Raw genomic sequence first — 55,506 nt, 5'->3', positions numbered from 1 at the left:
CTCCCGGCGGGCCTGCAGCAACTGGGTGACGGCGAGGCCGCAGGCAATCGCGAACAGCGCGGTGGCCAGCGACGCGACGAACACGTGGATGACCAGCCAGACACTCTTGAGCGGATCCATCAACGGGACGACCTCGACGTAGAACGTGATCGTCGCCCCGCCCAGCAGCAGCACCACCATGCCGATCAGGAATGCGCCCAAGAAGCGGAGGTCATAGCGGCGCAGGACGACGAGATAAACGGCGACGATCAGGACCGTGCCGGTCAACGCGAACTCGTACATGTTCGCCCACGGCACGCGTTGTGCGGAAACTCCCCGCAGGATGGTGCCGGCCAGGTGGAACAGGAACGCGAGAACCGTCAGCACCGTCCCAATCCGCGCCCACAGCAAGCGTGACCGCTGGGACGGCGGAACCCGGATATCCCCCGGCGGGACGGGCACAGGTTCCCCCACCTCGGAGTCCGCGGCCACGCCGACCAGCGCAGGCGCTCTGGCGGGGACGGAGCGTTGGGCGAGGTCGATGGTGTATGCGATGAACGCGAGCAGGTAGGTGGCGATCGCCGTCCACACCAGCAGCAGCGAGATACCGTCGAGGGAGAGCGGGTCGGGTCCGGTCATGGCGGGGGTTTCCTCTTCATCATCAGGGGCGGTCCGGTCGTGTGGAGGGTCAGCCTGCGTTCACTTGCAACTAGACCAGCAAGTCCACGGCGGTGCCGTCGATGTACACCTCGAAGGGCTGATTGCAGCCGAGCGCATTGCCGGTGTTGCTTGGCTGCCGATCAGGCCGCCCCGGTCTATGTCGCATCCCGATCTCCGATCGCTCGGGCGGCCTGTGGGCCGCGTCGCTGCTTCGGCCGCCGGTCGCTGTGGTCCGCCGTGCCACGCAGACGGCCCCGGTGTAGGAGGCCAAGCGCGCCCAGAGCGACAATTACCGAGACAGGGAGCGTCCCGGTGACCCACGGGCCCACCACGACGGCCGGGGTGAGCCCGCTGCGCAGCGGAACGGTGGTGACCCGGTTGGCGGCGATGTCCACGCCGATGCTGTCGATGGTGGCGCCGTCTGGTGCGATGACCTGACTGGTGCCGACTGTGGAGACATTGACCACGGTGCGGCCGGTCTCGATAGCCCGCATCCGCGCGAAGGCGAGCTGCTGAATGTTCTCGTCGGTGCCGCGGAAGTCGGCGTTGTTGGTCTGGAACACATACAGCTGCGCGCCGGCGCGGGCGCTGTCCCAAATCACGGTGTCGTAGATCACGTCGAAGCAGATCGCCAGCCCCACCCCGACGTTCCCGACCTTCATCAAGGGCGGGTTAGTGCCGGGGGTGTATTCGCGTTGGATGAGGCCGACAAGGTCGGGGGCAAGGAGCTCGTAGAACCACCGGTCGGGCACGTACTCGCCGAACGGGACCGGGTTGACCTTGTCGTGCCATTGCCGGTCCGCGGGATCCGCGGACCACAGCAGCGAGGTGTTGAACACGTCCGCGCCTCGTGTGGTGGCGGCGTTCACGAGCAGCGGCGCACCCGCGTCTCGCACCAGCCGGTCCAGCACCGCGGCGGTGGCGGAAGCTGTGAGGGGATCGGAGTCGACGGAGCCCTCGGGCCACACAATGAGGTCCATCGGCTGCCCCATCAGCGGCTCGGTGGTGGTGGTCTGCGCGGCGAGCATGTCGCCGGGGAGGCGGTCGTCGAAGTAGCCGGCGGGGCCGTTACCCTGCACCCATCCGACGGTGAACGTGCCGGCATCCGTAGTGGGGAACTGCGGAACCGCGACGAGGAGCAGCACACCAGCCGCGGTCGAGAAGGCACCGCGCGGAAAGCGAATGCCGCCTGCGCGGAGCCACTGCAGGAGCGCGGCACAAACGGCCGCGAGGAAGAAGGATAGCCCGGTGACACCAGTCCATGACGCAAGTTGCGGCAGGGGCCCCTCGACTTGGGTCATGCCCAGCCGCGCCCAAGGGAATCCCGAGTACGGCCATGCCCCCATCCCGACCTCGCGAGTCGCCCAGAGCCCGGCGACCAGCAGCGGAATCCCGACCAGCTGCCCTGGCCCTCGGGCGCGGAACCGCGCGGTCCACCGGTAGGCGAGGGTGATCGGGATAGCCCCGAGTCCGAACAGCACCGCTTCCAGGCCTGCCAGCGCAATCCATGGCACCGGGCCAAGGAACTCGCCCACCCAGACCAGGTGGGTGAAGTAGAACACGACTCCGAACATCGTGCCCACCAGCAGCGCGCCGCCGATGCTGCGGCCCATCAGGGTGGCAAGGGCGAGGACGACGCTGACGAAAGCGAGCGGCCACCACCCCAGCGGCGGCGACGCGAGATCCAACGCAAGCCCGGCGGCCGCGGCGACCGGCGTCGCCGCCCACAACGGCAGCAGCGGCCTCGAGTTGGGGTTGTCCATCGACGGACGTGCCGGGGCGGCGACAGTGAGGAGGGGCGTGGTGGGGGACATCCGTCAGGTGTCTTTCTGGCGGAGGGTGGCGAGGTAGGTGTTGTAGGCGTCCAACTCGGGGTCGCCGTGGGTGTCGGCGTACCGGGCGGCGGCGGCGTCTCGGGCAGTGTCGTCGCGGAACCACCGGTGCATGACGAACATCAGCATCAGTAGGGTGGGGGCCTCGCCGTAGGACCAGGCGAGCCCGCCCGCGACCCGCTGGTCTTCGATCGGGTCAATCCCCAGCGCCAGCGTAGGCGCGGCGAAGTGGTCCACGAGCAGGCTGGTGGCCATCATCAGGAACACGCCGAAGAACGCGTGTAGCGCGGCTTCGGCGAACACGTCGAGAGCGCGGCCGCCGTGGCTGAGCCGGACCGGCAGCGGGTCGGCGGAGAGCACCGGGATGGTGAACAGGATCCCCGCTACCAGGAACGCGATCTCGAGGGTGATGTGCCCTTGGGGGGTGGCGAGGATGCGGTCGGCGAAGTCGGCGAGGTAGAGCCCGTAGAACGCAAGCAGATACAGCGGCAGCGCTACCCAGGGGCTCAGTGCCCACCGCGCGGCCCGGCTGCGCAGGCCGGCGTGGGCTGCGCGGAGGACGAACCGGCCGGCGCCGTGGTGCGGAGCGGCGCGCAGCAGCAGGGTGCCGGGGGAACCGAGTACGAGCAGCGGCGGGATCGCCATCATCAGGGAGAGTTGCTGGAACATGAACACCGACAGCAGCGCATACCCGTACGCTTCGACTCCGAGCCCGGTGACCGCCGCCAGGAGGAGGCACCCCAGCAGGAAACTGACGGTGCGCCACACGGGCCAGCGACGCCCCCGCGTCCACAGCCGGATCGCGCCGATCAGGTACCCGGCGGCCAGGAGCGCGGCGAGAGTGGGTAGGACCGGGAACGGCAGCGGCACGGGTGTCAGGAACCCGAGCAGGGTCGGCGGAGTGTCAGGAATCCACTCGTTCACCGCTCCCCCTCCGCGGTCTCGACCGCGTAGGCGGTCGCGTGCTGCGCGGCGAAGTCGGTGACGGCTCGGGAGAGGGCAGGATCCTCACCGCGGGCAAGTCCGGCGTACTCGACCTGCACACCCTCCGTGCTGAGCCGGGCCTTCACCCAGAGCCGGCGGCGCGGCACGAACAGGCCGGCAAACAGCCCGAGGGTGGCGAGGATCGAGAACGCGAGCACCCAGCCGCTGCTGGGGTCGCGCTGGATCTGCAGCGACGCGAACCGCTTCACCGGATCGGTGTCGCCTGCGATCTCCCACGTGACCGTTCCCCATCCATTCGGCAGGTCCACCGTGTCGCCGAGGGTCAGTTCCAGGGAGTCGAGGCCGGTGTCGCCGCCGGTGTGCTGGGTGAGCCCGTTGACATCGAGCGTGTACACCGACCGGGGTGTGCCGTCGTCGATGCCGAGGTCCCCGCTGAACACGTTGAAGGTGATCACTGGGTTAATGACGTCGGGGTAGATCGAGGTGAACGCCCCGGAGGGCAGCACCCCTTGGGTGGGGTAGAAGAACCCGACCAGGCCGAGCTGCTCGGGCAGCCCGTCCGGGATCTTGATGATCCCCAGCGAGGTCATGTTGGAGTCCTGCGGCAGAAACGGCTGCGACTCGCTGAACACCACCTCCCCCGCCGCGTCACGGACGGTGAGGGTGGGGGCATACCCGTTGCCGAGCAGATAGATGCGGTCGCCTTGGACGGTGATCGGATAATTCACCACCACGCTCTGCGCCTGGTCGTCTTGTCCGGGCTGGCGGATCGTGACATCGGCGGCGAAGTCGCCGGCCTGCCCCGCGCCGGGGGTGCCGGGCAGTCGGTAGGAGACCTGGAAGTCATCGAGGGTGAGTGAGTAGGGGGCAAGGCCCGTGCCGTCGATGAATCGGCCGGGGTTGAATGAGGAGTAGTCGCTGAGCGCGTTGACGAACGTGGTGCCCTCCACCACGACTCGCTGCCCGGTGTATGCGAACGACCCGCCGACCGCGACGGAGACGAGCACACCGACCAGGGCGACGTGGAAGAGCAGGTTGCCGGTCTCGCGGAGGTAGCCGCGTTCGGCCGACACCGACACCCAGCCGCGGCCGTCGTACCGCTGCACCCGGTAGCCGGCCCGGCGCAGCTGCCGCTGAGCCACCCCGATCGCCTGTTCGACAGGGTCGGAAGCCTGGCCAGCGGGAAGGGTCGCCTCCTGGTAGTCGGAGAGGCGGGACAGGCGGGCGGGGGTACGCGGGGGCTGGGAGCGGAGCGCCTTGTAGTGGTGGCGGGCGCGGGGGATGACGCAGCCGATGAGGGAGGTGAACAGCAGGAGGTAGATCGCGGAGAACCACGGCGACAGGTACACGTCGAACAGGCCGACCGCGTCCGCGAGGGCGAAGACGTCAGGGTTGTCGCGTTCCCACTGGATTACACCGTTGGGGTCGGCGCTGCGCTGCGGGAACAGCGAGCCAGGGACGGCGGCGATCGCGAGGAACAGCAGCAGGACGATGGCGGTGCGCATGCTGGTCAGTTGCCGCCACGCCCACCGCAGCCACCCCGCCAGACCGAGCGCGGGCTGGATGATCTTGGGGCCGTCGGAGTCCGCGTGGTCTCCGGGACGAAGCGGGTCGATCGGGTTCTCCCTGGTGGTGTCAGAGCGGGAGGGGGACATTGATCACCACCTGTTGCAGGGCGGACATCAGCGCCGTCCATAACCCGGTCACCATGAGGAGTCCGAGGAGGACGAGCAGGCTGCCGCCGATGATGTTCAGGGCGCGGATGTGGCGGCGGAGAAACCCGACCGTGCGGGACGCCCACCCCCAGCCGAGGGCGAGCAGCAGGAACGGGATGCCTAATCCGAGCGAGTACGCCAGGCCGAGCAGCCCGGCGCGGGCGGGGTCGCCGAGGTTCCACGACATCGACAGGATCGCCGCAAGCGTGGGGCCGATGCAGGGGGTCCAGCCGACGCCGAGCGCGAACCCGAGCAGGGGCGCGCCGATCAGGCCGGCGCGACCCCGGATGCGGGGGCGGAGGGTGCGCTGGGAGATACCGAAGAACCCGATGAACACCAACCCGAGCAGGATGATCACGATCCCGAAGATGCGAGTGAGGATGTTCGCGTACTGCAGCAGCAGAAACCCGAACGTGCCGCCGAGGATCGTGACGGTGACGAACACCACCGTGAACCCGCCGATGAACAACGCCACCCCCACCAGCAGCCGCCTCCGCTCCCCCGCCGTGGTGCTCGCTCCAGCGGCCGACGTCGATGTGGGGCTGTGGGCGCTGGCGGCGCCGCCAAGGTAGCCAAGGTAGCCGGGAACCAGCGGCAGCACACACGGGGAGACGAACGAGACCAGCCCGGCGAGCACGGCGAGAGGGAGCGCCACCCATAGCGCGCCGTCCACGACCACCGAACCGGGGTTCATGAGGACTCCGCCAGGGCGTCGTCAACGAGAGTGGACAGGATGGACGCGCTGGCCAGCTGCCCGATGACCCGTGCCGCAACCCGCCCGTCCCGGTCGAGCACGAGGGTGGTGGGGGTGGCTTGGATGGGGGTGACCTGCGCGAACGCAAGCTTGACGCGCCCGTCGTTGACGTCGATCACACTCGGGTAGGTGACGTTGTTGTCCCGCGCGAACGACAGGGCGGTGGCGGGCTGGTCGTAGGTGTTCACGCCCAGGAACGCGACGCCCTGATCCTGGTACTCCTGCCACACTTCCTCGAGCAGGGGCGCCTCGACGATGCATGGTCCGCACGCGGCGTACCAGAAGTTCACCACCAGCACCCCGCCCCGGTAGTCGTCGCTGGACACCGTCTCCCCGGTCTCGGTGACGCCCTCGAACACCACCCGCTCACCCCGGTCGGCGGTCGGGATCTCGACGACCTGGAAATCGCCGGCGATGTAGCCCTTCTCGTTCCCGTCCCGGTACTGCTCGGCCAGGGTGTCGTTGCTGGTGCAGCCGGTGAGCGCGACGGCTGTTAGCAGCAGCGCAGCGATGAACGGCGTGGGGCGTCTCATGCGCGTCTGACCTTGATCATCGCCCCGGCGACCAGGAACACGATCGCGGCGACCGGTTGCGCGGCGGTCCAGACCGGCCCGTTGAACGGGAACGGGAATACCGGGTTCCACAGCACCGCGATCGACGCGAATACCGGCGCCCACCACCACTGCCGCGCCTGGATCGCGAACCAGCCGACAATGACAGCGAGGATCGCTGCCACGAACAGCGGCACCAGGTACCAGTCACCGCCCTGCAGCAGCGGTGCGAGGAATAGCACCGCTGCTGCGAGCAGGCTTGGTGCGAGAGCGTTGCGCTGGTACAGGGACGGCATCCGCTTGTTGTCGGTCACAGCCCACCCACCGATGAGTTCGATCCCAGGTGCGCGCTGGCGTCGCTACGGGTGGTGGCGCGGTGGCTGCCCCAGACCCCGATTGCCAGGATCAGCACTCCGATTCCGAGGGCGACGTCGGCGAGGTTGCCGATGAACCAATTCCCATAGGCGAGGAAGTCGGTCACGTATCCGCGTCCGAAGCCCGGCGGGGCGAGCATCCGGTCGATCACGTTCCCGAGTGCGCCGCCCAGGATGAACCCGATGCCGGCGGCCCACCATTCGGTGCGGGCTCGCAACGCAGCGATGAACAGCACCACGGTCGCGGCCACGCCGAGCAGGGTGAGCAGCCAGGTGGCTCCTGACCCTAGGCCGAGAATCGCGCCTGGGTTGAAGGCCAATTGCAGCCCCAACACGTCGCCCAACAGCGGGATGCGATCGGTCTCGCTCAGCTCGGACAGGGCCGCCGCTTTGCTGGCCTGGTCAATCAGCACCACCACGCCCGCGGTGACGCTAGCGACCGCGAACCGGCGGGCCTGGGCGGGTCTTCTCGGGGGTGCCGTGTCAGAAGCCGAAGAACTCACCGACGAATCCCTCCCGCTTGCGGCGGCTCGTGCGGCCATGCTGATCCCGCTCCCTGCCGTAATCGTCCTGGCCTCGTCCGGGGGTGAAGCTCCGGGTGTATGAACTTGTCGAGCTTCCCGCAGTGCAGCAGCCGCCATGACACTGCGGGCGGTATTCGATCTCCACGCCGGATCGGTGATGAGCAGGTCGGTGGCGTCGACGGGGCATTTCATGATGTTCTCCTTCGGATGCAGGGGCTCGGCCCCGGCCCAGGTTCACGTGTCGATGGGGCGTTCGGGTGCCTGCCCCGTCTCATTTGGGTTCCCCGTTGCCCCGGCCGCCGCAGCAGCAGCCCGGTCGCGGCGGCGACGTTCCCTTCCCACCATCAGCACGACCACCAGCGCACCCCCGAAGACGACCACTCCGCCGATCACAGCCACGACTGGCAGGAATTCCCCACCGCCGGAGGGGCCCGTGTGCACATCCGACCCGGCCGTGCCGGCGATGGTGGCGGTCGGAGACGGTCCGGCGGCCTGCTCCGTCGTTGCCATGGGGTTCGGGGTACTGGTAGGGATGGTGGCGGCTTCCACCGTGTACGTGTACTGGTCGCTGATCGGGTGCCCGTCGCTGGAGACCACCCGCCACAGCACGGTGAACACGCCCGCAGAGGTCTCGGGTTCCAGCGCCTGGGTGACGGTGGTTCCGTCGACGACCGGTTCACCCTCAGCGATGTTCCGCCCGTCCGGGGAGGTCACCTCGATCACCACGGCGCTGGTCGCGGTAAGCAGCTCTCCGCTGAAAGCGAGGGAGACCTCCGCCGGGGAGATGCCGACCGTCGAGCCGGATTCGGGAGTGGAGGAGATCAGATTGTCGTGCGCGGCGGCGGGGACCGCGCTGGCCAGCAGCAGTCCGCTGGCCGCGAGCAGCGCCGTCAGACCGGCGATAACGGGAGAAGCGGTTCTGCGAGACCAGGGTGTGCGTGTTCTCTTCATGGACGGTGCTCCTTCAGGGGCGGTGGATGATGTGGTGAGCAATTGTGGTGGCGTCCCGCCAGACACCGGCGATGGTGTCGGCGCCGCGGCCGCCGTACTGCGGCATGCCCGCGACGAACAGTCCCGGCATCCCGGTCAGGGTGCGCCTGGATGTGTCCTTGCGCGCCGCATCCGGGAGCCACCCGTCGCCGGGCAGGTAGCCGGTGGCGAGGATCACCGAACCGGGCTGGGCCTGGCTGCTATCCGAGAAGCTCACCGTCGTCCCGGCCGCGGCGGTGACCGCCGGGCGAAGGGTCACCCCGGCGCGGCGCAGCTGCTCGTAGCTATCGCCGAATACCGGCTCGGCGCGCCGCTCACGCGACAGCCATGACACGCTCTCCCCCGCCGCTGCCGTGTACCCGGCAGTCGGCCGGAGACGGCGGGGTTTCCGGACTGCAAGCGTCACTCTGTGCGACGCGGAGAGCTCCCGGGCCAGCTGCACCCCGCTGTTGCCGCCGCCGACGATCAGCACATCACTCGTGGGAATCTGCCGCGGGTACAGGTAGTCGCTGCTGTGCAACACGACACCGGGAACGGTCAGTCCTGACGCCCACTTCGGCACCCGCGGATGCGCAGCGGCGCCGGTCGCGCACACCACGTTGCGGGTCTGCACCTCCCCCGCCGTGGTGGCCAGCAGCAACGTGGACCCGTTGCCGCGATGCTCCACGCCGACCGCACGGATGCCCCAGACCGTCTCCACGCGAAGCCCCGCCTCGACGAACCTGAGGTAGTCGACCATCTCGTCGACCCGGGGATGCCGCCGCTGATCCCCCGGCAATCGCCGCGTCGGCAAGCTGCTGTGCCGGGCATCGCTGAGCAGCATCATCGAATGCCACCGGGACCCCCACGAACGCTGACCTTCCGGCGCAGCGTCAATTACCACGAACTCGTGTTGCGGCCGCAGCCCTTTCGCGCTTAACGCGGCGGCCACGGCAAGACCGGCCTGCCCGGCGCCGACGATGATCACTCGCCGGTGCGACAACCCCGCGGGCATCAGGATTCGCCGTTCACCGCGGCCTGGATCGCGGCTTCCAGGTCACCCCACTCCTGCAGCTCCTGCAACTCGCCGTCGACGAAGAAAGTTGGCGTGCTGCCCACCCCGAGCGCGCGGCCCTCGTTGAAGTCCAGCTCCACTCGCTCTGCCGTGGCCGGGTCTGCGACCGCGGCATCATACGCTGCCATATCCAGCCCGAGTTCTTCGGCGAAGCTGCGGAACAGATCAGCGCGGGACTCTTGTGCCTCGCCCCACTCCGCCTGCGTCTCGAAAAGCCGGTGATACATGTCCTCGAAACGGTCCTGACCTGCAGCGGCCTCTGCCGCGATCGCCGCGTTCTTCGAGTTGAAGTGCCCGGGCAGCGGGAAGTAGCGGACCACGTATGTGATTTCCCCCGCGTACTGTCCCCTCAGGTCTTCGACGATCGGGTAGAACGCGCCACACGCCTCGCACTCGAAGTCGAGAAATTCCACCACGGTCACCGCCTCCGGGCCGCCGTCGTCGAGGACGTGGGAGCTCTCCCGGACCACTGACAGGGTCCCCGGGCCGGCGCCTCCCTCCGGCGGTGCGGCCGGACTCCGGTTGACGAGGGCATAGATGATTGCGGCTAGCACCAGCAGGGCGGCGACCGCGACGGCGATCAACGTCGCTTTGACAGGGGTTTTCATCGGGTACTCCGAACACTTCACACGGCACAGGACAGAACCCGGGCACAGCCCGGGACGAGCGCCGCCCAGACAGGCGGCGTGCCGGATTTCAGGTTCGGGAAAGACCCAACTGAGGAAGAGACAGAGCGCTCACACGCGGGCGAGCAGGAGAAGCAAGAAGCGACAAAGCGTGAAGCGGCTGCCACTCAGGCACAGAAGGAGGACGGGAGCGCCACATCAACCTCGCCAGCACCAAAAAGACGAGGCCACACAGTACGCCCAGAACACACAGAGCGACTCCTGCCAGCGCGTCAGGTTGGAGCGTTACCTCGGCAATCACCGAGACCTCCGAGTCCGGCGCGGCGGGGTCGATGTGCGGATCCACCAAAGCACTGATCACTAGGGGAACCGGCGCGGTTCCTTTACCTTCAAGATGGCTAGCCGCCGCGATCCCCATCATCAGAAGCAATGCCAAACCGACACTGGTAATGAAACGCATTATCAGCAGACGCTCACTCAGCATCACGGATCGCGGAGTCCGGGCCGAGGAGACCATCTCTTACAGCTTACCCGCGCGCGTGAATGTCAGTTGCGGTGTATGCGCCGGAAGCGGCGCGTGCGAACGACGGCGGCGGAGGCGGTTGGAGACGTTGGTGCGGGAGAGCTCCAGATCGCGGACAAGATCCGGGGCGCAGCCGGGGGCACACACCCGGATACGACGATGCCGGGAACCTCCCAATGAGGTTCCCGGCATCGCGAAGGGATCAGACCGTGCGGCGGCGACGGCGGGATGCCAGGTGAGCACCCAGGGTGACAGCCAGGAGGCCGGCGACGAAGAAGCCGATCGGGAGCGCCCCGCCCGTGCGGGCCAGGGGGTTGTTGGTGTTGCTGCTGCCACCGGCTGCTGCGGCACCGGTCTCGGTGGGCAGCGGCTCCGGCGTCGGGTTCGCCGGCGCGGCGTCCGTGACGGCGAACTGCGCGGTAAGAACCGTCCCGGTCTGGGCGCCGGTGAGGGTCACGGAGTGAGCACCCGCCTCCATCGGCGCGGTGACTTCGTAGGTCACGGTGCCGTTGAGAACATCCCGCGCGCCAAGGTCGACAGGCTCAGACGCCAAGGTGGCGTCGGTCTGCCAGTCCGCGTTGAGCCCAGCCGCGGTGACCGAGAAGGTGGCACCCGGCTGCACCTCTGCCGGCGCGGAGATCGTGGCGTTGGCCGACAGCGACGCAAGATTGCGCTCGAGGGCCAGGCCGTTTGCCGCCGTGAAGAACAGGTCGGTTTGATCGGTCAGCCCCACCACATTCGCAGCGCCGGGGCCGTAGCCGGCGATCCGCACCTGCGCTCCGGTGTGCTGCTGCGATCCGCCCTGGGCGGAGGTGCCGTACGCGACGATCATCTCCTGGCCATCTGCTGTGAGCAGGTGCGTGTTCAGGCCGGGAATCGGCGAGCCGACGATCTGGCTGGTGTGTGCGTGGTCTGCCGTGACGACGACGAGGGTGTCCTTGCGCTCCTGGGCGAAGGCGAGAGCGACCTGCACTGCTTCGTCAAGGTCGACCGTCTCGCCGATCTGCCCACACGCGTTGGCGGCGTGGTCCTGCTTATCGATGCTCGCGCCCTCAACCTGGAGGAAGAATCCGTCCTCGCCGTCCAGCAGGGAGATTGCCTTCTCCGTCAGCGATCCGAGCGAGAGGTCGCTCGCGAGACGGTCGGGGTTCTCCGTGCAGGCCACTGCGGCGGGCAGGGAACCACCCGAGGTGAGGTCGGTCGCCACGGGACCCTGCCAGCGGACGGGGAAGTTACCTTCGGTGAAGAGTCCCAGCAGGGGCTGATCCGCATCGGCGACGGTGACCGCATCGAGGCTCGCGGCGTCACCGACTAGCTGGAAACCGCGGGCTTCCGCCTGCTCGAAAAGGGTCTTTCCCTCCCACGGGCCGGCCTTGGCGGTCTGCTCGAAGGAAGCCGAACCGCCGCCGAGCGTCACGTCGGGACGCACGTTGAGCATCTGCTCGCTGATGGACCCGAGGCCGCCGTTCTCCAACGCCTCGGAAGCGCAGCGCTGGCTGGTCTCGTTGGGACCGTAGCAACCACGCGCGGAGATGTGCGCGACCTGGGCGCCGGGGGTGGCGTCCTGGATCTCCGAGGTGGAGACGTTCCCTGTCTTCATTCCGTTCGCGCGAGCGATCTCCAGGAGAGTGGCCTGCGGCGCGTTGGCGACGTCGACGCTGAGGCGGCCGTTGACGGTCTTGGTGCCGGTAGACCACGCACTCGCGGTCGAGGCCGACTCGGGCGCATAGTTCGGCGCACCCGTATCCGTCAGGGCGTAGGTCGTGTACTGGCCGGTCAACGGCAGAGCGTCGATACCAGCGAACTCACCTGCAGCGCCCTCAGCGTAGTTACGGGCAATCGTGATCTCGCTGTCGCCCATCCCGTCGCCGATGAGCAGGATGACGTTCTTTGCGGGGCCGTCAACAATGGAGTCCCGCAGCAACTGGGTCATGTCGCCGTCGTTGCGGGTGGCTCCGCCGTTCTCAGTAAGGTCATCAGCCATCGCTGAGGCGGGCAACGCGCTCATCGAGACGAAGCCAACCATGGTCACAGTGGCGCCCAACGCAGCGATGACGCGCCGTCGGCGAATGAACGATTTCATGTGGGGGAAGCCTCTCGAGTAAAACGCGCCGCATGGGACGGGACGCGTGGACCAATACAGAAAACCTGCCGTGTCGGGCCGTGGGCTGGCTCGTGAGTGAACACCCGATGAAACATCGAGCTCAGCAGACTCGATCGTGGCGAAGAGTCGGACGCAGCATCTGGGTGAGACCCACAGAAGACGGAGTGTGAGTGGCCCGGGTGGGCGGCACTTCCGTGCGCGCTCACCCGGGCCGGTCACCTTCGGCGCACCACCACCTCTGGCGACCGTGGGACGTCGGGAGGGAAAGGTGACGCCCCACCTGCCTGCACCTCAGAAGCGATGCGGCAGCTTTTCGTCCCGGCGTTTGCCGGTTCAGTTCAAAAGTGTGTCCCCGATGTATCCGCCTTCGGCGCAGCCAGGTGGGATGGCGAAGACCGCAGAACCGATCGGGACGGTCCACTCGTTGAGGAGGTCGAGTTCGTCGAGGCGTTTCTGCAGCGGAGTGAACTGGGTGTCGACGTCGGCTTGGAAGGACACGAAAATCAGGCCCGAGTCGGACACGGACCCGTTTCCAGGTGGGATGTCGTAGTTGTATGCGCGGCGGAAGATCCGTTGACGGCCATCTTCGAACCGGGCTCGGCGCATGTGGGAGAACTCCGGGATCACCGGGAACCCAGGTATCGACTCACGTTTCTGGTAGCGCTTCCGAACGACCGGCGCACGGTATGCCAAGAACGATCGTTTCCGGACGCTTAGATCTCATCAACGAACTCCGATATGATCGGTGAGTGACGATGACCACTGAGATGACCGCCGCTGTATCGCTGTTCCACTCGCTTGCCGATCGCAGTCGCTTGTCGATACTGCGGCGACTGTCGATGGGCGAGGCTCGGGTGAGGGACCTCACCGACGAGCTCGGGTTGGCGCAGTCAACCGTGTCGGAGCACGTGGGATGCCTCCGCGAATGCGGACTTGTCGTCGCCCGCAGTGAAGGTCGACAGAACTTTTACTCCGTTTCCACTCCGGAAGTCATCGACATCCTGGAAGCCGCCGAGCGACTCCTCGCCACGACCGGCTACAAGGTCGATCTGTGCCAGACCTACGGGCGTGATGCCCGATGATCGGAACCATCGCGGCCGCCATCGGACTGTTCGCGGCCACGAACATCGACGACATCGTTGTCCTCACGGTGCTGTTTCTCGCGTCGACGCGCGGCTCCCTTCCAGGATGGAAAGTCGTTGCAGGGCAATACCTCGGCTTCATCGCTCTCGTAGCGATCAGCGTCATCGCCGCCGCCGGCCTCACCATCGTCCCGGACGAATGGGTCGGGTTCTTGGGCCTGATCCCACTCGCAATTGGTGTCTATGGCCTGATCCGAACCCTCCGGCGCCGGGGCGACGATGACGACGACAGCGCGATCAGCGCAGGAGGACTGTTCGGAGTCGCCGGCATCACGATCGCCAACGGCGCCGACAACATCTCCCTCTACACGCCGGTCTTCCGCACCAACCCCGTTCCGGACACCATCGTCACCATCATCGTCTTCTTGGTGCTCGTCGCCGTGTGGTGCCTCGTCGCGCGCTTCGTCGGCACCAACAAGACCGTCACAGAGGCATTGGAGAAGATCGAGCATTGGCTCGTGCCCGCCGTTTTCATCGGGCTCGGCCTGTACATCCTGATCGAGTCGGGCGTAGTCCTCCGTCTCATCGACGTTCTGTCATGACCAAGGTCGCCAGACTGGCCGTCGCCGCCGAAGCGGCCGCGCAGCAGGGCCAGTTCGAAGACATGTACCACCGGCTGTTCGAGACACAGGAACAGTGGGGCGAGGCACAAGAGTCACACGCGGCACTGTTCCGCGACTTCGCCGCCGACCCGACAACTGAGGAGCGCGTGCGATTCGAGGCCGCTCTCCAAGACTGATCGAGCCGTCCGGGCCGGTACTGGTCAGTCGGTCGTCACTGTAGGAGCGCTCTGCCGAGCAATGCGGGGCACCAAGCGTACGAGCACGACCATCGCGACGAGTTCCACCAACGTCTGAGTGACGACGGCAAGCGGCGCGATGCTCAACGAGGCAGGCAGGGCTAGCGCGAGTGGCAGCACGACAAGGGAGTTCCGGGTGGCCGCCGAGAACATCACGGCACGAGTGGGGGGAACGTCGAGCTGCGCGAATCGAGCAGTGAGGAGGCCTGCCGCGACAGCGACTACGACGAATGCTATGTAGAGCGGCACCACTCGCAGCAGCGTCAGCGCCTGGGAGCCGACCGCGGCGATCTGCGATCCGACGACCACCGCCAGCGTCACCATCATCAGCGGGACCATCGCACCCGCCATCACCTGTTCTAACGCGCGACCGATGCGGTGTCGTCGCGCGACCGCCTGCACGATCGCTGCGGCCGCAAGGGGGAGGACGATCAGCAGCAGGAATGCCTCGACGAACGGCCCCACGTCGATCACGGCGAGCACATCGCCCCCGGCGAACAAGAACAAGAACACCGGCAGCAGAACGATCTGGACGAGCATCAGCAGTGGCGCGGCGGCCAGCAGACGCGCGCGAGCTCCGCCGGCCAAACCGGTGAACACGATCACGTAGTCGATGCACGGCGTCAGCAGAACGAACAACACCCCCAGCAGCAGCCCCCGGTCATCCGCTACGAATCGAGATAGCCCCCACGCGAGCACAGGCACGACGACGAAGTTGGCGGCCAAGACCGTCCCGAGAAAGCGGATATCTCGAAGCGCCCGCCCGATCTCGATGAGGGGGACACCGAGGAACGTCGCGAACAATAGCAACATCAGCACCGGCTCGATGGAATGCTCCAAAGCGGGCGCGACCTGTGGCGCTGCCAGTCCGAGGGTCGCACCGACCCCGATCGCAACGACGTAGAGCGCGATCTGCCGGCGATCCCACCACTCGACGAGTGGGCCGAGCCTCACCGGTCCCCTCCGCCTGTCAGCGGGTCCGTGACACATGAGGCGCCCGGTCGCGCGAGCACACATTCTGTCCGGCAGCGATCGCCGCTGTCGGGACAAGTCGTTACCCGGTCCGTCGCCTCCACCAGCCGCTCTCGAAGCTTCATCAGAACCGCCAGCCGCTCGTCGACGTCACGCAGACGCTCATCCAGCTTCGGCCGCAAGGTCTCGCGAACCTGAGTGCAACTCTCCGCCTCCACCACGTCGAGCAACTCGACGATCTCGGGCAGTGACAGGTCGAGCTGTTTCGCCCCATGCAAGAAAGTCAGCCGGTCGACGGCGCTCTCGTCGTAGTCGCGGTATCCGTTCGCCGCGCGCGCGGCCACGATGAGCCCCACCGACTCGTAGAACCGAAGGGCGGTCGCCGGCACGCCGGAGCGACGGGACAGCTCAGAGATACGCACGCGCCCGACACTAAACCTTCGAGCCGGGTCGAAGGTCAAAGCCAGGACCGAAACTGTGCCCCGAAACCGACCTCCCGAAAGAGGGTTACGAGACGGCCCTATTTTTCGGGAGGTCGATTCCAGGAACACCGACCCCGTGCCGCAAACGATCGTTTTCGGCGGAGCCAACGTGATGACGCTCGCTCCTAGGTCATGACCGCACTCGGGTCATGCAGATCTGGACGAGCTACTCCTTGGGGCACTCTCGCAGAGCTGTCTCATCGAACGTTGGGGCAGGACGTGCCTGCGCCTCTTCTGGCGTTCCAGCGATGCCGTTGCTCGCAATGTCGTTGATGAGCCAGTTCATCTCGAGGATCTCGTTGCGCTGCGCCGCACTGATTTCGGCGGCAAGTTCGCAGACACGGACATCCTGGATCTGCGCACGCTCCGAGCGGGTGATGGCGAGGGAGTGATGGGGGATCATCGCGTTCATCCACGCGGTGTCGTTCACGGTGATCTGACTGCGGTCAAGGGCGACTCCGCCGGCGAGCAGCAGGACGCTGGCTGTAGCGACGGCAATGTTCGCTTTGACGCTCTTGTACATGTTGAGCATCCACGCCAGCATGACCAACCCCATCGCGCCGCCCATGGTCAGGGCCATGAAGACGCGGCTTTCGCTGAAGCGGACGTGGCTCCACTCCCACGAGCCGACGAACATCACCCAGTACATGACAACCATTCCGGTGAGGATCATCGCCCCGAATCGCAGATACATCTTCCAGGGCGTGGAGTGACCTTGTTGGCTGTGATCGCCGGTCGCTGCGCTTCGGTCGTTCTGCTGGGGGTCGTGGTGGTCGTTCGAGCTCATGACGTCTCCTGTTCGAATGGGAGCGGATGCGGTGAGAGCGACAGGGGGGCGATTGCGACATCTAGCATCCCGTCAGCGACCGCCAATGGCAGGTCGTGTTCACTGGGCGACGCGAACCTGGTCGACTTAGAGAGCGGCGAGAAGGTCGGTGCATGCCTGCTCGCAGCGGCGGCAGGATTCGGCGCACACGCGGCAGTGCTCGTGCATGTCTGCGTGCTGTTCGCACTCGGCGGCACAGGACGCGCAGGCGGTGCGGCAGGCTTCGAGCAAGGCGCGAACTGTCGCGACATCCGGCGTAGTTTGGCGGGAAAGCACTGCACCGGTGACGGCGCAGATATCTGCGCAGTCGGAGTTCTTCCGAATGCAGGTAACGAGCTCCGCGACCATGTCTTCTCCGAGGCATGCATCTGCGCAGGTGGTACATGCCTGGGTGCATTCGACGCACGCCTCGATACAGCGCAGAAGGGCGTCCTGTGCTGCGGCGAAACCGACTTTCGGGTGGGTGGCGAGCATTTGATCTGCAACTGTCATGGCGGCTTTCCTTTCTTCGGGGCCTTCCCCCGGTGCGGTCACGCTAGAGCGAGGTCGAGGATCGGCGGAGGGGCTTGTGGTCTTTCGATGAGTGGTGGCTAGGTGGAGGGCAGCAGGCTGAGTCCGCTGTCGTCGACGATGAGGATGTCGCCAGCGTCGGTAATGGCGATTGCCTGCGCGGAGCCGTGCGCCGTGCCGATGTTTCGCCACGATGGATCGCGTGTCGTGCTCCTCCACAAGCTGCCTTTGCTTCCCACGCCGATCAGTTGCTCGCCGTCCGGGGACACAGCGATGAGGGACATTATCGGGCTGTCTGGCAGCGGTCCGAACGTCGCCCCTTGGTCGGTACTGACCTGAGGCCCGTCGGGCGTCGTGGCGATGATGCGTCCGGTGGCGTCGACGACGAGTGCGAAGGACAGCAGGGTTGCGCCCGTGGGAGACCACGTGGCGCCGCGGTCCGTGCTTGCCAGCATCTGGGCGCTACCGGTTTCTTGTCCGTACAGGGTGCCGTCCGGTCCGGCGGTGAGGACGTGGAAGTCTTTCTCGCCCTTGAAGGCCACCGGCTCCCATGTCGTGCCGCCGTCGCGACTACGGATGATGCCGAGGTTTCCCTCCCCGAGCTCCGCCGGAGTACCCCGGCCGGGGTGCCCGGAGGCGACGAGGGTGTCATCGACGGCTGTGAGGCCCATCGCGTCGAAGCCGTAGCTGCCGACGCGGGAGCCGAGTTGCCCGTCAGCGGTGGCGGCGTAGAGGCCCTCGTGGGTGCCGAGAAGGAAGCCGTCATCGTCTGGCGCGGGCACGATCGCGTGAACGTGAGACAGCGCCGTGTCGGTGTGGTCGCTGCCGGTCGATGGCGGTTCGGCTGCGGCGCAGCCGGTGAGCAGCAAGCTGGTGAGCGCGACGAAGCTCGCCGTCGCGCGCAGGTGAATGCGCATTCGCACCCTTTCGATTCCAGGGTGAGGACGCCCTACCGGGGCGTCCTCACCGGTGGGGTGCGTTAGAGCTGCGCGAGCAGTTCCTGCATCTCGGTAATCTCGGCGGTCTGGGTGTCGACGATGGTCTGCGCCATCTCGACCGCGTCAGGGTTCTGGCCGTTGTCGACTTCGTCTTGGGCCATCTCGATCGCGCCTTCGTGGTGCATCGTCATCTGCTCGAGGAACAGCCGGGACGCCTCGGCGCCGGTGGCGGCTTCTAGCGCGGCCATGTCGTCCTCGCTCATCATGCCGCCGCCGTGGTCCATGCCCTCCATGCTGTCCATATCGGGCATGTCGGCGCCCCACTCGTCCAACCAGGACTGCAGCTGGTCGATCTCGGGCTGCTGGGCGGCCTTGATGTCGGAGGCCAGGGTGAGCACGCCCGGGTCGATGCCTTCCTTGTTCAGGATCATGTCGGCCATCTCGACGGCCTGCTGATGGTGGGGGATCATCATCTGCGCGAACATCACATCCGCGTCGTTGAAGTCCGCGGTCACCGTGGACGATGAGGACGGGGACGAGCTGCTGCGGTGGTCCATGCCGGGCATGGATTGCGAGCCGGAGCCGTCGGCGCAGCCAGCAAGGGCGAGGGCGGCGGCGAGGGTGAGCGCAGCGGCCGCTGCGGTACGAATTTTCATCAGAGTTCTCCAAATACAGGGGTACGTGAACGAGCACCGGTCAGATCGACAGGTGGGTGAGGTCCGGCCGGCAGGGTGCGCCGGCTCGGCCGTATCACGTACGGCTGATGCAGAGAACGGTGAGAGAGGGCGGCCGCAGTCTCGGCCCATCGGGAAGCGCGGCGCTGAGTGGCTGCGGGCGCGGCAGGAGCGACAACGACACTTTGCTCGGGCGGAGTCGGCCCAGCAGCAGCACGGTGGCTAGGAGAGCCAGCACACACGCCATCGCGAGCATGTCTGAGTGGCCGGAACCGCAGTCCGCGCACGGCTCGCCCGTCGCGGTGCTGCCGGAGTGGTGGTCCTCAGGGGTGGCACTGGCGGTGGCGACGGTGGTTTGGTGGCCGGTGTCGGCGGCGGTGTGGGTGTTGAGGGAGTGCATGGCCAACAGGCCGACGATGACCGCGGCGGTCACTGCGATGAGCAGCAGAAGGGTGCGCGCCATCGACCGTCCGGCGTGGAGCCGTTCCGTCAGTGCGATCAGCGACATGTCACTCCCTCCTTCCACGGTACGACACTCCTGTCAGCGGTCGGTAACCGCGTCCGGGCTGAGGTTGAGGCGCCGCAGCAGTTGAGCGTTGAGGGCCACGACGATGGTGGACAGCGACATCAGGATCGCGCCGACAGACATGGGCAGGACGAACCCGATGGGAGCGAGTACCCCGGCGGCCAGGGGGACGGAGATGAGGTTGTACCCGGCGGCCCACCACAGGTTCTGCTTCATCTTGCGGTAGCTGGCTCGGGACAGTTCGATCACTGACAGCACGGAGCGGGGGTCGTCGCTGGCGAGGATGACACCGGCGGACGCGATCGCCACATCGGTGCCGGCGCCGATAGCGATGCCGACGTCGGCTTGCGCGAGGGCCGGTGCGTCGTTGACCCCGTCACCGACCATGGCGACCTTGCGGCCTTCGCTTTGAAGCTCCTTCACCTTGGACGCCTTGTCTTCGGGGCGGACCCCGGCGAAGAACCGGTCGATACCGAGGTCGGCGGCGACCGATGCGGCGACGGCTTCGGCGTCTCCGGTGATCATGACCACCTGCACACCCCGCTGATGCAGGGCGTCGACGGCAGCGCGGGATTCGGGACGGATCTCGTCTGCCAGGCGCAATGCCCCTGCGACCTGCCCGTCGACGAGCACGTGCAGGATGATCGCGCCCTCCTTGCGCCACTCGTCCGCGACCGGCAGTTCGGCTGCGTCTTCCTGGTCGAGCATGTGGGGGCCGCCGACCTGGATGGTGCGGCCGGTCACCCGCGCACGGACACCGACGGCCGGTGAGGACTCGAAGTCGCTGGCGGTGGGGACGGTGAGCTGCTTCTCCTGCGCGGCGTTCACAATCGCCCGAGCCAGGGGGTGTTCCGAGTCCGCTTCGGCGGCCGCGGCCCACGCCAGAAGCTCGTCTCCGTCGATGCCGGCGGCCGGGGCGACCGAGGTGACGGCGGGGGTGCCCTTGGTGAGGGTGCCGGTCTTGTCGAACAGGACCGTGTCGACGGTGCGCATGCTCTCCAGCGCGAGGCGGTCCTTGATCAGCACGCCGCCGCGGGCGGCGCGCTCAGTGGCGATGGACACCACCAGCGGGATGGCCAGACCCAAGGCGTGCGGGCAGGCGATGACGAGCACGGTGATGGTGCGGATGACCGCTTGATCGGGGAACCCGACCAGGGTCCAGACTGTCGCGGTGACAGCGGCCGCCCCGAGAGCGAACCAGAACAACCACCCCGCGGCACGGTCCGCGAGGCGTTGCGCGCGGGATGAGGAGTTCTGCGCTTCGGTGACGAGCTTCTGGATGCCGGCGAGAGCGGTGTCCTGTCCGACCGCGCTAATTTCCACCCTGACCCCGGAGTCGGTGGCGACGGTGCCGGCGATGACCTGGTCTCCGTCGCTGCGGCGAACCGGGCGGGATTCGCCGGTGATCATGGACTCGTCCATGCTGGCCGAGCCCTGCACGATCCGGCCATCCGCGGGTACCCGTCCACCGGGACGGACAACGACGACGTCACCAACTTGCAGCTCGGCGGGGGCGACGGTGACAGTGCTGTCGCCCTCGACCTTTTCGGCCTCGTCGGGTAGGAGCGCAGCGAGGGAGTCCAGGGCGGAGGTGGTCTGGGCGAGGGATCGCATCTCGATCCAGTGCCCGAGGAGCATGATGACGATCAGCAGCGCCAGCTCCCACCAGAAGTCCAGCTCGTGGTGCAGCAGCCCGATGCTTGCACCCCACGAGGCGAGGAACGCGACGGTGATCGCAAGGGCGATGAGGAGCATCATGCCGGGTTTGCGGGCGCGGAGCTCGCTGACGGCGCCGGTGAGGAACGGGGCGCCGCCCCACACGTACATGACGGTGCCGAGGATCGGGGACACCCATCCCACCCACGCCGCGTCCGGCAGCGGGTATCCGATCAGCATCGAGAACATCATGGAGAACCCCACGACCGGCACCGCGAGGATCAGCATGATCCAGAACAGCCGTCGGAACCGGGCAACGTGGTCTCCGTGTCCGGCGTGCCCGCCGTGGTCGGCATGACCGTGCCCGGAATGACCCGCAGCGGGCGCCCGGTCGTCCTCGCTGCGCGGGTGACTCATCGCTGCGTGATCGTGTTGGGTGGCAGTCGCCGGGGCGTGGTGGTCTGGGTGATCGGAGTGGTTGTGGTGGTCGTGCTGGCTCATTGAAGCCTCCTTCGCTGGGTGCGCCGGTGCGGCGGCACGGGTCAGGCCGGTTGGGGCACGGGAACGGGGGTCGACGGGGCGGGTGCCGGGTCGGGTCGGAACCGGCGCAGCCGGAGGCTGTTGGTCACGACGAACACCGACGACAACGCCATCGCCGCTGCGGCGACGAGAGGATTGAGCAGGCCGGCCATCGCGATCGGAATGGCGGCGACGTTGTACGCGAACGCCCAGAACAGGTTGCCCTTGATGGTGCCGAGGGTGCGGCGGGAGAGGCGGATCGCGTCAGCGACGACGGTGAGGTCGCCGGAGACGATGGTGATGTCGCTGGCGGCAATCGCGGCGTCCGTGCCTCCACCCATGGCCAGGCCGAGGTCGGCGGCGGCGAGGGCGGCGGCGTCGTTGACGCCGTCACCGACCATCGCGACCACGTGCCCGTCGTCCTGAAGCTGGCGGATCACATCAAGCTTTCCAGCAGGAGTGACTTCGGCGTGCACGTCGGGGATGCCGACCTCCGCGGCGATTCGTGCGGCGGTGGTGGTGTTGTCGCCGGTGAGCAGCACCGGGTGCAAGCCGAGCGCCTGGAAGCGGGCAATCGCGGCGGCGCTGGTCGGTTTCACGGTGTCGGCCACCCCGATCGCGCCGAGGTACTCCCCGTCGCGACCGACCGCGATCGCGGTACCGGTTCGCGCGAGAACATTCAGCTCGGCGGCGGCTTCGGCCGGCGGGTGGATGCCCCATTGCTCGGCCAGCCAGGACGCCCGGCCCGCAACGACCGCAGACCCCTCCACGATCCCCTGGACGCCGAACCCGGCGTGCGACGCGAAGCTGTCCGCGTAGGCGCCCGCCGGGGTGGCAGCGGCGACGGCACGGGCGACCGGGTGCTCAGACCCTGCCTCGACCGCCGCCGCAACGCGCAACAGCTCGTCCCGGGTGACACCTGCCACGGGGCGGACGCTTGTGACGGTCATCTGACCGGTGGTGACCGTGCCGGTCTTGTCGAGCACGATGGTGTCGACTGTGCGGGTCTGCTCCAGCACTTGCGGTCCGCGGATCAGGATGCCCAGCTGGGAGCCGCGGCCGGTCCCGACCAGCAGCGCGGTGGGGGTGGCGAGACCGAGGGCGCAGGGGCACGCGATGATCAGGGTGGCGACCGCCGCGGTGAAGGCCAGCTCGAGCGAGGCTCCAGCGATTGTCCAGCCGAGGAACGCGGCCACGGCTAGTCCGATGACGATGGGGACGAAGACGGCAGAGACGCGGTCAGCGATGCGCTGCACCTTGGCTTTGCCGGTCTGGGCTTCCTCCATCAGCCGGCGCATGCGGGCAAGCTCGGTGTCCGCCCCGATCCGGGTGATTTCGACGATGAGGCGACCACCGACGTTCACCGTGGCGCCGACCACGCGGGACCCGGCGGTCACTTCGACGGGCACCGATTCTCCGGTGAGCATGCTGGCGTCGATTGCGGAGGAACCATCGATCACCAGCCCGTCAGAGGGAACCTTCTCCCCCGGCCGGACAAGCACGGTGTCTCCGACAGCGAGCTGCGCGACCGGCACCGTCCGTTCGACACCGTCGACGAGCTTTGTGGCGTGCTTCGCGCCCATCTCCAGCAGTGCCCGCAGCGCCTCCGACGATGACTTCTTCGCGTGTGCTTCGGCATAGCGGCCCGCGAGGATGAAGACGGTGACCAGCGCCGCGACTTCCAGGTAGATCTCATGTCCGCCGGCCTGCGGGGTGCCGATCAGGGTGAAAGTCATCGTCATCCCGGGCATGCCTGCCTCGCCAAAGAACAGTGCGTAGAGGGACCATCCGAACGCGGCGATCACGCCGACGCTGATGAGAGTGTCCATGGTGGCCGCGCCGTGACGGGCGTTGACCGCCGCGGCCCGGTGAAAGGGCCACGCCCCCCATACCGCGACCGGGGCGGTGAGGGTGAGCGCCAGCCACTGCCAGTACTCGAACTGCAACGCCGGGACCATCGACAGCACCGCCACCGGCAACGACAGTGCAGTGCTAATCAGCAGCCGGCGCCGCAGCGCCCCTACCTCGTCGGCCTCCGAGCTGCGCGCCTCCTCGGCGTGGTCATCGGTTGCCGGCGGTGCGGGGAGGGCTGCTTGGTAACCGGCGGATTCGACCGTGGCGATGAGGGTGGCGGGGTCGACATCGTGCCCGCGAACACGTGCTTTCTCGGTGGCGTAGTTCACCGTCGCTTCCACACCGGGAAGCTTGTTCAGCTTGCGTTCGATCCGGGTCGCACAGGAAGCGCACGTCATCCCGGAGATATCGAGCTCGACGTCGACCGTGCTCATGCGGGGCTACCTGCCAGGGTGTAGCCGGCCTCCTCGACCGCGGCCTTCACCGCGTCAGAGTCGATCGGCGCGGCGCTGTGAATGGTGACGCGGGACGTACCGCCGGCATTCAGGTCAACTGTGACGTTCTCCACACCGTCGATCGCGGTCAGCTCCTCAGTGACGCTCGACACACAGTGCGAGCACGTCATCCCGTCTACCAGGACGTCTTCCGTGACGGCAGCGGCGGTCGATGCGGGAGCGTCCGTCGTTGCGGATGTGGCGCAGCAGGCGCAGCCGGCGTTGGTGTCTGTCAGACCGAGGTCGATGCGGTCAGTCATGATGTGCTCCTCCAAGGGATTCGGTGTGTGATCAAGAACGGACGAGACGGGCAATGGCGTCGTTGGCCTCACGGATCTTCTCCGCAGCCACCTGCCCGCCTTCGGCGCTCGCTTCAGCGACGCAATGGCTTAGGTGGTCGCCCAGCAGGGACAGCGCCACCGTTTCCAGGGCCTTCGTCGCGGCAGACACCTGCGTGAGGATGTCGATGCAGTACTTGTCTTCATCGACCATCCGCGCGATCCCACGCACCTGACCCTCGACCCGACGCAGTCGCTTCTGCAGGTCGTCCTTGTTGCCCTCGTAACCGTTCACGGGTATACCGTACCCCCCTAGGGTATGGATCGCAATAGACCAGACGAAAAGGCGTCGCATCCCGGCGTACAGCGTTCTGTTAATTCAGCATTCTCTGTATCCTCGGTTGGGCCCGCAGCGCCGCGACGCAATCGGTCCACCGGGTGCGTGGACGATCGTCTGCGGGCAGGCCAGCGGAAGGTCCGAGTGGGTCAAGTCACCAGCTCGACCCACTCAGGATGGTAGATCACCCGGCACCACCCGGGTGATCTACCGCGGGGTGCCGGAGGGAAGTGGCACCCCGCCCCCCCGTCACCCTAGTCCTACGAGGACGAAGCAAGGAACACCCCGCAGCGTCGAGTAAGCCACGCTCACGAGAGGCAACGCGCCGCGCTGCGACGAGATTCGGCTCAATGATCGGCCGGCATGGTGGCACGACGAGGTCCTTTTCGACCACAGCTGCGTCTATCAGGGCACACCACGTTAGGGAAGGGACTCCGTCGAGGAGCGCGGGGACAGGGACGATGGACGTGAGCAGTTGGTATTGAGGTGTGATGATGGTCGACGCGGGTCATGAGGAGCTAGCAGAACGGGTTTCCAGGTCCCTGCAGGCGTTGACGATTGCCGAGGACGCGGCTCGCGCCGGGGCGTGCGAAACATTGAAGGTCGGTGTGAGGGACTTCGCGGCGCTGCGACTCTTGTTTCGCGCCCATCGAGACGGTGCGGCAATGTTTCCCAAGGACATCTCCCAGCGACTTGCGATCTCATCCGCGAGCACGACCGCGCTGCTGGACAGGTTGGAGAAGGGCGGCCACCTTCACCGCGTCCCTCACCCGGCCGATCGCAGGCGAGTGTTCATCGAGCTCAGCGACAACACGGTCCGCTCGCTGTCTGCGACGGTGGATGAAGAGTCCTCCCGCGTCTCCCGCGCAATCGCCGACCTTCCCGCCACCACCGCAGAAGGCATCATCGAATTCCTCGACCGGCTACACGCGCCCTCGATCGGCTAAGCCGCGTCGAGCCCGTACTCGCGACCTACGGGGCAGCAGCCGATCAGCGGCTTTCTACTGAGAGAGCTCCCGATCTAGCCGGTCCAGCAGCAGCTCGAGTGCGACCTCGAACTCTTCCTTGCTGCGGTCCTCGCTCAGGAGGGGCCGCAGGCGCAGCACTTCGGGCGCACTATCGAGCGAGAGTTGCCCGTCCTTGTTCGGCACGTCAGCGTCGCCTTCATCCAAAGCGATGTCGGCGGGGCTGAACTGCGCACCGCGAACGGTTGTTTCCAACAGCAGCTGACCCAGCAAGAAGCTGCTAAATGCCCGGTACGCGCTCACGGCCTGGGCGTCAGTGAAGCCCTGAGCGATGAGGGTGCTGAGGAACGTGTCGACGACCTCCACGCTTCGCAGCGGCGGCCGCAGCCACGGTGCTGCGGGGTGCCGGGTGGCGATCAGCGGGAACGCGCGGGGATGTTCAACGGCGATCCCGCGCACCGCGTGGGCGACGTTCTGGAGAAACGCCTGCCAGTGCTCGCTGGCCTCTGTGCGCATCGTCTCGGTCAGACCGGTCATCAACGACGCGACGACGCCTTCGAGCAGGTCTTCTTTACCGTGCACATGCCGGTACAAGGCCATCGCCTCAACACCCAGCCGCTGGCCGAGCGCGCGCATCGATAGCGCCGACGGGCCGGCTTGGTCGACGATGACCAACGCGGCCTCGACGATCACGTCGCGGCCGAGCTTGGGTGGTGGTGAAAGGTCGGACTGCTTGCTCATAGGGAGCCTCCACTTCGATCCTCCCCCTTCTGAGCAGATTTGTGTGCACGAGAGACGAACCAGGTCTATGTTTACACCGTAAGCTAGTGCCCCACGTCGGCTCTCACGCCGGCACGGGACGGGTCCCGCCCATCGGCGCGGACCGGGATTGTTGCATCGCTCCAACCCCTTCGCCTGAGAGATTGAACCCGCCGCAGATGCCCTTTCACAGCAAGAAGACCCTGGAGCACTGGGTCGCAGAATTCGTTGACTCCCGAGGCGCAGGTGACCTCATCCGCGTCGCCGTCCAGGACGGATCCGGCGGAGACGACACCGGGCTGGTCATCGTGCCGCTCGAGAACGCACCGAACTCGGTGTGGATCGAACCCCGCGATACGGGAGACGAGCTCAACTGGCTCATCACCATCGAACCGACCGACGAGGCGCTGGAGCTCACCAGCTTCGAGCTGAACGCGCTCACCCACGAGCTGCAGGTCGCCGCCGAGCTATGCGCGTTCCTTCAAGAGAAGTCCCTCGGCCACTTCGAACCGGAAGCCCAAGCCGGCAACGAAAGCACGACCCCCGGACACAGCGCGGCAGACGAACGGTGAACAACTCGCAGCTGCCGCACGCAGCAACAACTGATCGGGCAACATTGATCGCTAGCGATCACGCGAGGACGCCTCACAGCAGTGATCTGGAGGAGCACATGCCGTTTCGGACCAAAGAAACACTGGAAGCGTGGCTGACCGAGTTCGCCGAGCTCGGCTACCCCGTCAGCAACCGCCTGCGCGTCATGGCGCAGGACGGCACAGACGGTCACGACACCGGCCTCATCGGCCTCGACCTACTCAACGCCGGAACCGTCACGTACCTGCAACCCGAGCCCATCGGATCGACCCGCTGGGCGGTGACCTTCGAAGCCCGCGAACAGGACGTCACACTGGACGCCGGCCGCGCGCTCGAACTATCCACCGAACTCGCGATGGTCTCAGCGCTATGTACCTTCCTGCAGACGAAGTCCGCCGCCTTCATCGCCAGCCGCACGACTGGCGGGTAGCAGCCCCCATCGTCGAGCCGACAGCGAGGCTGACTAGCGTCGGCCGACTCAATCCGGCGCGCACGTGTGAGCTCATTGTCAAGCACTGTCGCCGGCGGGCCATGCGTGATCGGGTGAGCATGGGCCCTCGACCGTGATGACGACGCACTCACGGCCGGGGGCCTCACCCATACAGTCAGTCAACGGACGACACGAGCGTCCACCCAGGCAGCGGCTGCCCTCCCGCCGTGAGCTTCGCAGCACCGCGAGCGATCGATCCACCGAAAACGGGCACCACAACCAGGTATCGACCCACGTTGATGGCAGCCCTTCCGAGCGACCGTTGCACGGGACGCCAGTAACGATCGTTTACGGCGCGAACCCGCAAACGATTTGGAGCGGCTACCCTTAACGTCTGCCGAAATGCCGTTTGGGGTCGAGGTCTTCGATTGCGGGCTGGGCCCCGGTGAGTATCTCAGGCGCGCTCGCCCAGCGGACGCAGCAAATTCTCGTCCGCGGGGAAGGGGACGGAGTAATAGAGTTCTGGGGCGTTCACGTCGCCCCAGTCGTCCTTCTTCACTCGAACCCCGTCCGTGGAGACCTCTGTGATGCGCACCCTCAGCCATGAGCCGCTGTCAAGGCGGAGCTCGTACGGGTCCGCGAGGTAGGTGAGGCCGAGACCGTCGAGAGTTTCCTCGGCCGTTAGCCAGTCGACGGGTTCCGTGCGCTGCCTGCCAAGCAGATCGACAACGATGAATTCATCTTCAGTCGGTTGCATCCATCCGATGAGTTCTCCGTCGCCGCCTCGGCGATGCTCGATCCAGTCGTTCTTCACTCATCCAGCATAGGAAGAAGAGCGCCGCTGGCGCACTCTGCCGAAAACGATCGTTTTCGGCAGGAGCGATGAGTCGACGACGCCGCCCGCGCCAAGCCCTGTGGCGGACAATTCCGCCACTCGGTACCCTTCCGGCATGACGGGCGATCAAGAGCAGAAACATGCTCGCCGCGACATCGTGACGGCGTACATAGCCGTGATGGAACGACCTGAAAGAACTCTTGACGGTTCGCGCCAACGCCTCGGGCAACGTGGATCAGGTTCGACGTGCGATTCAGGATGCCTTTGGCATCACGGCGCTTGCAGCCGATGCAGTCCTGTCGATGCAGGTGCGACGCTTCACGCCCGTAGAGCGGAAGCGGATGCAAAGCGAGCTCACGGCGCTGAACGCAGCCGGCCCTTGCACCGAATGACGTTGTGAGTGCAGCACCGACGAGCTGGATCGCAGTTAGCCCGGGGGTGTGGCCGGGCGGCGCCGTGCGGTGGAGTTCTCGATGCCGAGGAGGCAGAGCGCGACGCCGCGTTGCAGCGCGGTGGAACGCTTTGAGCTCCTGACTCCCCGATGCTCGCCGTCGCAGATGTGGCGACCGGAGGTTTCAGACAGCGATCGCTCACTGAGACACAGAGTCGGCGGAAGCGCGGAGCCGTTCTGCGAGCACCCTCATCCGCGGCATGCTGTCCAGAATCGCGGGTCACCCCCCACGCGATTGGGAGACACGCCCTAGGGCGTGTTGCTAAAGGCTTCGGCCGGAGCGATAGCTTGGTCGTGTGACTCGTAGTTCGGTGACGGTGGTTGCGGACATTGATGCGTCCGTCGAGGTCGTCTGGCGATTCCTGACGACTGAACGAGGCGCATGGTGGCCCGAGATGCGCTTCGAGGCGGAGGTCGGCTCGCCGCTCGTCGAAACCTGGGTCGAGGAAGGCCAACAGGTAAGCGCGACGGGGAGCGTCACGCGATGCGACGAGCCGCATGTTCTCGGATTCGATTGGACCGAGCAGAGCTGGGACCATCCTCTCGACGTCGTGATAGAGCTCGTAGCGCACGGGCAGGGGACCTTAGTCACGCTCACCGAGTCAGGATTCTCCCGTGCTCGTGTTCCGCACTCTTTGCCTGCGGAACACGAAGAGGGGTGGCGATACCACCTGGCACGATTGAAGCGGACGAGCGAGGGTGAAGACGTCGACGTCGATGTTCAGTGAACGCTGCTGGTGAGCCAGTGGAGTGTCGCGGCGAGGCAGAGACCGGCGCGGTAGTTGCGTGCGGTCTTGTCTGAGCGCATCGCGATCCCGCGCCACTGCTTGAGCTTGTTGAAGCATCGCTCGACGACGTTGCGGCCACGGTAGCGGACCCGCTGCTCCTTGAATCGGCCTGGCTTTCGTTCCGTTCTTCAAGCAAGGATGGAACTCGATGAACAGGAAGTATTCGCCGGAGATGCGTGGGCGGGCGTTGCGGATGCTCGCGGAGACGCGGCCGTCGCACCCGACGATGATGAGCGCGGTCCGTCACGTGGCCGGTCTGCTCGGGATGAGCCCGGAGACGCTGCGGCTCTGGCAGCGTCGCTACGAGGTCGACGCGGGCGTGAAGCCCGGATTGACGACGGATGCGGCGGCGGAGATCGAGCGGCTGCAGAAGGAGGTCTCGGAGTTGCGGAAGGCGAACGAGATCCTCAGGGCTGCGAGCATCTTTTTCGCGAAGGAGCCAGGCCACCCCTCGACGAGATGATCCGGTTCGTCAACGAACACCGGGATCGTTTCGGGGTCGAGCTCATCTGCCAGGTCCTGCGACCGGCAGTGAGAGGATTCTTCACCTCACGCGGCTATCGCGCCGCGGTGGGCCGCGCGCCGTCCGCGCGGCAGCTGCAGGATGATCTGCTCGTGCCCGAGATCGCCCGGCTGCATGCGGAGAACTACGGCGTCTACGGGCGACGGAAGATGCACGCCCTCATGCGACGGCAAGGCTGGGACATCGGCCGGGACCAGACCGAACGCCTCATGAGCCTTGCCGGGGTTCGCGGAGTCCGCAAGTCGAAGCGCGTGTTCACCACCCGCGCCGACACGACCACAGTGCTGCCGAGCGATCTCGTGAACCGCCGCTTCACCGCACCAGCGCCGCGACGGCTCTGGGTCTGCGACGTCACCTACGTCGCCACCTGGTCCGGGTTCGCCTACGTCGCGTTCGTCACCGATGTCTACTCGCGTCGCATCGTGGGCTGGAACGTCGCATCGACCCTGAAGGCCGACATCTTGCCGTTGCGGGCACTCGATATGGCCGCGTGGGCCGCGGGCGGTCGCCTCGACGGGTTGATCCATCATGCCGATCACGGGTCGAACTACCTCGCCGTGGTCTTCACGGATCGGATCGAGGAACTCGGAGCGAGCCCCTCTACCGGAACCGTCGGCGACTCGTTCGACTGTCAGTCTGTTTCTGCCCGATCTCGCGAGGATGGGGTAGTCCTGGCCGGAGCGCTCTGACCCTTGCGTTTGATTGGCCCGTAGGGTGCCTTGGCGTTGATCTGTCGAGCCTCCGGCCGGGCGCGCAGTAACCGCTGCCGCCGGATCGGGCGTGACCTGATAGGAGCCTGGAGCAGTCTCGACAACGCGTCCCCATGACAGTCCTGTCCACCCGCCGGCGACAGCGTGATGACCACGCTAACCGGTGAAGGAGACAGCACACATGACCGAACTCGAGACCGTCCGTTCCGGACACGTCGTGATCGGCGTCGATACGCACAAACACATCCACGTCGCCGCGGTGACGGACTCGGTCGGCGGGATCCTCGCGACCTTGACGATCACGACCGATACGGCCGGGTTCAAGCAATTGCTGGGATGGGCTGCGAGCTTCGGGAACGTCATCGCGTTCGGCATCGAGGGAACCGGCTCCTACGGGGCCGCGCTGACCTCGTTCGTCCGCCGCCACGGACACAAAGTCATCGAGGTCGCCCGCCCCGATCGGCGGCTGCGCCGACTCAACGGGAAGTCCGACACCCTTGACGCGGAAAACGCCGCCCGGGCCGTGCTCGCCGGATTCGCGACCGCGATCCCGAAGACCGCGGACGGGGTCGTGGAGATGATTCGACAGCTGAAAGTCGCGCATGACACCGCGGTGAAAGACCGCACCGGAGCGATGATCACCCTCAAAGCGATGCTCGTCCACGCCACCGAAGACCTCCGACGCGAGACCGCCAAGAAGACGCAGAAGATGGTCGCGCGGCACTGCGCCGCGCTCCGACCCCGCGGACTGGAGACCCCGGAGGACGCGAACCGTCACGCTCTCCGCTCGATCGCGAAACGATGGATCGCGCTCAACGATGAGATCAAGGATCTCGAAGAGCAGCTCGTGCTCCAACGCGCCCCGCACCTGCTCGACGAGTTCGGCATCGGCGTCGACACCGCCGCGGAGATCCTCATCGTCGCCGGCGACAACCCCGAACGCATACACAGCGAGGCCGCATTCGCAAAACTCGCCGGCATCAGCCCCATCCCGACCGGATCAGGGATGACCAGCGGCAAGCATCGCATCAACCACGGCGGACACCGTCAACTCAACGCCGCCATCTACCGGACTGTGATCGTCAGGATGAGATTCCACGAGCCCACGATCGCTTACGTTGCCCGACGCACCGCCGAGGGCAAGAGCAAGCGCGACATCATCCGATGCCTGAAACGCTACGTGATCCGCGAGGTCTACCACCTCGTCAAGACCGACCCGAGAACCGGCGAAATCAGGAGTTGACAACTATAGGAGCATCAACGCCCTCGCCGAGGCGGTCAACGGCCTCTACAAGACCGAACTGATCCGTCAGCGCGGGCCCTGGCGCACAGTCGAGCAAGTCGAACTGGCGACGCTCGAGTGGGTGTGGTGGTGGAACAACTCCCGCCTCCACGGCGAGCTCGACATGCGAACACCCGCCGAGGTCGAACAGGCGTATTACGCTGACCAGGAATCAGCCAATCCGGCACCTGTCGGACAAGGCTCCCGATAGGAACGAAAGTCAGGCCGATTCACCTTAGGGCACCACGATGATCTTTCCAGCAGCGTGTCCGGTCTCCACGGCGGCAATCGCCTGACCTGCCTGATCAAGGGCGAACTGGGCGTCCACGTGGGGATCGACCAGCCCGTATTGGATCACCTCGGTGATCTTGGCCATGGCCTCATCCGTGCGTGCCAGGGCCTGGCCGCCGAGCTCGGCGGCGGTGTCTGGGTCCGCTGCGGAGATGATCCGGGTTCGGTCGGGCACCAGGTCCGCAACAGCACGTAGCGCATCGCCACCGACGAGATCAACGATCAAGTCTGGGCCGTCCGCGCTCACCTGTCGCACCCGGTCGGCCGCCCCTGGACCGGATTCGATGAAGGTGGCGCCGGTTGACTCGACGAGTTCCCGCTTGGTTGCGCTGGCGACGCCGATGACCGTGAGCTCGTGCACGCGACCAATCTGTGCCGCGATCAGTCCCACTCCGCCGCCGGCGCCGAGCAGTAGCAGGGTCTGGCCCGGTTCGAGTTCGATCTGGTGGGTGGCGTCGTAGGCTGTGGCGGCGGCCACCGGGATGGTGGCCGCGTCGGCGAAGGAGATCTCCTCGGGCTTGGCCACAGTCGTGGCGGCGCGCAGTAGCGTGTGCTCGGCCATTCCACCCTGCCCGGGCGCCACAAGGCCGAGCACCTCGTCGCCCACGGCGAAGTCCTCGACCCCGTCACCGACCTCAGTGACCACGCCGGCGGCTTCACGGCCCATCGGCGCCGGCAGGCTCCAGTGACGGCCCAGCTGGCCTTCCCGGATCTTCCAGTCCGCCGGATTTACACCAGCGGCTCGGACTTCGATGGCCAGTTCCCCGGGCCCGGGCGTTGGAACAGGCCGCTCGATCAGTTGCTGGGCCTCGGGTCCGCCGTAGCCGGTGAAGACATAAACCTTGGACATGGATGGAATCTCCTTCTGATCTGGACTGGGTGGTGCGTCGTCGACGTCCCGGATGGGTCTGTCGTGGCGGTGGCGGTCAGGGCCGGGGTGGTTCGTCCTCACCGGCGGCTTCGGCGGCGTCAGCCTCTTCCCGGGTGGCGAATGCGGCGCCGGCGGCGTGCTCGGGTGGGCTGTAGATGGTGTACAGCACCAGTGGCTGGTCCCCGGTGTTGCGGAAGTTGTGCTGGGCACCGGCGGGTACTGCGCACTGGTCACCGGCATCGATGGGGTGTGTGTGGCCGTTGAGGTCGGCTTCGCCGGTTCCGGAGACGAAGGTCAGGATCTGATCGGTGTGTTCGTGGACCTCGTCTCCGATCTCGCCACCGGGCGGAATGGTCATCACCACGATCTGGGTGTGTTCTCCGGTCCACAGCACCTTCCGGAAGTCGGGATTGTCCCTGGCCACGTCCGCGATGGTGAAATGCTCGACGTTGTCGCCCAGGGTGAAGTTCTTTTCGCTCATGGTCGGTCTCCTCTGTTTCGTGTGTTGATTTCGGTGTTTGCGTCGTTGTTTTGAGTCTTCGAGGTGCTCGGTGCCGCGGGGCGGGTCCACTGCCCCGGGGGCGTCAGGCGGTCACATGCTCCGCCGAGGTCCCCGTAGCAGTGCGTTCGCTCTTTGGCGTCGTCGTGGAGTCTCGGGTGTTTTGCAGGAGCCGCATCGCGTTGGCGATGACCACGAGCACGGAGGCTTCGTGAACGAGCATGCCGATCGACATGGTCACTCCGCCGGCGAAGACTCCGGCCAGTAGTAGCACCACGGTGATCAGGGCGATTGCGATGTTCTGTTTCATCACGTTCACGGTTCGCTTGGCCAGGCCGATGGCCTCGGGCAGCTTGAGCAGGTTGTCGCCCATCAGGGCGATGTCCGCGGTCTCCACGGCCACGGCTGAGCCTGCCGCACCCATCGCCACGCCGATGTTCGCGGTGGCGAGAGCCGGGGCGTCGTTGACGCCGTCACCGACCATCGCGATCGTGTGGCCCTGGCGCTGTAGCTCGGTGACAGCGTCCAGCTTGTCCTCAGGGAGCAGGGAGGCGTGGATCTCGTCGATCCCGGTGGCTTTGCCGACGGCCTCGGCCACCAGTCGGGTGTCACCAGTGAGCATGACGACCTTCTCGACGCCGGCCCGGTGCAGTCGCGCGACCATCTCGGGTGCGTCCTGGCGGATCTGGTCGGCGACGGCGACGACGCCGACCACTGTCTCGTCAACAGCGACGATCATAGGAGTTTTTCCGGCGGCGGCCAGCTCCTGGGCGGCCTGCGCTGCCTCGGCGATGCCTGAGGCAACGCCGTACTGCTCCAGTAGCGGTGGGTTGCCGATCAGCACCTGGCGGCCATTGACGTTCGCCACGATGCCCTTGCCGGGGACCGGGGTGACGGCGCCGGGGATGCCCTGCGGGGCGACGCCCTCCTCGCGGGCGGTCTCCAGGATGGGGCGGGCCAGTGGGTGTTCGGAGCCGGCCTCGGCTGCCGCGGCCCAGCGCAGCACCTCCGCACGGTCGAGCGTGGAATCCAAAATGATGACGTCGGTCAGCTGGGGACGTCCCTCGGTGAGCGTGCCGGTCTTGTCCACGGCGACCGCGGAGATCTTCGCGGAAGTCTCCAGGAACTCGCCGCCCTTGATGAGGATGCCGTTGCGCGCAGCGCGGCCGATGCCCGCCACGATGGCGACCGGGATGGAGATCACCAGGGCACCGGGGCAACCGATGACCAGCAGGGTCAGGGCCAGCACCACGTCTCCGCTGATGAGTCCGGCCACCAGGGCCAGGACCATGACAGCGGGGGTGTACCACGTGGAGAACCGGTCGATGAAGGCCTGGGTCTTGGCCTTGGCGTCCTGAGCCTCTTCCACTCGGTGGATGATGCGGGCCAAGGTGGTGTCTGCGCCGATGCCAGTGGCCAGGACCTGTAGGAATCCGCCGCGGGAAACGGTGCCGGCGAAGACCTGCCCGCCCTTAGTTTTCTCCACTGGGATGGACTCGCCGGTGATGGAGGCCTCGTCGATGGCGCCGGTGCCGGAGACGACCTGGCCGTCCACGGGGACCTTCGCGCCGTTCTTGACCAGGACGATCTCGCCCATTCTCACCTGTCCGGCGGGGATTTCCTGTTGCTCGCCATCGCGCACGACGATCGCGGAATCGGGCGCGACGGCGACCAGTTCGGCCAGTGCCGAGCGGGTCTTGTTGAGGGTCGCAGCTTCCAGCGCGTGGCCGATCGCGAACAGGAACGTGACCGCCGCGGCCTCCCAGAAGTTGCCGATGATGACCGCGCCGATCGCCGCAACCGACACGAGTAGGTCGATGCCGATGACCTTGGCGATCAGCGCGCGCACCGCCTTCACCACGATCCCGTAGCCGGCCACCACGGCCGCGGCGATCATGAAGACATCTCCGAGGGTGAAAGCCTCGCTGGCGTGAGTGGCGTGGGCGCCGGCGTCTAGCCACCACTGGGGGCTGACGGTGAGGTTGGCGGCACCCCCGGCCAGCCACTGGATGGCGAAGGAGGTGATGATGAGCACGCCGGACACGACGGGAACTGACCAGTTCCCATAGACCCATTTTTGGAGCCTGTTCACTTTCGGGTACGACCTTTCTGGGTCTCGTGCCGGCGGAGCGGCAGAGTGGAATGTGGGGAGGATGTCCGCAGGTGGCGCGCGGGGGCCGTTGGTCTCAGAAGGCGGACGGTGCGGCCTTGTAGCCGGCTTTGGCGATAGCGGCGACGAGGTCATCCACGGAGATGCGCTCGTTGTCGTGGTCCACCTCGATGCGGGCGGAGGCGAAGTGGACCTTCACGTTCTCGACACCCTTGAGTCGCCCGACCTGCTTCTCGATCTTCGCCACGCACGAGGGGCAGGAGAATCCCTCCGCTCTAAGGACGGTGTGAGTGGTGGTGGGGGTGGAGGTGGCCATGGTGGACCCCTTTCGTGATGTGTTCCTTATTGGTACCTTCACGATAGGTTTGCGGCGTCCGGAACTCCTTGACATAGATCATGTTCGGCGCCCGCCTGCTACCGAGGCGTAGCTGACGCTGTCCGGTCCCGCGGCGCCGATGCCGACTCCGGTAGACTTGCCACATGCCCGTGGACGATCTGTGCGTCAGCCGCGTGCCGATCTTCCAAGGACTCACCCGCGAGGAGCAGTTGCGGGTCGCGGAGTTCGTCCGCCCGGTGCATGTTGCCAAGGGGGAGACGGTCTATTCGCCAGGACAGTCGGTCTCGCGTCTGTTGGTGATGCACAGCGGACAGCTCAAGGTCAGTCATGCGGCGGCCAACGGCCAGGAACAAATCCTGCGCACGGTGACCGACGGTGATGTCGTGGGCGAACGGGCCTTCCTGACCGGCCACCTGCCCAATGACCTCGTCGTCGCGCTGGAAGACAGCCGGATGTGCGTCTTCGACCACACAGACCTCTCGGCGCTGCTGCGCGACTACCCTGATGTCGGTCTGCGGATGCTGCGGACTCTGTCCGACAGGCTCGCCTCCGCCGAGCGGTTGCTGGCCGCCATCACCTCCAGCGATGTCAGCGCCCGCATCGCGGCCTACCTGCTGGATCTGCCCGGCGGCATCCGAGACGGCGTGCCCACAGTGTGGCTACCGTTGGCGAAGTACGAAATCGCCTCCTATCTGGGCACCACGCCAGAAACCCTGAGCCGACGCCTTGCCGCTCTCGCCGCCTCCGGTGTCATCGAACTCCACGGGCGTCGTGAAGTCACGATTCTCGACATTGATGGGCTCGAACGCGTAGCCACACCTCGATAGACAGGGTATCGCCATGGCTTGGCTAAAGGTGGCGTGCGGCCGGGCCCGAATGCGGCTTGCCTCGTCCTCGGGTGCGTAAGCGTGGTCACATCGCGGCGTCACCTACGATGGCGCCCACATCCCGCTGGTCGACCCGGACACCTGGCTGCAGGTCCAGACGCAGCTCGATGCGAAGAACGCTGTCGGTGAGCGGCCTCAGAAGTACGACCACTACCTCAAGGGGAGCTTGTGCTGCTCGTGTGGCGCCAAGCTCATGATCGAACGACCCCGTGACAAGCAAGGCGATCGCTACGAGTACTTCACCTGTTCAGGGCGGCGCAAAAAAGAAGAGGGGTGGCGATACCACCTGGCACGATTGAAGCGGACGAGCGAGGGTGAAGACGTCGACGTCGATGTTCAGTGAACGCTGCTGGTGAGCCAGTGGAGTGTCGCGGCGAGGCAGAGACCGGCGTGGTAGTTGCGTGCGGTCTTGTCTGAGCGCATCGCGATCCCGCGCCACTGCTTGAGCTTGTTGAAGCATCGCTCGACGACGTTGCGGCCACGGTAGCGGACCCGCTGCTCCTGACCGAAGTCGATCGGTCGCCCGCGGCGCTTGCGGCGGTGAGCGATCTGATCGTCACGTTCAGGGATCGTCGCGGCAATCCCGCGCTCGCGCAGCCAGGCGCGATTCGCCTTCGACGGGTAGCCCTTGTCCGCGAGCAGCCGATCCGGCCTCGACCGCGGCCTGCCTCTCGCGCCCGGGACGCGGATCTCGCTCAGCGTTGCGGTCAGCATGCTCGTGTCCGCCGCTTGTCCGGGCGTGAGGATGAACGCGAGAGCTCGTCCCTTGCCGTCGCAGACCAGGTGATTCTTCGTCGTCAACCCACCGCGGGAACGGCCGATCGCGTGATCGGGTGGCTCGTCACCGAATTTCTTGTAGTTCGCCAGAGCCCCCTGTGGCGCGGGGAAGGGTGGCGCCGTGCTGATGCACGCGCACGATCGTGGAGTCGATCGACGCGACCCAGTCCAGATCCCCGGACTGCTGCGCGAGAGCCTGCGTCTTCTCCAGCACCCGCGCCCACACGCCCAGCTCGGACCACCGGTTGAAGTTCTTATAGATCGTGTTCCAGTTCCCGAACCGCTCCGGCACGTCCCGCCACGGCGCACCAGTCCGGAACCGCCACGCCGTCGCCTCGACCACCGCGCGCCGATCCACCGGCGGCCGACCCGTCGACTTCGCAGTCGGGAACAGCGGACCGATCACAGCCCACGCTTCATCCGAGATCACGTCACGAAACACGCATCAAGACTCACCCACGAGGCAACCGCAGATGTTTAGCAACACGCCCTAGCACCTCGCGGGTGGATCCCTGTCTAGCTTGCGCGGGAGTGGTGGTGTCCGTTGTCATCGGCCTGTGTCTTCCTGTGTGAAGATACGCATCCGTTGCCGGGCGACCGCGAGGCCGCGCTGGCCTTTCTCGGTCGCGGAGTACAGCTTGCGGATGCCGCGCTCAGTTCGTTCGGTTCGTACGGTGAGGTAGCCGTCTTCGGCCATTCTGTGGAGCATGGGGTAGAGGGTGCCCGCTGAGAGGCGGTATCCGTGACTGGCGAGCTCCTCGATCATCCAGGCGCCGTAGATCTCTTCCTGTGACGCGTGGTGCAGCACGTGCATCCTGACGAGCCCAGCGAGGAGGTCACGGTACTCCTCCAGTTCGTCAACGGAAGGTTCGCTCGCCACTCCGGCTTTCTATCGGAGTTCGATATCGAATGTCGATAGGGCAGGTGAACGTGTGCTTAACGCGCCGACGATGCGACGGGGAAGCTGCACACGACAGTGCCGCCCGAGTTCGAGTGGTCGATGGCGACGGTGCCATGGTGTCGCCGCGCGATCTCGCTCACGAGGGCGAGGCCGAGGCCATAGTGTCGCGTGCCGCTGCCCGGAGCGCCGGTGCGGGTGCCTGCTCGGCTGCTGGAGAATCGTTCGAAAGCGGTCGCGGCGATCGTCGGGTCGAACCCGGGCCCGTCATCGGTCACAGTTAGGACCGCTCTGGACGCGCTCGCCGTCACTGTGATGCTGACGGCGTGCTGCGCATGGTCGAGCGCGTTCGTGCACAGTGCGAGGACGAGGCGCAGGAGTGCCGCGGGCGACCCGGTCACGGTTACCGATCCTGACTTGCCTGTGCGTATCAGTTCGATGTGTCGGGCGGTCGCGTCGTCGGCGAGGAGGGCGATGGCCCGGTCGGCGACGGCGACGAGATCGACGGGCTCCTGCGTCGCGCTGCTTCGTGGGTCGGCGGCGATAAGGAGGTCGTCGAGGATTTCGGTGAGGGCGTTCGTGTCGGTGACGACGTCCTCGATGGCATCGGTGACGTCACTCGGCAGGCTGTCCTGCCCTCTGCGTTTGAGCAGCTGGGCACGGGTACTGAGGAGGGTGAGGGGGGTACGGAGCTCGTGGCTGGCGTCTGCGACGAAGCGGCGCTGGAGTGCCAGCGCATCGGCGAGGGGCCGCATGGCACGCTTCGCCATCAGATACGACGCGGCGAACGAGAGCACGACTGCGATCACACCGCCGACAAGAAGCGCGGCCGAAAGACGACTGAGCTCCTCAGCTGTCTCGTGCTGATCGATAGCGACCTGGATGACGCGGTCGTGGTCCCCATCGGCGGTGGTGAGCAGCGCGTAGGTGCGACCGTCGACGGTGCGTTCGGATCGCTGGTCCCCGCCGCCAGCTTCGACGGATTGGATCGCGGCGGTGTCGAGCAGGCCGTCGGGCATACTCTCGGACGTGACGATCTGGCCGCCGCTGTGAGTATCGACGATGGTCACAAAGGTGCCGGAGGCGGCATCCTTCCTGGAGTCGAGTTGGGTGGCGGCGCGCAGCGCATGCTCGCTGGCCTCGGCGATGCTGCTGCTCACGATCGCGAAGACGACCCCGCCGACGACGACGAGCACCACGAGGACGAGCGCGGTGAACTGGGCGGTGAGTCGTAGCGCGGCGCCCCGGAGATCCTCCGGGTCGCGAGGCCTGCGCGCCATCACCGGAGCGGTCCCAGTTGGTAGCCGATGCCGCGGATCGTTTTCACCGATTCGCGGCCGAGTTTTCTGCGCAGATAGTGCACGTAGGTGTCGATCACGCCAGGATCGTCCGCATCGGGGAACACCGTGCCGAGCAGATCGTGCCGTTCGAAGATCTGCGAGGGTCGGCGTGCGAGGTGCTCGAGGAGTTGAGATTCCCGCTCGGAGAGGTCGATCGTGTCACCGTCGCGAGTCGTGACGGTGCGGCTCCTCGTGTCCAGGGCTCCGTTTGGGAGGGGAAGCGTGGGCACGATGTTGAGATGTCTGCGCAGCAGCGCGCGGATCCGGGCGAGGAGTTCGTCAATGTCGAACGGCTTGCCGAGGTAGTCCTCGGCTCCCCGGTCCAGCCCCTCCACACGGTCGGCGGGGTTGCTGAGGGCGGACAGGATCAGCGCAGGGGTGAGCACGCCGCGTTTGCGGAGCCTGTTGAGCACGTCGAGACCCTCGATAGCCGGCAGGCCACGGTCCAGGATCATGGCATCGAAGCTCTGAGTCAGTCCTTCGTGCAAGGCTCGCTGCCCGTCGCGGGCAAGGACGGTGTCATACCCCTCGGAGCGCAGCAACTGCTCGAGCATGCCGGCGAGGCGGGCGTCGTCTTCGACGAGCAGGATCCGCGCACGCTCGGGCATGATCGCAGTATAGGCAGGGCCTGACGCGCTCATCCGAGGATTAGGCTTGCGGCTTCCCGCAGCCCGGGCGATGCGGTGATCCCCCCGTGGTCGTCGACGGTGAGGGCGTCGACGTCGAACCGGTCGAGGATGTCGTCGCACCACTGAGGACCGCCGGCCAGGATCGCGGTCGCAAGCACATCGGCGGTGACGATGTCATCGGCGACGACCGTCACCTGCCGGTAACGGACGAGAGTGTCCGATGTAGCCGGGGCTCGCCAGATGTGCTCGCCGCGTTCTGCGGTGCCGGAGGTGGCCACCGCCTGCCGTGGGTTCTGCACTTCGAGGGCGCACAGGAGGGATGTTCGGGCGTCGGGGTCTGTGATCCCGATCCGCCACGCGGAGCCGTTGATGCTGCCGCGGGTGAGGATGTCGCCGCCGACGTTGAGCACCCAGGAGGGCATGCCGAAGGTGTCGAGAATGGTGCCAGCCGCTGCGATGGCCGCGGCTTTCACGATGCCGGACAGATCCAGGACACCGTCCGGCCGGTGAGACGTGAACACGCCAGCCGTACGATGCGACCACATCATCGCCTCCCTGTAGCAGTCGCGCACGGCATCGCTGGAGTGCGCGAGCGTCAACTCCCCTGTCGCGATGCGGCTGAGCTCTGAGTCGGCACGGTAGAGGCTGAACCGGCGGTCGAACTCGGCGAAGGCATCTTCCACCTGGAGCAGCACCTCATCGCTCGGCACCGGCCCCGCGAAGCGGAGGCTCGCCGTCGTGCCCATCGTGTTGAACACATGCGTCGTCACGGTCACAGTCCAGCCTGGTCGAGGGCGGACTGGAGCGAGGTCAGGTAGGCGTTGCTCGTGTAGGTGGCACCTGAGACGCTGTGCACGTTCGCTGATTGTGCGGACAGGACTTCCTGACGAAGGATCGGGGCAGCGCGGTTGCTGATCGACACCGACCGGGAATCCTGGTCGGTGAGCTGCAGCGCGGTCACGTCGCTGAGGATGCCGTCCTGCACGGTGATCTGCACCTGGACGTCACCGAAACGCGTATGAACGGATGTCCCCGTGAAAGTCCCCGAGACAGCTGACGTCGTGGTCTCCGACGCGGACGCACTGGGTGTCGGTGCGGGCGTCGCTGTGCTGCTTCCGGCATCCGCCGACGGCGTGACAGTCGAAGTCGGTGCTGATCCGGCAGCCGTATCGGATGTCGTTGTCTCTGACTGCTGGCCATCAGCGCCGAGCTGCCAACCGACCGCGAGTACGGCAATCGAGGACAGGGCGCCCAGTATCGTAGCGCGCGCCCTCACCAGTCGAACCTCTCCACGTGGATCTGCGCTTCCCGCAATCCTGCGGCGCGGGCATCGCGAATCACCAGATCCGTCCACGCCTGCGGCCCGCACACGTAAAGGTCCGAGCGCAGCAAGTCAGGGAACGCCGAGGTGATCGTCACCCCACGCGACAGCGCCTCGGCAGACATCCAGGTGGCAAGGCCCGGAGGCCGTGCACCGAGCATCGTATACACGGTATTGCCGCGCATGCTGGGCAGTGCGCCGATCTCGCTCCACAGGTAGCTCTGGGTGGAATCGGTGCCGCGGAGGACGACGGTGGCTTCACCCGGACTGAGCGGGGAATGCTCCAGCAGGGATCGGATCGGCGTGATGCCGATGCCCGCCGCGACGACTGCGAGTTTCGGAGCGACCCGGTGCGCGTCAGTGAAGACACCGTACGGACCTTCGATCGAGACGCGCGCGCCCGGACGCACGCGTCCGATCGCGGCACTGCCGCGCCCGAGGTCACGCACTGTGATGCGCGCCGTCGTGGCGGTCGGCACAGCGGAGAAGGAGATGGGATGCGCATGCCACCACGTCGCACCCGTCCAGAACCGCCAAATCGCGTACTGGCCGCCGGCCGTGTGCAGCCGATCCAGGTTCCGCCCCGTGAGGTGGAGCGACACGACACCCGGAGCGACCTGCTCGACCCCGGCGACGCGGATGCCGTGACGCGCGCTGCGGATCATCGGCACCAGGAAGCGGAAGACACCGATCGAACCGAACGCGAGCACGTACAGGGCGAGCCAGTACACCCGCTGTCCGGTGCCTTCGGCGAGCACACCGCCCGCGCTCAGCTGGTGAGGCACGGCGACCAGCACGGCGAGGTAGCTGAGCAAGTGGATCAGATGCCAGGCCTCATAGGAGAAGCGACGGCGGACGGCGACGAGCGAAGTGACCACGACCGCGACGAGCAGCCCGAACCCGAGATAGGCGAGCAGCAGGTCCTTGCTCTGGAGGAACCCGATCGTCTCGGCAACCACGTTCGACCCGTCGCTCATCGCGTAACCGACGGTGAGGAGGGCTGCGTGGGCGAGGATCAGTGAGAGGGCGGGCTTGCCGAGCCTGCGGTGGAGGGCCATCGCCTTGTCCTGGCCGAAGACGCGGTCGATCGCCGGAATGCGAGCGGCGAGCACCAGCATCACCAGGATCAGGTCGGTACCCACAAGTCCCGTGACGATGCCGAGCGCGGTGATCGCGGAAGCGGGATCGGTGACCTGGTTCATCCCGCCGTAGGCGAGCCACAGGGAGATCGCGACGGCGACCGACAGCCAGACCGCAACAACCATCAGGTCGGCCGCGCGCATCCGTCGACGAGTGCGGACCCGCCGGACCCGCGCAACCGTATCGTCAGTGCGGAACGTTGCCGCCCGTGAAAGGGGGGCCGTATCTGTCGCCATTCTCAACTCACTTCGCGTAGCTCCGGCTATCGACAGTTCCCACGATCCCCCTCCTTTCTTCCAGGATTCTTAGCCGCCTGGCCGCGGCACGCTTAGCCTCACCAACGTTGCTCACCGGGACCAGCGGTGCTTGTATTGGGGTCATGTCGACAGATCTGCCCGCAGACAACCCCGCGCTCCAGCCGCACCCCGATGAGCCGCATCGCGACGGCATTGCGCAACGGTTGAACTGGCTGCGTGCCGGCGTGCTCGGCGCAAATGACGGCATCGTCTCTGTTGCCGCGATCGTGGTCGGCGTCGCCGGCGCGACCACCGCCTCCGGGCCCATCCTCACCGCCGGGCTGGCGGGGTTGGTCGGGGGTGCGATCTCGATGGCCCTCGGCGAGTACGTCTCCGTCAGCAGCCAGAGCGACAGCGAACGCGCCCTGATCGCGAAGGAACGGCAGGAACTGCGCGACATGCCGGAGGAAGAGCTCGACGAGCTCACCGGGCTCTACCGGGCCCGTGGGCTCAGCGAGCAGACCGCACGACAGGTAGCCGTGGAGCTCACCGCGCACGACGCCCTTGCCGCGCACCTATCAGCCGAGCTCAACATCGACGAGGACGACGTCGTGAGCCCCTGGCACGCGGCGGTCGCTTCCGCAGCCGCGTTCACGATCGGCGCGATCCTCCCCATGCTCGCCATCCTCCTACCCCCACCAGAGTGGCGTGTTCCGGTGACCTTCGCGGCCGTCCTCATCGCCCTCGCCATCACCGGCGCCATCTCCGCACACATCGGCGGCAGCTCCCGACCCCGCGCCATGATCCGCGTCGTCACCGGCGGCGCCCTCGCACTCGCCGCCACCTACGGGGTCGGGGTGCTCCTGGGCGCCTCGGGAGTGGCCTGATACTGAGCGAGGATCTGCTCCCGTTCGCGGTCACCGGTGCCCATCAGCCGCTTATGAAGCGGAGCAGCCAAGGAATGCTGCAAGTTCCGGTGGCTTATTCAGCACCGTTGTAAGGTTTGCAAGGAGGACGAGCCCGACGATGCGGAGGAGGGAGACCGTTGCTGCTTCAGCCAGTACCAGACTCCAGATTCGTCGGTCAGGCCGACGAGACCATCGCATCCAGATATGCGCACCGCCATGACTGCAATCCCGACGGCGGTCATCATGGTGCTCGTTTCCCTCCGGGGGGCACCATGGCCCCGCCGCCGGCCGTCCGCTGCGCGGCTTCGGGTGCCGCTGCAGCGGACACCCCTGCCCACGGCGCGAGCTGGATAGAACAAATGTTCGAACGCGGTTACCCTGGTTCCGAGAGGGGCAGGTGTGACCGTGGGGACGAACAAGCGCTATGCGGCCTCGGTCGACCGGCGGATGGATCAGAAGATCCTGGAACGCATCGCGCGCGACGCCGGCCCGCTGCAGTCTCTCTCCCGCGAAGAGATCGGCCTCGACACCGAGCCCGTGACGATCGACCCGAAACCAAGGCCCGTCCGGGCGTGGGTGCGGTTCAGCGCAACACCCGTGTGGGTCGAAGCCGAGGCGTGCCGGTGGACACCGGATGCCGTAGCTATCCGGTTCCCCGTGGGCGGTGTTGAGCATCGCGCGTGGGTATGGGCGTCTGCGGTGACGCCTCTCAGCGCGAAGCCGCCCGCCGGGTGAGCGCGAACGCGGTCATCTGTCGCCGCCCGTCGCGCACGCTGCCCACAGGCCGCGACCGTCGCGCTCGGCGGCGTTCTGAGCGGCCCTGTAGGCCTCCTGGCCGTCATAAGCGGCGTCGTAGGTGTATTCATACCCAGCGCCCGCCTCGATGAGTGTCAGGGCGATGCTGTGGCCGTCGTGGCGGACGTGCCGCAGTAGTCGGCCGCACCGGTCGACGTCGGCTTGGGTGGGGTCCGCGATCAGCTCGACGTCGCTGCGGTAGATCAGCTCATCCAGGATCTCGCGCGCCTCCTGCGCGTAACACTCGTCTGTGTTCCCACCCCGGCCGATCTCGGGGGTGTCTATCCCGATGATCCGCACCCGCTGCGCGCCGGCGCCGGTGTCGACGTCGATCGTGTCGCCGTCAACGACCGCGACCACGACACCGCTCGTCGACGAGCTGCCGGCGTCGGGACCGCCGAGAGGCACACACGCGGTAACGCAGATGCTCGCCCCGATCAGGATCGGAGCGAGCATCAAGCGCCGCGGGCTCAGCGCCATGAGACTCGGCGGCGCTGCCAGCGCACGGCCACGACGATGACGATCGCGAGCACGAGGCCAGCCACGACCGCGATCGCGGGCCGCCAGTCACCCACAGCGACGCAGCAGAAGACCGTGACAACCGCCGCGACGCTGCCGATCGTGACGGTCACAACACCCAGCCGCCACCGATCACCCAAAGCGGCGAATACCGCGGTTAGAACGAGCGCGACGAACGCGATGCCCCCGGCAACGGCGCCGAACCCCGCGATCGACTCAGCAAGTCCGGGAATGGGTGGGATTTGCGGCTGGATGTCGGGCATGCCGGATTGCGAGAACATGCGCGGTCAGCTTTCTGCGGAGGCCGGCGCTGCTGTAGCAGGGGCACGGCGGATGGGATCGACGGTGGCTGTCGCGTGGGCGAGGTCGGGACCGATCGCGGAGGCGTCGATGATGCGCCGGTACACGGTGCCCTCTCGGCCCCCGAACGAGGCATCCCGCTCGGCGCCGACGACGATCACCGCGTCGCCTTTGTGCAGCGAGCTCGCGGCATTCGCGCCGAGCTCGAACTTCGCCTCGACATAGTGAGCGAGGGGCTGGTGCCCCTCGATTCGCTCCTCGCCGCGGTACTCGTAGGTGTTCTCGAGCACCGTGAACTTGGTGATCTGGATGCGGCCCGCCTGCTGCACCTCAGGGTCGGCAGAGAGACGGCCGGTAATGAATCGAGTGGACATGGGTAGTTCCTTTCGAGGTCGAGGTCGAGGTCACTCGGACAGCGACTGATGAGCGCGTGTCGTGAAGCCCAGTAGAGCCCGCTCCTTGTCGTTCGCGTCCGGCCACGCCTTCCCGGTGACGTCGACCGGCACGTACCGGTGAGTGGTGCCGTCCTCTCCGAGCTGAACGAACAGAATGAGCGTGCTCTTCACGACGGCATCGCTGCCGTCAAGGTCATCAGCTGCCTCTACCCACACGCGGCGAATGTGGGTGACGTTGATGAGGTCCGTGTTCCCGCTGTTGCGGCGGATCAGGGGTAGAAACATGCGGTTTCCTTTCTTGGCGGTCACCCCGGCAGCGGTGCGCCGGCGTTTTGCATGAACGGCTCGGGATTGATCGGCTTGCCGCTGTGGTGGATCTCAAAGTGGAGGTGGCACCCGAACGAGAACCCTGTCTCGCCCATCGTGCCGATCTGTGTTCCCGCGGCGATCTGATCGCCCTTGGCCACCCGCAGGCTGCCGTCTTCCATATGGAAGTAGCCGGACTCGATGCCGTTGCCGTGGTCGATCCACACGACGTTTCCGCGGTAGGGCTGCACGCCGGCGAAGGTCACGGTGCCGCTGCCAGCGGCCCAGATCGGGCTCCCGCATGACCCGGTGGCCAAGTCGGTCCCCTTGTGGCAGCTATCGCCCGGGCGGTTGATCTCGCACGAGCCGAATCGGTCGGTCATCTTCCCCCGGGCGGGAACGACCCACTCCCCCGTGCCTGCGCTGCACGCCGTGGTCAACGCCGTAACGATCGCTTTCGCGTCAGCCTCGAACGGGGCGTAGTGCTGGGGGTTGTCGTTGACCTGCACGGCGTGGATCGCGAGGGTCGCGGGCATCGTCTGCCACCCGTCCACGCTCGTCAGCCGGCCGTAGAACAGTGCGGCCGAGCGGGAGGGGTCCATTCGCTCCTGGACGGTGCCCCACGAATCCTGCTGCTGGAACAGTCCGATCGACGTCGTACGCGACCCGTCCGGGTTCGTCACCCCCGACGTCTCCCAGTCTCCATAGGTGACGTTCCGCAGTGACGACTCCCCCATCGCGGTCATCACCGCGAGGATCTGGCCGTGCTGGTCGATGCCGAGATCCATGCCGGCGCGGACGATCGCCGCGGCGTTGGTGAGCTGGTCACGCTTATAGCCGTTGACCTCGGCCGGCAGTGAGCCGGTGTCGGCCATACACATGTCGGCGGCATCGGCGCGCTGCACCGATGCGAGGATGAACGCCACCCCGAAGGTCAGGACGAACCCAACCACCGCGACGATCGCAACCAGCTTGATCTTCATGCGTCAGCCTGGCCGTCCCCTCGCGTCTCCTCGGCGGTTTCAGCCTGGCCGTCGCCTCGCATGCCCTCGTCGGTGTCGGTCAACCCGATCTCGATCGATGAGCGCACGTGCTGCACGTGCGTCTCGGGAACGCTGCCGTACTTGAAGACGAAGTGTCCGGGGGCAAGGTTCTGCAACGTCTCAGCGGTCGACGGGTCGAACCCGAACGTCTGCACCGCCCAGTTGGCATCTTCCTGGCGGTCCTGCCGGAAGATGTAGATGCTCTGGGCTTCGCTGATGACAGTGCGGCCGGGGGAATCGACGGGGATATCGGCGCCCTTGTGGAACACGAACACGTTGCTCAGGCCGAGGCCACGAGAGAGCTTCTGGTTCGACTTCAGCAGGTGCGCGGTGGGGCCTTGAACCATGTCCCACCCTTCCTCGTTGATGCAGGTCGTCTGCCAGCCCGGATCGGCACGAAGCCGGCCCAGCATCCACTGGTTGCCGATCGCGCGGACCACGTGCGAGGACGGACCCTCACCGGGGAGCTGAGAGATATCGAAGCTCGTCAGCTTGCCGGTCAGCGCCACCTCTTTGCTGGTGTCGCCGTCGAGCAGGCCGCCGTACTCCTCCAACAGCCCTTCGAGGGTGAACCGGACCCCAAGGCCGGCCTGATGCAGCCGGTCGCGTGCTTGCTCGCTGCCGTTCAGCTCCTCGGCATCGACGTCGCCCAGCAGCGGCAGCAGATCGCTCATGGTGGGTACGCGCCGCGCGTCCTCGAACTGCACGAGAGCCCGGGTGAGGGCCGAGCGTGCCGCCTTCTCCTCCCACTCGTCGATGCGCTCACCGTCACGAGCGATACGGAGGATCGCGTGCAGCAGCCGGTAGGTGCCGGCTGAGCCGATCTGGTTGACGATGAGCGGGTCGAGCAGGTTCAGCCGCGACCCGGAACCGTCCGTGGTGAACCGGATCGGTTCACCAGTCCCCCACTCACGCACCAGCTCCGCGTACTCGCCTTCGCCGCCGCGGTTCTTCTTGTCAAAGATCACCGCGCGCCGGCGCCGGATCAGCAGCGGCCGGATCACGTAAACCGTCTTCACGAACGACGATTTGCCTCCTCCGACACCGCCGGCGACCACGGTGTTCGGGGAGGAGATCAGGCGGGGGTTCGAGTTGTACGCGGTGATCGGATCATGGGCGATGAGGGTGTGCGAGAGCATGTCGCGACCGTTCGCGACGCCGGCGGTTCCCGTCACCGGGCCGATGAGCGCAGTGTTCAGCACGGAGGTCTGCCGGGTCGTCGAGGGGGCTCCCTCGAATACCGGCGCGTAGTACCCACGTCCCGCCTTTCGAGTGTTCGCACGCCGGTTACGCCCGGGCAGCTCATAGGGCGAGACCTCGCCGTGCGTCTCCTCGACGTCAGCGGGGATCTCCGCAACGGCAACGTCGGACTGCTTCTTGCTCCGCCGCGACCGGCGGGGCGTCGTGCTCTCGCTCACGCGATCGCCTCCTTGTCTCCCCCGCCCGCGATGACGCGCATAGCGCGTGCACCGAAGGTGGGTACGTGCGGGCGCAGCCCGCGCGCGATGGGCCAGGTCGTGCCGCTTGCTGCGGCCTGGTACGAGTCCAGCCACTCCAACCGCTGGATGCCGACTTCGTTGGCGCAGACCTCCGCGAGTTCCCGGCTCGCTGAGGCGAGACGGTCGCGGCTGTCGGTGGTGATGGTGATGAAACCGACCCAGTTCGCGCCGTGGTGTCCGCTGCCTTCCGCGAGGTCGCTGCGTCGACGCTGGGCGGCGAGGATCTTCACCTTGCCCTCGTCCAGCGGGATCTTCCCGTTCGATGTTTCGGAGATCTCCGCGGCCATGTCCGACACGAGGTCACGACGTGCGGCATGGCGGGCTTCCCCGGCGGGGATCAGCTCGACGTGGAAGCTGACGGTGCGGATCATGTCCAGCTCGCGGCCGACCAGCAGCTCGAGCAGCCACAGCGGGCGCCGCTGCGCGACGGTGAGCGATTCCGCGCGGATCACCGCGGTGCGGTGCCACCACTCAACGTGCTCGCCCGATTCCGGGTCGATGCCCTCTACGACGTGAGCGGAGTACTCCCCGCCCCGGGCTCGTTCTCCGGTGCTCGTGGGTTCCATGTCGCGCACCAGGTCGAGGGGCCGTGAGGGGTTCTGCATGTGGCGGATCACCGCCGCCGTTCCGCGGGCGGTGAGCGGTTCCGCCCATGAGTGGCGGGAGTCGAGCAGCCCGCGGCGGAACGACTCGATCTCGGCTGCCATGAGCTTGCGCCACCCGTCACGACCGGTGCCGTACTTGCGTGCCTGCTCGACGAACCGAGCGTTCACGGGCCAGCGGCCCACGACGTAGTGGCGCTGCACCATGGCTCCACGAGACGACTCGATCAGCACCTCTTCGTAGGACTTCTTCGCCCAATCGGGCGCGTCCTCGTCGATGTTGTTGAGCACCCAGAACTCCTGCAGCGCGGTGTCTGCCGGCAGAACCCGGGTGACCGACTGCATCATGCGCATCAGCGAGCCCGGAGCGGCCTTACTGGCCTGGAAGGCTCCGAACGCTTCGGCGCCGCGTACGACGTTCTCGGACGACTCCATGCCGCGCAGCTGGCCACTCACCGAGAACGCGACACTCAGGTAGGGCTCTTCCCCGGTCGGGCCGTGCCAGGCGATCCCGGGGACGCCACGGCCGGACTGCAACCAGCCCATACCGTCGCAGCCGTCCGGGTTGGCTCGCATCGCGTTCAGCTCACGCGCCCATTCGATGCGGCCGGCCCGGTCAGCCTTGTCCTTGGTCTTGTTCGTCTGCTCAAGCGCGGTGGTCAGCAGCGCCGCACGATCGGCGTCGTACGGGATGAACTCATCCGCGTGCGTGCGCTGGGCGAGCTGGTGCCGCCGCGAGCGGCGCCGACGTTCGATGATGCTCCCGTTATGGGTGCCGCTCGTGAGGATGACGAGGACCGTCACGCCCACCAAAGCGGAGACGATCGCGACCCACCCGAGGGCCGGCGTGAAGACCATGCCGACACCGATAATCGCCACCGTGCCCCATCCCCGGGACTTGCTCTGAGTGCCCCAGAATCCGCGGTGGCGGCCCTCGCCGCCGAGGATGTAGATGCCGCGCTCGGACTCGTACTGTGACTCGCTCACTGCGGGCGCTCCTTACCTTGAACGGGCGGGGGTGTGACGGATTCGTGTGCTGTCTCGCTTGCCTTCCTCGCGACGGTCTGCGCACCCTTCGCGGCCACGGCGGTCCCCGCGTTAAATGCCGTCGACGCCTTGGTGCCCGCACTTGCCAGGGCGGGCGTGCCGGCGCCGGTGGGCTGCTTCGCGCGTACCTTCCCCGCGTTCTGGGCGCCGAGCTTGGGGGCAATGGAGCCCGCAGCGTCGCTCGGCCGCGCAGATGTGCGAACGGTCTGACGCGTGGGCGCTGCGGGCGCCTCACGGCTGGGAGCGCGGTGCGACCGGCCGGGCGACGTCGGCCCGATCGGTGTCGTCGGCGTCGAATCCGACGTCGGCGCCGCGGCAATGCTCTTCCGAGCCCACGTGATCAGCACGAACGGCAGGAAGACGGCCAGCACGATCGCCATGACGGCGATGATGACGCGGGCGAGGTTCTTGAACCCGTCGTTACCCCATGCGGCCACCGAGTCGATCGGCAACCGGAACGCGAATCCGAGTGCGAGGAAGAGCAGAGGCTGCACAAGGAGCATCCCGACCCACAGGCCAACGGCTCGCGACGCGGCAGCACGGCGACGCGGGTCGACCATCCATGCAATAGCGATGGGGATGAGCGCGCCGGTGAAGTACTGGACGACGAGCTGGAAGATGAAGATGAACGGGATGATGAGCATGCCCAGCGTCATCGCCCAGATGACGATCATGCCCACGACGGCCGCGCCGGTCATCTTCGCGGGGTCATCCGGGGCGATGGTCGAGAACGTCTCAACCATCTGCTCGATCGATCCGCCATAGGCCCAATCGATGATGCTGCGGGTCAGCAGTCGCAGCAGCTCGATGATCGACAGCCCAATGAGAGGGCCGAACATCGCGCCCATGATGAAACCGGGGAAGTACAGCCCGATCGCCTCGAAAAGCTCCTGCCCGCTCTGGTCGCCCTTCGCGACGCGCACGAACTGCGGGAACAGCAACAGAACGGCGAGCATCAACGCGAGCGCGAACGACACGGCGTAGGTGCTTAGGAACGACTGCAACGTGAGATCCGGGAGAGTCGACTCGGTGATCGCCGGAATGACGTCCCGGCTGAGGCTGATCGTCGCGTCGCGGCCCGACTTGTACATGTTCCCGAACGGATCGGACCAGAAGTTGACGACCCCGCCCACGGCGTCGACAGCACCGGACACACCGTCGGTGAAGTCACCCCAAAGGTCGATGCGGTGCATCAGCAGCCCTCCGGGATGACCGTTCCTGTGGTGCGAAGTGTGTTCGCATCGTCCTTGAACTCACCGTCTTCGATCGCCCACCCGTTATCGGTCCAAACGACGCCATAGGAAGGCATGAAGTTGAGCGTCGGATCGATCGCCCCCTGAAGCACCAGCGGCAGCATCAGCGTGAGATCCACTCGCTGATCCGTGAAGCTGTCCACCCGGTAGTAGCCGTTCAGGCTGGTGAGGTAGAACTGCGACGCATCGACCTTCTCGGCAGATGCAGCCGACTGCGCGAGGTTCGGCGCGACAGACGCCACACCGTCGATGAGCGCAACCTCTTCGGCGGGTACGACCGGCTTCTGCCCGATCCACCGCGTAAACGCGATCGCGAACGAGACGGCGCCTTCGGGGGTTTGCGGTGCCGCGGCCTGCGCGTCGAGCACGGCCTGCGGTCCACGGGAGTCGCCTCCGAGGCAGCCGTCGACGCCCGCCACGGCAGGGGGGGAGGTCGTGGCGGACGTCGACGGGGTTTGTGGGGTTGTGGGCTGAGCGGGCGGCTCGGGCGCCGCGGTGTTGTCCCCGCGGCTGCCGAGGAATACGCCGAGCCCGATGCCGCCGGCGACGAGAATCGCGGCGGCCGCGATGACCGCGACCCATACCCAGCGGCGGCGCGGTGCTGTCGTCGGCGTGCTCATGGTCAGGCGAAGATCGCGATGATGGCGCCAACAACGACGGCGAGGGCGACCAAGACGCCGAGGGAGATGCTGGCCCACAGCACCTGCTTTTTGCCCTCTGCGACGGCGGCGGGGTTGCTCTCGCCGTTCTGGCCAACCTTCACGATCGCTTGGATGAGGAAAACGATGCTGATGACGATTGCGATCGCCCAGACACCGGCGAGGATCTTCTGCCACAGCTCAGTGAACTGCGCTCCAAAGATCGTGAAGTCGGGGATGATCCCGTCAAGCGGATTCTGCATGTCACTGCGCCTTTCGTAGTTCGGTGTTGAGTTGCTCGACCACGCCGGCTGTCAGTCGGGTGATTGCGTCCTTCGTGGCAGGCGCGAGCTGGCCGTAGACGAGCGTCGTGCGCTCAGCGATGTGGTGATCCGTCGGCAGGTGGTAGACCGCTCGGATGCCGGCCTTCTCGATCAGCTCGTCTGCGTAAGCGCTGACCTCGGCATCCTCGGGCCGGCCGTCGTGGGTACGGACGACGATCGCGTTTCGTGCCAGATGCGCGGCGTGGCCGCCGCCCTGGTGGAGGTGCCGGAGGAGCTGCATAGCGCCTTGCAGGGCGTCGAGAGCATCCAGCACGGGGATCACGAGAACGTCGGTGACATCGAGTGCCCCGTGGAACGCGCTCGAGCTGGGCTGGTTACCGGTGTCCATGACGCGGACGGGGAAGAACTCGTCGATCTTGCTCGTGATCCGCTTGACGTCCTCGCCGCTCAGGGGCTCCCGGTCGCCCACGGTGCCGATCACGGATGCGTAGCTGGTTTGCTGCGAGACATAGCCGGCGAGGTGGCCGGCGCCGCGGATCTGGTCGAGGTCGCGCAGCAGCTCGGCAACGCCGACGTTCGCGCGACCTTCGGAACGCACCGACAGGGCGCCGGGGTCGTCTGCGACCTCGACAACAACTGTCCCTCCCCCACGGGTGGTAGCAAAGCAGCCACCGATCGCGAGCGAGAGGGGTGTCTTCCCGACGCCGCCTTTGGGATTGGCAACGAGAATCCCGACGCTGCGCTGCCAGCGCGACAGTCGGATGAGCGATCGAGCGCTACCCAGCTCGGCCGCGGCCAGTTCCGCGGGGCCCTGCTTCACCTTGAAACCCAGGTTTCGTGCGACGGCCCGCCAGCCAAGCGACGGCGCCTCTGCGGCACGTTCGCGACGGTTAATTCGGAGATCTACCGACGGGACGCCGCCGGCAGCCTCCGGCGCGCCCTGCGCTTCATCCGGCAGGGGCACGTCGTCGATCACCGCCGGAGGCTCGGCCGGTGCAACATCGTTGCGAAACCGGTCGAGCAGATCGTCCGTCGGTGAAGCTTGCGCTTTATGCGTCTTGTCCCCCATTTGGGGGACAGATTCACCCGCTCGCGGCGATGACGGCAGCTCGACCGACTCGACGTAGCCCTCGGCGCGTGACGCGCCTCGGAAGCTTGTATTTTCGACCTTTTCAGTCACTTCGCACCCCCTGCGTGCACCATGCTAACGACGGGCGATGACATGCTCCCCGCGGGAGGCGATAACTCGCCCTCGAATCAACGGTAACGCGTTACCCGAGATGTTGGATGAGAGTGCTTTAACAATCTGGGTCATGCCACTACTGGCACAATGAAGCCATGCCGATTCGCACCCCGATACCCGACCTGACGGGGGAACCGCTGAACGCGCATCGGGTCATTCAGAACGAATCGCGCCTGATCTGCCTGCGGTACCTCCTCAGCGTCGAGTCCGCATCCCGCGCCGAGATCACACAGGCCACCGGCCTTGCGGTGACGACGACTGTCGAAGCCCTCACAGAGCTTGAAGAGCGCGGCTACGTGACAGACCCGAACATGCCCGCGCATTCTCGTGCCGGCAGGCGTCCGCAGTACAAGGCGAATCGGGAACGAGTCACGACCGAACTTCTCGCGTTCGTGAGCTGGGTTCTCAGGTAGTCACGCCCGCCGACATGGCACTCGGGGTTGACACGTACGTGTCAACCCCGAGTAGCGTCCGCACTGTCAGCTAACTGGCTGTTCCGTACTGAAAGGTGGAAGCAGCCCAGCCAAGGATGATCCACGTCAGGGCGGGGGCGATAACGCTCACGGAAGCCAGACCCCACAGCAGGCGGTCGCGTGTCCGGTGTGCAATGTAGCCCGCCCACACAGCAAGCAAGATGCAGACGGCGGTGGCACCAACTGTCAGGAATGTGACTGTCCAGCTCGAGTGAATCGTGGCTGTAGTGCCGTCTGCGAGCAGCCAGGTGCACTGCCGCCCGATGGGCCACGCGGAGGCCTCGGCGTACGTCAGCGCCTGCTCTGTCAAGGCAACGTTGGCAGGGGGCGCAAGTTGACATTGCGCCTCTGCGCTGACCCTCGTTTCCAGGTACTGCGCAGCAAGTCCGACTACGAGAAACGATCCCGCCACAAAGAAAACGGCCGTGAGGGCGGCTCTGAACCGCCCGTGCCCTTTGTTTCTCATAGTCGGACCTCCGCTAAGAAAGTACTGGAGTCAGCACGGGTACTTGCTGGGGGGAATCTCTCCGTAGCCCCCAGAGTTCCAGCACACAGTCGGTGCCGTCCAGTTTCGCCACGAGGCGAGCGTGCCGCGCGACTGGTATCCGGTCTGCGTGAGCCCCATGCAGTCGGTGTTGGACAGCCAGGGCTGAAGAAGGCAGCCTGTGGAGTTGACGGGCTGGATGTTCCCCGAGATCCGTCCGATGTTGTCGAGTCCACGGGGCGCGGTGACGAGGATGAGCATCTCTTGCATCCCGTTCGGCCACGCGCCGAGAGTTTGCGGGCTCCGGATGCCGATGCCAATCGAGTTGCGGTTGCACTCGTCGAAGAGATCGTTGTAGTCGGCGTATGCGCCGAGACGCGAGGGCAGCGGGTTCAAGCCGAAGCCCGAG

General features: G+C 66.5%; 62 protein-coding genes and 3 pseudogenes (1 of these 65 only partly in view). 15 read left to right on the top strand and 50 right to left on the bottom strand.

Annotated elements, in window-relative coordinates:
* The 14 genes and pseudogenes from ccsB to O1W71_RS15745 form a co-directional block, all read right to left on the bottom strand.
* On the bottom strand, positions 1-618 hold the 5' portion of the coding sequence (gene ccsB / locus O1W71_RS15810) for a c-type cytochrome biogenesis protein CcsB (protein ID WP_114587696.1). It extends 384 nt beyond the left edge of the window; the window shows 618 of its 1,002 coding nt (coding positions 1-618); it begins with the start codon at positions 616-618; its stop codon lies off the left edge, out of view.
* 176 nt (positions 619-794) lie between these two features.
* Entirely contained in the window at positions 795-2,453 is a 1,659-nt protein-coding gene (lnt, locus tag O1W71_RS15805; protein WP_331282663.1) for an apolipoprotein N-acyltransferase, read from the bottom strand.
* Positions 2,454-2,456: 3 nt separating this feature from the next.
* Positions 2,457-3,395, bottom strand: coding sequence for a cytochrome c oxidase assembly protein (locus O1W71_RS15800; RefSeq protein WP_269268776.1), 939 nt, complete (start codon positions 3,393-3,395; stop codon positions 2,457-2,459).
* A complete protein-coding gene (gene resB, locus O1W71_RS15795) occupies positions 3,392-5,071 on the bottom strand; it encodes a cytochrome c biogenesis protein ResB (protein ID WP_114587697.1) in 1,680 nt (559 codons plus the stop codon). Before resB ends, O1W71_RS15800 begins: the two co-directional genes overlap by 4 nt.
* Entirely contained in the window at positions 5,052-5,825 is a 774-nt protein-coding gene (locus O1W71_RS15790) for a cytochrome c biogenesis CcdA family protein (RefSeq protein ID WP_114587698.1), read from the bottom strand. Before O1W71_RS15790 ends, resB begins: the two co-directional genes overlap by 20 nt.
* Complete coding sequence (locus tag O1W71_RS15785) at positions 5,822-6,418, bottom strand: TlpA family protein disulfide reductase (RefSeq protein ID WP_269268775.1); 597 nt, start codon at positions 6,416-6,418, stop codon at positions 5,822-5,824. Before O1W71_RS15785 ends, O1W71_RS15790 begins: the two co-directional genes overlap by 4 nt.
* Positions 6,415-6,732 carry a DUF6804 family protein gene (locus tag O1W71_RS15780; protein ID WP_404568995.1) on the bottom strand — a complete coding sequence of 106 codons (318 nt, stop codon included), beginning with the start codon at positions 6,730-6,732 and terminating at the stop codon, positions 6,415-6,417. Before O1W71_RS15780 ends, O1W71_RS15785 begins: the two co-directional genes overlap by 4 nt.
* 14 nt (positions 6,733-6,746) lie before the next feature.
* Positions 6,747-7,229, bottom strand: coding sequence for a signal peptidase II (locus tag O1W71_RS15775; RefSeq protein WP_269268773.1), 483 nt, complete (start codon positions 7,227-7,229; stop codon positions 6,747-6,749).
* 339 nt (positions 7,230-7,568) lie between these two features.
* On the bottom strand, positions 7,569-8,285 hold the full coding sequence (locus O1W71_RS15770) for a copper resistance CopC family protein (protein ID WP_269268772.1): 717 nt from the start codon (positions 8,283-8,285) through the stop codon (positions 7,569-7,571).
* 13 nt (positions 8,286-8,298) lie between these two features.
* Complete coding sequence (locus O1W71_RS15765; RefSeq protein WP_269268771.1) at positions 8,299-9,291, bottom strand: flavin-containing monooxygenase; 993 nt, start codon at positions 9,289-9,291, stop codon at positions 8,299-8,301.
* 26 nt (positions 9,292-9,317) lie between these two features.
* Complete coding sequence (locus O1W71_RS15760; RefSeq protein ID WP_114587702.1) at positions 9,318-9,986, bottom strand: DsbA family protein; 669 nt, start codon at positions 9,984-9,986, stop codon at positions 9,318-9,320.
* Positions 9,987-10,074: 88 nt separating this feature from the next.
* Positions 10,075-10,521, bottom strand: a complete 447-nt coding sequence (locus O1W71_RS15755; RefSeq protein WP_162815388.1) for a hypothetical protein — start codon at positions 10,519-10,521, stop codon at positions 10,075-10,077.
* A gap of 208 nt (positions 10,522-10,729) precedes the next feature.
* Complete coding sequence (gene phoA, locus O1W71_RS15750; protein WP_269268770.1) at positions 10,730-12,610, bottom strand: alkaline phosphatase; 1,881 nt, start codon at positions 12,608-12,610, stop codon at positions 10,730-10,732.
* Between the two features lie 354 nt (positions 12,611-12,964).
* Positions 12,965-13,267 (bottom strand): annotated as a pseudogene (locus O1W71_RS15745) (Dyp-type peroxidase); the annotation flags it as partial.
* A 119-nt stretch (positions 13,268-13,386) separates the two neighbouring features.
* Between O1W71_RS15745 and O1W71_RS15740 the strand changes: the two are divergent.
* Genes O1W71_RS15740 through O1W71_RS16460 form a run of 3 tightly spaced genes read left to right on the top strand, consistent with a single transcriptional unit; the run spans position 13,387 to position 14,512 of the window.
* Positions 13,387-13,713 carry an ArsR/SmtB family transcription factor gene (locus tag O1W71_RS15740; RefSeq protein ID WP_210007729.1) on the top strand — a complete coding sequence of 109 codons (327 nt, stop codon included), beginning with the start codon at positions 13,387-13,389 and terminating at the stop codon, positions 13,711-13,713.
* On the top strand, positions 13,710-14,315 hold the full coding sequence (locus O1W71_RS15735; protein ID WP_114587653.1) for a cadmium resistance transporter: 606 nt from the start codon (positions 13,710-13,712) through the stop codon (positions 14,313-14,315). The genes O1W71_RS15740 and O1W71_RS15735 overlap by 4 nt, the downstream gene beginning before the upstream one ends.
* Positions 14,312-14,512: a hypothetical protein gene (locus tag O1W71_RS16460; RefSeq protein WP_404568994.1), complete on the top strand. Its 201-nt coding sequence runs from the start codon at positions 14,312-14,314 to the stop codon at positions 14,510-14,512. The genes O1W71_RS15735 and O1W71_RS16460 overlap by 4 nt, the downstream gene beginning before the upstream one ends.
* A gap of 24 nt (positions 14,513-14,536) precedes the next feature.
* Here O1W71_RS16460 and O1W71_RS15725 read toward each other — a convergent pair whose 3' ends face one another.
* The 11 genes from O1W71_RS15725 to O1W71_RS15675 form a co-directional block, all read right to left on the bottom strand.
* A complete protein-coding gene (locus O1W71_RS15725) occupies positions 14,537-15,562 on the bottom strand; it encodes an arsenic resistance protein (RefSeq protein ID WP_210006397.1) in 1,026 nt (341 codons plus the stop codon).
* Positions 15,523-15,966: a MerR family transcriptional regulator gene (locus tag O1W71_RS15720; protein ID WP_210006398.1), complete on the bottom strand. Its 444-nt coding sequence runs from the start codon at positions 15,964-15,966 to the stop codon at positions 15,523-15,525. The genes O1W71_RS15725 and O1W71_RS15720 overlap by 40 nt, the downstream gene beginning before the upstream one ends.
* Positions 15,967-16,192: 226 nt before the next feature.
* Positions 16,193-16,813 carry a DUF305 domain-containing protein gene (locus O1W71_RS15715; protein WP_269268768.1) on the bottom strand — a complete coding sequence of 207 codons (621 nt, stop codon included), beginning with the start codon at positions 16,811-16,813 and terminating at the stop codon, positions 16,193-16,195.
* Between the two features lie 126 nt (positions 16,814-16,939).
* Positions 16,940-17,344 (bottom strand): four-helix bundle copper-binding protein, encoded by a 405-nt coding sequence (locus tag O1W71_RS15710; RefSeq protein WP_269268767.1) that lies wholly within the window; start codon positions 17,342-17,344, stop codon positions 16,940-16,942.
* Between the two features lie 98 nt (positions 17,345-17,442).
* Positions 17,443-18,279 carry a F510_1955 family glycosylhydrolase gene (locus tag O1W71_RS15705; RefSeq protein WP_269268766.1) on the bottom strand — a complete coding sequence of 279 codons (837 nt, stop codon included), beginning with the start codon at positions 18,277-18,279 and terminating at the stop codon, positions 17,443-17,445.
* Positions 18,280-18,341: 62 nt separating this feature from the next.
* Entirely contained in the window at positions 18,342-18,956 is a 615-nt protein-coding gene (locus O1W71_RS15700; RefSeq protein ID WP_269268765.1) for a DUF305 domain-containing protein, read from the bottom strand.
* Positions 18,957-19,050: 94 nt separating this feature from the next.
* Positions 19,051-19,482, bottom strand: coding sequence for a DUF6153 family protein (locus tag O1W71_RS15695; RefSeq protein WP_269268764.1), 432 nt, complete (start codon positions 19,480-19,482; stop codon positions 19,051-19,053).
* Between the two features lie 33 nt (positions 19,483-19,515).
* Positions 19,516-21,657, bottom strand: a complete 2,142-nt coding sequence (locus tag O1W71_RS15690) for a heavy metal translocating P-type ATPase (RefSeq protein WP_269268763.1) — start codon at positions 21,655-21,657, stop codon at positions 19,516-19,518.
* Positions 21,658-21,698: 41 nt separating this feature from the next.
* Positions 21,699-23,963, bottom strand: coding sequence for a heavy metal translocating P-type ATPase (locus tag O1W71_RS15685; RefSeq protein WP_269268762.1), 2,265 nt, complete (start codon positions 23,961-23,963; stop codon positions 21,699-21,701).
* A complete protein-coding gene (locus O1W71_RS15680) occupies positions 23,960-24,283 on the bottom strand; it encodes a heavy-metal-associated domain-containing protein (RefSeq protein WP_269268761.1) in 324 nt (107 codons plus the stop codon). Before O1W71_RS15680 ends, O1W71_RS15685 begins: the two co-directional genes overlap by 4 nt.
* Positions 24,284-24,314: 31 nt before the next feature.
* Positions 24,315-24,596: a metal-sensitive transcriptional regulator gene (locus O1W71_RS15675; protein ID WP_071044151.1), complete on the bottom strand. Its 282-nt coding sequence runs from the start codon at positions 24,594-24,596 to the stop codon at positions 24,315-24,317.
* Between the two features lie 533 nt (positions 24,597-25,129).
* On the opposite strand from O1W71_RS15675, the gene O1W71_RS15670 reads away from it, so the two are divergent.
* Positions 25,130-25,585: a MarR family winged helix-turn-helix transcriptional regulator gene (locus tag O1W71_RS15670; RefSeq protein WP_269268795.1), complete on the top strand. Its 456-nt coding sequence runs from the start codon at positions 25,130-25,132 to the stop codon at positions 25,583-25,585.
* 54 nt (positions 25,586-25,639) lie between these two features.
* Here the strand turns inward: O1W71_RS15670 and O1W71_RS15665 are convergent, their stop codons facing one another.
* Entirely contained in the window at positions 25,640-26,344 is a 705-nt protein-coding gene (locus O1W71_RS15665) for a TetR/AcrR family transcriptional regulator C-terminal domain-containing protein (RefSeq protein ID WP_269268760.1), read from the bottom strand.
* A 197-nt stretch (positions 26,345-26,541) separates the two neighbouring features.
* Between O1W71_RS15665 and O1W71_RS15660 the strand changes: the two genes are divergently transcribed.
* The gene (locus O1W71_RS15660; protein WP_269268759.1) at positions 26,542-26,934 is read left to right on the top strand and encodes a hypothetical protein; all 393 of its coding nucleotides are present in this window, start codon (positions 26,542-26,544) and stop codon (positions 26,932-26,934) included.
* Between the two features lie 98 nt (positions 26,935-27,032).
* Entirely contained in the window at positions 27,033-27,383 is a 351-nt protein-coding gene (locus O1W71_RS15655; protein WP_269268758.1) for a hypothetical protein, read from the top strand.
* Between the two features lie 454 nt (positions 27,384-27,837).
* Here O1W71_RS15655 and O1W71_RS15650 read toward each other — a convergent pair whose 3' ends face one another.
* A complete protein-coding gene (locus O1W71_RS15650) occupies positions 27,838-28,197 on the bottom strand; it encodes a hypothetical protein (protein ID WP_269268757.1) in 360 nt (119 codons plus the stop codon).
* Between the two features lie 768 nt (positions 28,198-28,965).
* Between O1W71_RS15650 and O1W71_RS15645 the strand changes: the two genes are divergently transcribed.
* The 5 genes and pseudogenes from O1W71_RS15645 to O1W71_RS15620 all read left to right on the top strand — a co-directional run.
* Positions 28,966-29,397, top strand: a complete 432-nt coding sequence (locus O1W71_RS15645; RefSeq protein ID WP_269268756.1) for an SRPBCC family protein — start codon at positions 28,966-28,968, stop codon at positions 29,395-29,397.
* 208 nt (positions 29,398-29,605) lie between these two features.
* Entirely contained in the window at positions 29,606-29,920 is a 315-nt protein-coding gene (locus O1W71_RS15635; RefSeq protein ID WP_269268755.1) for a transposase, read from the top strand.
* Positions 29,917-30,669: an IS3 family transposase gene (locus O1W71_RS15630; protein ID WP_269268754.1), complete on the top strand. Its 753-nt coding sequence runs from the start codon at positions 29,917-29,919 to the stop codon at positions 30,667-30,669. Before O1W71_RS15635 ends, O1W71_RS15630 begins: the two co-directional genes overlap by 4 nt.
* A gap of 202 nt (positions 30,670-30,871) precedes the next feature.
* Complete coding sequence (locus O1W71_RS15625; protein WP_269268753.1) at positions 30,872-31,933, top strand: IS110 family transposase; 1,062 nt, start codon at positions 30,872-30,874, stop codon at positions 31,931-31,933.
* A 16-nt stretch (positions 31,934-31,949) separates the two neighbouring features.
* Positions 31,950-32,183 (top strand): annotated as a pseudogene (locus O1W71_RS15620) (integrase core domain-containing protein); the annotation flags it as partial.
* A 24-nt stretch (positions 32,184-32,207) separates the two neighbouring features.
* Here O1W71_RS15620 and O1W71_RS15615 read toward each other — a convergent pair.
* From O1W71_RS15615 to O1W71_RS15600, 4 genes are all read right to left on the bottom strand, one after another.
* Positions 32,208-33,113 (bottom strand): NADP-dependent oxidoreductase, encoded by a 906-nt coding sequence (locus tag O1W71_RS15615; protein WP_204947949.1) that lies wholly within the window; start codon positions 33,111-33,113, stop codon positions 32,208-32,210.
* A 76-nt stretch (positions 33,114-33,189) separates the two neighbouring features.
* Positions 33,190-33,615 carry a cupin domain-containing protein gene (locus O1W71_RS15610; RefSeq protein ID WP_204947950.1) on the bottom strand — a complete coding sequence of 142 codons (426 nt, stop codon included), beginning with the start codon at positions 33,613-33,615 and terminating at the stop codon, positions 33,190-33,192.
* A 103-nt stretch (positions 33,616-33,718) separates the two neighbouring features.
* Positions 33,719-35,725 carry a heavy metal translocating P-type ATPase gene (locus tag O1W71_RS15605; RefSeq protein WP_269268752.1) on the bottom strand — a complete coding sequence of 669 codons (2,007 nt, stop codon included), beginning with the start codon at positions 35,723-35,725 and terminating at the stop codon, positions 33,719-33,721.
* A gap of 94 nt (positions 35,726-35,819) precedes the next feature.
* A complete protein-coding gene (locus O1W71_RS15600) occupies positions 35,820-36,059 on the bottom strand; it encodes a heavy-metal-associated domain-containing protein (RefSeq protein ID WP_204947951.1) in 240 nt (79 codons plus the stop codon).
* A gap of 164 nt (positions 36,060-36,223) precedes the next feature.
* Between O1W71_RS15600 and O1W71_RS15595 the strand changes: the two genes are divergently transcribed.
* Positions 36,224-36,907 carry a Crp/Fnr family transcriptional regulator gene (locus O1W71_RS15595; protein WP_204947952.1) on the top strand — a complete coding sequence of 228 codons (684 nt, stop codon included), beginning with the start codon at positions 36,224-36,226 and terminating at the stop codon, positions 36,905-36,907.
* Positions 36,908-37,303: 396 nt separating this feature from the next.
* On the opposite strand, the pseudogene O1W71_RS15590 reads toward O1W71_RS15595, so the two are convergent.
* The 7 genes and pseudogenes from O1W71_RS15590 to O1W71_RS15560 form a co-directional block, all read right to left on the bottom strand.
* Positions 37,304-38,186 (bottom strand): annotated as a pseudogene (locus O1W71_RS15590) (IS5 family transposase).
* Between the two features lie 105 nt (positions 38,187-38,291).
* Positions 38,292-38,624: a PadR family transcriptional regulator gene (locus O1W71_RS15585; RefSeq protein ID WP_269268751.1), complete on the bottom strand. Its 333-nt coding sequence runs from the start codon at positions 38,622-38,624 to the stop codon at positions 38,292-38,294.
* A 56-nt stretch (positions 38,625-38,680) separates the two neighbouring features.
* The gene (locus O1W71_RS15580; RefSeq protein ID WP_269268750.1) at positions 38,681-39,922 is read right to left on the bottom strand and encodes a sensor histidine kinase; all 1,242 of its coding nucleotides are present in this window, start codon (positions 39,920-39,922) and stop codon (positions 38,681-38,683) included.
* Positions 39,922-40,590, bottom strand: a complete 669-nt coding sequence (locus tag O1W71_RS15575; protein ID WP_269268749.1) for a response regulator transcription factor — start codon at positions 40,588-40,590, stop codon at positions 39,922-39,924. Before O1W71_RS15575 ends, O1W71_RS15580 begins: the two co-directional genes overlap by 1 nt.
* A 29-nt stretch (positions 40,591-40,619) precedes the next feature.
* On the bottom strand, positions 40,620-41,381 hold the full coding sequence (locus tag O1W71_RS15570) for an FAD:protein FMN transferase (RefSeq protein ID WP_269268748.1): 762 nt from the start codon (positions 41,379-41,381) through the stop codon (positions 40,620-40,622).
* Positions 41,382-41,383: 2 nt separating this feature from the next.
* Positions 41,384-41,608: an FMN-binding protein gene (locus O1W71_RS16445; RefSeq protein ID WP_311200160.1), complete on the bottom strand. Its 225-nt coding sequence runs from the start codon at positions 41,606-41,608 to the stop codon at positions 41,384-41,386.
* A 275-nt stretch (positions 41,609-41,883) separates the two neighbouring features.
* A complete protein-coding gene (locus tag O1W71_RS15560; protein ID WP_269268747.1) occupies positions 41,884-43,197 on the bottom strand; it encodes a ferredoxin reductase family protein in 1,314 nt (437 codons plus the stop codon).
* Positions 43,198-43,451: 254 nt separating this feature from the next.
* Here O1W71_RS15560 and O1W71_RS15555 point away from each other — a divergent pair, with 254 nt between their 5' ends.
* Together O1W71_RS15555 and O1W71_RS15550 are read left to right on the top strand one after the other, a co-directional pair.
* The gene (locus tag O1W71_RS15555; RefSeq protein ID WP_269268746.1) at positions 43,452-44,195 is read left to right on the top strand and encodes a VIT1/CCC1 transporter family protein; all 744 of its coding nucleotides are present in this window, start codon (positions 43,452-43,454) and stop codon (positions 44,193-44,195) included.
* Between the two features lie 420 nt (positions 44,196-44,615).
* On the top strand, positions 44,616-44,951 hold the full coding sequence (locus O1W71_RS15550) for a hypothetical protein (protein WP_269268745.1): 336 nt from the start codon (positions 44,616-44,618) through the stop codon (positions 44,949-44,951).
* 12 nt (positions 44,952-44,963) lie between these two features.
* Here O1W71_RS15550 and O1W71_RS15545 read toward each other — a convergent pair whose 3' ends face one another.
* From O1W71_RS15545 to O1W71_RS15495, 11 genes are read right to left on the bottom strand one after another with little or no spacing between them, the layout of a single operon-like run.
* Positions 44,964-45,467, bottom strand: coding sequence for a thermonuclease family protein (locus tag O1W71_RS15545; protein WP_269268744.1), 504 nt, complete (start codon positions 45,465-45,467; stop codon positions 44,964-44,966).
* Between the two features lie 14 nt (positions 45,468-45,481).
* The gene (locus tag O1W71_RS15540; RefSeq protein ID WP_269268743.1) at positions 45,482-45,811 is read right to left on the bottom strand and encodes a hypothetical protein; all 330 of its coding nucleotides are present in this window, start codon (positions 45,809-45,811) and stop codon (positions 45,482-45,484) included.
* A gap of 6 nt (positions 45,812-45,817) precedes the next feature.
* A complete protein-coding gene (locus O1W71_RS15535; RefSeq protein WP_269268742.1) occupies positions 45,818-46,204 on the bottom strand; it encodes a single-stranded DNA-binding protein in 387 nt (128 codons plus the stop codon).
* Between the two features lie 30 nt (positions 46,205-46,234).
* On the bottom strand, positions 46,235-46,534 hold the full coding sequence (locus O1W71_RS15530; RefSeq protein ID WP_269268741.1) for a hypothetical protein: 300 nt from the start codon (positions 46,532-46,534) through the stop codon (positions 46,235-46,237).
* Positions 46,531-47,514, bottom strand: a complete 984-nt coding sequence (locus tag O1W71_RS15525) for a M23 family metallopeptidase (RefSeq protein ID WP_269268740.1) — start codon at positions 47,512-47,514, stop codon at positions 46,531-46,533. The genes O1W71_RS15530 and O1W71_RS15525 overlap by 4 nt, the downstream gene beginning before the upstream one ends.
* A complete protein-coding gene (locus O1W71_RS15520; protein WP_269268739.1) occupies positions 47,511-48,992 on the bottom strand; it encodes an ATP/GTP-binding protein in 1,482 nt (493 codons plus the stop codon). The genes O1W71_RS15525 and O1W71_RS15520 overlap by 4 nt, the downstream gene beginning before the upstream one ends.
* Positions 48,989-50,662, bottom strand: a complete 1,674-nt coding sequence (locus O1W71_RS15515) for an SCO6880 family protein (protein ID WP_269268738.1) — start codon at positions 50,660-50,662, stop codon at positions 48,989-48,991. Before O1W71_RS15515 ends, O1W71_RS15520 begins: the two co-directional genes overlap by 4 nt.
* Positions 50,659-51,915, bottom strand: coding sequence for a hypothetical protein (locus tag O1W71_RS15510; protein WP_269268737.1), 1,257 nt, complete (start codon positions 51,913-51,915; stop codon positions 50,659-50,661). The genes O1W71_RS15515 and O1W71_RS15510 overlap by 4 nt, the downstream gene beginning before the upstream one ends.
* Positions 51,915-52,595 (bottom strand): hypothetical protein, encoded by a 681-nt coding sequence (locus O1W71_RS15505; RefSeq protein WP_269268736.1) that lies wholly within the window; start codon positions 52,593-52,595, stop codon positions 51,915-51,917. Before O1W71_RS15505 ends, O1W71_RS15510 begins: the two co-directional genes overlap by 1 nt.
* Before the next feature lie 2 nt (positions 52,596-52,597).
* Positions 52,598-52,876 (bottom strand): hypothetical protein, encoded by a 279-nt coding sequence (locus O1W71_RS15500; RefSeq protein WP_269268735.1) that lies wholly within the window; start codon positions 52,874-52,876, stop codon positions 52,598-52,600.
* A 1-nt stretch (position 52,877) separates the two neighbouring features.
* The gene (locus O1W71_RS15495; protein ID WP_269268734.1) at positions 52,878-54,077 is read right to left on the bottom strand and encodes a nucleotide-binding protein; all 1,200 of its coding nucleotides are present in this window, start codon (positions 54,075-54,077) and stop codon (positions 52,878-52,880) included.
* Positions 54,078-54,235: 158 nt separating this feature from the next.
* Between O1W71_RS15495 and O1W71_RS15490 the strand changes: the two genes are divergently transcribed.
* Positions 54,236-54,553: a hypothetical protein gene (locus O1W71_RS15490; RefSeq protein ID WP_269268733.1), complete on the top strand. Its 318-nt coding sequence runs from the start codon at positions 54,236-54,238 to the stop codon at positions 54,551-54,553.
* Positions 54,554-55,109: 556 nt separating this feature from the next.
* Here O1W71_RS15490 and O1W71_RS15485 read toward each other — a convergent pair.
* Positions 55,110-55,506, bottom strand: a 397-nt coding sequence (locus O1W71_RS15485) for a hypothetical protein (protein WP_269268732.1), incomplete at its 5' end; no start/stop codon positions are given.

This window comes from Microbacterium sp. H37-C3, assembly GCF_027157935.1.
Classification (GTDB): Bacteria; Actinomycetota; Actinomycetes; order Actinomycetales; family Microbacteriaceae; genus Microbacterium; species Microbacterium plantarum.
This window is presented reverse-complemented; position numbering and strand designations above follow the sequence as displayed.

Coding starts and splice junctions, on each gene's coding strand:
- lnt (WP_331282663.1), bottom strand. CDS start 2,453: ATGTCCCCCACCACGCCCCTCCTCACTGTCGCCGCCCCGGCACGTCCG.
- resB (WP_114587697.1), bottom strand. CDS start 5,071: ATGTCCCCCTCCCGCTCTGACACCACCAGGGAGAACCCGATCGACCCG.
- O1W71_RS15790 (WP_114587698.1), bottom strand. CDS start 5,825: ATGAACCCCGGTTCGGTGGTCGTGGACGGCGCGCTATGGGTGGCGCTC.
- O1W71_RS15785 (WP_269268775.1), bottom strand. CDS start 6,418: ATGAGACGCCCCACGCCGTTCATCGCTGCGCTGCTGCTAACAGCCGTC.
- O1W71_RS15780 (WP_404568995.1), bottom strand. CDS start 6,732: ATGCCGTCCCTGTACCAGCGCAACGCTCTCGCACCAAGCCTGCTCGCA.
- O1W71_RS15770 (WP_269268772.1), bottom strand. CDS start 8,285: ATGAAGAGAACACGCACACCCTGGTCTCGCAGAACCGCTTCTCCCGTT.
- O1W71_RS15760 (WP_114587702.1), bottom strand. CDS start 9,986: ATGAAAACCCCTGTCAAAGCGACGTTGATCGCCGTCGCGGTCGCCGCC.
- O1W71_RS15755 (WP_162815388.1), bottom strand. CDS start 10,521: ATGGTCTCCTCGGCCCGGACTCCGCGATCCGTGATGCTGAGTGAGCGT.
- phoA (WP_269268770.1), bottom strand. CDS start 12,610: ATGAAATCGTTCATTCGCCGACGGCGCGTCATCGCTGCGTTGGGCGCC.
- O1W71_RS15740 (WP_210007729.1), top strand. CDS start 13,387: ATGACCACTGAGATGACCGCCGCTGTATCGCTGTTCCACTCGCTTGCC.
- O1W71_RS15735 (WP_114587653.1), top strand. CDS start 13,710: ATGATCGGAACCATCGCGGCCGCCATCGGACTGTTCGCGGCCACGAAC.
- O1W71_RS16460 (WP_404568994.1), top strand. CDS start 14,312: ATGACCAAGGTCGCCAGACTGGCCGTCGCCGCCGAAGCGGCCGCGCAG.
- O1W71_RS15725 (WP_210006397.1), bottom strand. CDS start 15,562: ATGTGTCACGGACCCGCTGACAGGCGGAGGGGACCGGTGAGGCTCGGC.
- O1W71_RS15715 (WP_269268768.1), bottom strand. CDS start 16,813: ATGAGCTCGAACGACCACCACGACCCCCAGCAGAACGACCGAAGCGCA.
- O1W71_RS15710 (WP_269268767.1), bottom strand. CDS start 17,344: ATGACAGTTGCAGATCAAATGCTCGCCACCCACCCGAAAGTCGGTTTC.
- O1W71_RS15705 (WP_269268766.1), bottom strand. CDS start 18,279: ATGCGCATTCACCTGCGCGCGACGGCGAGCTTCGTCGCGCTCACCAGC.
- O1W71_RS15700 (WP_269268765.1), bottom strand. CDS start 18,956: ATGAAAATTCGTACCGCAGCGGCCGCTGCGCTCACCCTCGCCGCCGCC.
- O1W71_RS15695 (WP_269268764.1), bottom strand. CDS start 19,482: ATGTCGCTGATCGCACTGACGGAACGGCTCCACGCCGGACGGTCGATG.
- O1W71_RS15690 (WP_269268763.1), bottom strand. CDS start 21,657: ATGAGCCAGCACGACCACCACAACCACTCCGATCACCCAGACCACCAC.
- O1W71_RS15685 (WP_269268762.1), bottom strand. CDS start 23,963: ATGAGCACGGTCGACGTCGAGCTCGATATCTCCGGGATGACGTGCGCT.
- O1W71_RS15680 (WP_269268761.1), bottom strand. CDS start 24,283: ATGACTGACCGCATCGACCTCGGTCTGACAGACACCAACGCCGGCTGC.
- O1W71_RS15670 (WP_269268795.1), top strand. CDS start 25,130: ATGATGGTCGACGCGGGTCATGAGGAGCTAGCAGAACGGGTTTCCAGG.
- O1W71_RS15665 (WP_269268760.1), bottom strand. CDS start 26,344: ATGAGCAAGCAGTCCGACCTTTCACCACCACCCAAGCTCGGCCGCGAC.
- O1W71_RS15660 (WP_269268759.1), top strand. CDS start 26,542: ATGCCCTTTCACAGCAAGAAGACCCTGGAGCACTGGGTCGCAGAATTC.
- O1W71_RS15655 (WP_269268758.1), top strand. CDS start 27,033: ATGCCGTTTCGGACCAAAGAAACACTGGAAGCGTGGCTGACCGAGTTC.
- O1W71_RS15635 (WP_269268755.1), top strand. CDS start 29,606: ATGAACAGGAAGTATTCGCCGGAGATGCGTGGGCGGGCGTTGCGGATG.
- O1W71_RS15630 (WP_269268754.1), top strand. CDS start 29,917: ATGATCCGGTTCGTCAACGAACACCGGGATCGTTTCGGGGTCGAGCTC.
- O1W71_RS15625 (WP_269268753.1), top strand. CDS start 30,872: ATGACCGAACTCGAGACCGTCCGTTCCGGACACGTCGTGATCGGCGTC.
- O1W71_RS15615 (WP_204947949.1), bottom strand. CDS start 33,113: ATGTCCAAGGTTTATGTCTTCACCGGCTACGGCGGACCCGAGGCCCAG.
- O1W71_RS15610 (WP_204947950.1), bottom strand. CDS start 33,615: ATGAGCGAAAAGAACTTCACCCTGGGCGACAACGTCGAGCATTTCACC.
- O1W71_RS15600 (WP_204947951.1), bottom strand. CDS start 36,059: ATGGCCACCTCCACCCCCACCACCACTCACACCGTCCTTAGAGCGGAG.
- O1W71_RS15595 (WP_204947952.1), top strand. CDS start 36,224: ATGCCCGTGGACGATCTGTGCGTCAGCCGCGTGCCGATCTTCCAAGGA.
- O1W71_RS15580 (WP_269268750.1), bottom strand. CDS start 39,922: ATGGCGCGCAGGCCTCGCGACCCGGAGGATCTCCGGGGCGCCGCGCTA.
- O1W71_RS15575 (WP_269268749.1), bottom strand. CDS start 40,590: ATGCCCGAGCGTGCGCGGATCCTGCTCGTCGAAGACGACGCCCGCCTC.
- O1W71_RS15560 (WP_269268747.1), bottom strand. CDS start 43,197: ATGGTTGTTGCGGTCTGGCTGTCGGTCGCCGTCGCGATCTCCCTGTGG.
- O1W71_RS15555 (WP_269268746.1), top strand. CDS start 43,452: ATGTCGACAGATCTGCCCGCAGACAACCCCGCGCTCCAGCCGCACCCC.
- O1W71_RS15545 (WP_269268744.1), bottom strand. CDS start 45,467: ATGCTCGCTCCGATCCTGATCGGGGCGAGCATCTGCGTTACCGCGTGT.
- O1W71_RS15540 (WP_269268743.1), bottom strand. CDS start 45,811: ATGTTCTCGCAATCCGGCATGCCCGACATCCAGCCGCAAATCCCACCC.
- O1W71_RS15535 (WP_269268742.1), bottom strand. CDS start 46,204: ATGTCCACTCGATTCATTACCGGCCGTCTCTCTGCCGACCCTGAGGTG.
- O1W71_RS15525 (WP_269268740.1), bottom strand. CDS start 47,514: ATGAAGATCAAGCTGGTTGCGATCGTCGCGGTGGTTGGGTTCGTCCTG.
- O1W71_RS15510 (WP_269268737.1), bottom strand. CDS start 51,915: ATGCACCGCATCGACCTTTGGGGTGACTTCACCGACGGTGTGTCCGGT.
- O1W71_RS15505 (WP_269268736.1), bottom strand. CDS start 52,595: ATGAGCACGCCGACGACAGCACCGCGCCGCCGCTGGGTATGGGTCGCG.
- O1W71_RS15500 (WP_269268735.1), bottom strand. CDS start 52,876: ATGCAGAATCCGCTTGACGGGATCATCCCCGACTTCACGATCTTTGGA.
- O1W71_RS15490 (WP_269268733.1), top strand. CDS start 54,236: ATGCCGATTCGCACCCCGATACCCGACCTGACGGGGGAACCGCTGAAC.